A 57,671-nucleotide genomic window follows, 5' to 3' on the forward strand; every position below is an offset into this window, starting at 1 on the left:
AAGGCGCTGGGGGCAACAAAGGGACGGTCACCGGGCAACAGGATATCGAGCTGATTGACCAGCTGGGTCATGGGGACGTGGCGGAACATGGCCATGCCGATGATGGCCCAGACCAGGCGCTCCATGGGCATGCGGCGACGGCGCAGGGTCACGACATCCTCTTCGGCGAGCAGAGTTGTGATGAGCTCGGGGGAAATGAGGTCGGAGAGTGACTCAAACTGAGCGGGATTGCTGGCGTGGAGGAAGTCGAGAGCCTGGTCGATACGCATAAAAAATCCGAAACCAATCAACAGGTTTCGGATTTTTACACATCAGGAGGATCGGTCAATGGATCCTTAACTGATCGGCATTAGCCTCTGATGCGAATCTTTTCCCCCCTGCTCTTTCCGCTGATGGCGGTGCTGATCTGGGCCACCAATACCGTGGTCTCCAAGGCAGCGGCCAGCGTACTCGACCCGGCGGCCATCTCCTTCTATCGCTGGGTCATTGCCGCGCTGGCACTGACTCCCTTCTGCCTGCCCCAGTTGTGGCGCCGCCGCAGCGAGATCCGCCCCTGGTTTGGCAAGCTGCTGGTGCTGGCGGCACTGGGCATGGTGCTGTTCCAGTGTCTGGCCTATTACGCCGCCCACAGTACCTCTGCCACCAACATGGGGGTGATCGGCTCGCTGATCCCGATGCTGACCCTGCTGCTCGGCGCCATCTTCTTCGCTCAGCGTCCCGGCAAACAGGCGCTGGCGGGCATGAGCATCTCGCTGTTCGGGGTGTTCTGGCTGCTGAGCAAGGGCCAACCGCTGGCGCTGCTGCAGAACGGCATCAACCCCGGTGATGGCATGATGCTGCTGGGCTCTGTCAGCTATGCCCTCTACGGGCTGCTGATCCGCCGCTGGCAACTGCCGTTCGGCCCCTGGCTCAACCTCTATATGCAAGTCCTGCTGGCAGTCTTGCTGCTGGTGCCAGTTGCTCTGAGTGCCGATTCGCTGGCGGTGCCCGCCGAAGGGTGGGGGCTGGTGCTGTTTGCCGGGCTTGCGTCGTCCCTGCTGGCGGCCTACTGCTGGATGCGCGGCCTCGCCTGTATGGGGGCCGAGCGCACCTCGGTCTTTATGAACCTGCTGCCACTCTGTACGGCGCTGATCGCCGTCATCAGTCTGGGGGAGCCGATCCACGGCTATCACCTGCTGGGCGGGGGTCTCATCCTGGGCGGGGTGATGGCCTCCCAACTGAAGAGACGTGCGCCGGTGGTCGAACGGGAAGCTGCGTGAGAACGAACAACGTCCAGAAACAACAAGGGAGCCGCTGGCTCCCTTGTTGTTTTCACGTGCATGTTGGCATCAACCTGAGGCTTACCCCGCCCGGCGCCAGCGATAGCGCCGCTCCGGTCGCCCCCGCTGACCGTAGTTGAGATCCACATCGACCCGGTCTTCCGACTCCAGATACTCCAGATAGCGGCGCGCCGTGGTACGACTGAGCGACAAGCGCAGCGCCACCGTGTCGGTGGAGAAGACGTTCTCCGGTTCGCCCGCCAGCAGATCCAGCACCTGACGCAGGGTAATGCTGTCGATCCCCTTGGGGGTGACGCGCATCTCCTTGATCTGGGACCGCCCCCCCTTGCCCAGCAGCTTGTCGAGATCGTCCTGCTCCAGCCGTCCCCGCTCGCACAGCCTGCTGTGCAGTTGCAGGATCTCGTCCAGACTCTGCTGGATGCGAAACAACCGCAGAGGTTTGATGACATAGTCATGGACCCCCAGATTGAGGGCCTGCTGGATGGTCTCCACATCGCGCGAGGCGGTGACCATGATGACATAAGCCTCGCGATTGTGACTGCGCAGGCGGCTCACCCACTCGAGGCCCGAGCCATCGGGCAGAGAGACATCCACCAGCAGCAGTTGGGGCACCACACCGGCCATCATGGCATCGGCCTGGGCCAGGGTGCCGGCCCGCCCCAGCAGGGAGAAACCGGATGTTGCCGCCACCAGCTCTGACAAGATGGCACCGATCCGATCGTCATCTTCAATAACAAGCGTGATTATTGGGTCCATGGCTCACATTAATTGGTTTTTATTCAAGTAGATACCAAACAGTGTGGTCTGCTCGGCAGTTCGCCGCCATTCTATCACACCCTCGCGCCGCGCCACGGTCTCCTTGACCAGGAACAGGCCGACCCCGTGATCACCGCTCTGGCGACTCACCCCGTAATCGAACAGGTGATCGGCCAGCGCCTCGTCGACCCCCTCGCCGCTATCCTCCACCTCGATCACCAGTCGCCGCCCCACATCACACAGAGAGAGCAGCACCCGGGGCGGCCGCTGCTGGCGGTTGCGCCAGGCCGCCTGCAAACCGTTGTCCAGCAGGTTGCCAATCAGCGTGATGAGATCGGCAGAGACCGAGGCCGGATACTCCGCCAGCGCCGAGTCGGGATCGAGCTCCAGGGTCACCCCCAGCTCGCGGGCCCGGCTGAACTTGCCGAGGATCAGCCCCGCCACCGGCTTGTTGTCGATCAGGCGCAGCAGCTCCTGCAACATGGTCTGGCACGCTTCGTTCTCCTGCTGGATCAACTCCACCGCCTGATCCACATGACCCAGCTGCAACAGGCCGGAGAGGCTGCTCAGCTTGTTGGCAAACTCGTGGCTCTGCATCCGCAGCATCTCGGCGTACTGGCGCAGGTGGGTTACCTGCACCCCCAGACTGGCAGCCACCTCCGGACGACTGAAGATCAGCAGCCGCCCCGGCGCCTTGCCCTGCACCGCCTGCCAGCGGCCGACGAAGGACTCCCCCTGAATGGTGAAGCTCACCTCCCCCGCCTCCTGCTCCAGACAGGGGCGCAGCGGCGGCACCAGCTCCGCCAACGACTGCCCCAGCAGGGCGTGACGCCCGGTACCTGGCAGCCGCAACTGATAACTGGCGGTGCTGTTGATCATGTTGATGTTGCCGCTGCTATCGAGCGCGATCACCCCCTCGGTGATGTGCTCCAGCACCAGATCCTGCAGGGTGAAGCGGCGCACGATCGCCTCCGGCTCCAGATCGAGCAGGGTCTTGCGCAGCAGATATTGCACCCAGAGCGCCAGCAGCAGGCCGCATCCCAGCACCGCTACAATGGCGCAGACGAGCAGGGCCACCCGCTCCATGTAGATGCCCTCCACCTGCTGCATCAGGTAGCCCACCACCACGGCCCCCATGACGCGCCCGTCACCGCCCACCACCGGGGAGAAGCAGCGGATCGCCGGCCCCATGGTGCCCCGATCCTTGGAGCAGTAGCTGCGCCGCTCCTGCAGCGCGGGCCAGATATCCTCACCACGGAACTTCTGTCCCACCAGCTCGGGGTTGGGGTGGCTGAGACGACGACCATGTTCGTCGGTCACCACCATATAGGTGGCATCGGTGCGATTGCAGACCGCCTCCATGTAGTCGCGCAGGGTAGGGTCACTGCCCTGACGCAGGGCCTCTACCACCCGGGTATCGGCCGCCATGACCCGCGCCAGATCGCTCCCCTTATCCTGCAGATTGCTCTCCAGCAGATGACGGATAAAGAGGGCCAGCAGGCTGCCCAGAATGAGGATCAGCAGCAGGGATAGCCCAAGAGAGAGGGTGACCAGCTGATGGCGAAGTTTCATGCACATACCTTAAATCGTCAGGACGCAGCCCAATAGTGCGGATGCCACCAGGTCTGGTCAATCAAAGGAGCCGGATCACCGGCAAAATCGGCCAGGCCCTCCTCGCGGGCACAGAGCGCCACCGCTCTGGCCACGGCGCGGGCCACCTCTCCCACCTGTTCAATCGGGGGCAGCAGTCGGCCCGCGACCAGCGGATAGGCGCCGACCGCCCGCACCGCGGCCAGCAACATGCCGTCGCTGATGCGGCGCGCCTTGACGGCGCAGGCCCCCAGGCCAATGCCCGGAAAGACATAGACGTTGTTGCACTGGGAGACCACCCGCCGCTCACCGGCCACCGTCACCGGCGCAAACGGGCTGCCGGTCGCCAGCAGGGCGCGGCCACCCGTGGCCGCCCACACCTGCTCGGGCGTCGCTTCGGCGCTGCGGGTCGGGTTGGAGAGCGGCAGGATCACCGGCTGCTCGCACACCTCCCCCATCGCCTGCAACACCTCGCCAGTAAAGAGGCCACCCTGACCGCTCACCCCGATCAGCACCGCCGGGCGCACCTGGCGGATGGTCTCCAGCAGCGAACTGTTGCCCTCGTTCACCGCGCGGGCAAACGGCTGCTGGGCGCGAGTCAGCGTTGAGCGATCGCTGCAGACCACCCCGTCCTGATCAAACAGCCAGACCCCCTCACTGCCCCCCGCCAGCTGGGCCAGCATGGCGGCGATGCCGCAACCGGCCGAACCCGCGCCGACGATCAGCACGGGAGCATCGCACAGGGCGGTGCCCGCCTGCTGTAGACCGGCCAGCACACAAGCAGAGGCGACCGCCGCCGTGCCCTGAATATCGTCGTTGAACATGCAGAGCTCGTCCCGATAGCGGGTCAGCAGGTTGGCGGCGTGCTTGCCGGCAAAGTCTTCAAACTGCAGCACCACCTGCGGCCAGCGCTTGCGAATGGCGGCCACCACCTTGTCCATGAAGTGGTAGTAGCTCTCGCCATCGATCCGCTGGGCCTGCCAGCCGAGGTAGGAGTCATCCTCCAGCAGCTCGGGGTTGTTGGTGCCCACATCGACACAGAGCGGCAGGGTGCGCGCCGGGTTGATGCCGCCAGCGGCTGAATAGAGCGCCAGCTTGCCGATGCAGATCCCCATGCCACCGATGCCGAGATCGCCGAGCCCCAGCACCCGCTCGCCATCGGAGATGACAATCACGTCCACCTCCTGCTCCACCGACTCGAGGATGTCGTCGAGATCGTCCCGGTCGTGCCAGGAGAGATAGAGCCCGTGGCTGCGCAGATAGAGATCGCTGTGGCGCTGGCATGCCTCCCCCACCACCGGGGTGTAGATGATCGGCAGCAGCTCCGGCAGGTGGTGGCGCACCAGATCGTAGAACAGCACCGGGTTGTCCTCCTGCAACTGGCGCAGCAGCAGATGCTGGTCAAACGGGCTCTGCATCGCGCTGACCAAGCGGTAGATCCGGCGCCGCTGCTGGGAGAGTGACTCCTCCTTGTGGGGCATGCGGCCTCGTACGCCCTGACGCTTGCGTTCTGCATAGGGCAGGCTGGTGCCCATCATGATGTCGTTCATCTTATGTGTTCCTCAATCCGGTATCAGGCAAGCAGGGAGATAAGGGCGGTGGCCAGGATCAGCATCACGGCGCCGCCGAGGCGAGAGGAGATCTGGGCAAAGGGCATCAGCTTCATCCGCTGGGCCGCCGAGAGCACGGCCACGTCGCCGGTGCCACCCATGTTGGCCATGCAGAGTCCGCCGGTGATGGCCGCCTCGATGGGATAGAAACCGATCATCCGGCCCACCAGCGCCGCGCCGAGGGCACCACCGATCACGGTGACCATGACCAGCACGAAGTAGCTGATGGAGAAGGCGCTGATCAGCTCCGGAATACTGGTGTAGGCGACACCGATCCCCACCAGCAGGGAGGGGGTCAGGTTGCTCACCACAAACTGATACCAGTCAGCAGCAGCCTGCTCATAACGGCGCGGCAACACGCCGCTCACCTTGATAAAGGCGACCGCCAGAATCATCAGGGCGAAGGGGTGCATGGGGATAAAGTTGCCGAGCAGGGAGCCCAGCACAAACATGCTGGAGCTGATAAAGAGCCCCATGCCCAGACTCTGCAGGGTCGGTGCTTCAACCTGCTCCTCGGCGATGCTCTGGCTACTTTCCTTGACCATCAACTTGCCGTTGCCGGTCAGGGAGGGGTAACGGCGGCCGAGGCGTGCCAGCAGGGAGCCCACCAGAATGGCCAGGGTGTTGGCGATCACCACCGCCGGCACCATGCGCGACAGCAGGTCGGCGCTGGACATCTGCATCGGGCCGGAGAGGATCTCCACCAGTGGCACCGCCCCTGCCCCCATGCCACCGCCCATAATCGGCAGGCCAATCAGCAGCACCGCATTCTTGAAGCCGTAACCCATCAGGGAGCCGACGAAGCCGACGCTCAGCAGTGCCAGCGCCACGCCGCCGAGGATCACCGGCAGATAGCGCATGGCGGCATTTTTCAGCAACGCACTGCTCATGCCAAACACCGAACCGGTCACCAGACTGGCGATAAAGAAGTTGAGAAAGCCCCCCTCCTTCATGAAGTTGGTGATGACCTGTCCCGCCTGCACCGGCAGCAGCTGGTATTCGAACAGGGCGGCGCCGCCAAAAATAGCGAGGATGGTGCCGCCCCCCAGATATTCACGGATCGGCATGATCCGCTCCCCCAACTCGGTCAGCAGGGTGCCCAGCACGAACATCAGCGCCAGCGCACCGACCATGCCCAGTGGCAGCGAACCGTTCCAGCCGGAAAAGAGAACACAGGTCGCCAGCCCCAGAAATATAAAGAGCGGCATACCGGCAATTTGTTGGCCGCCCATCAAGGCGGCCTTTTCTTGTGTGGTTTGTAGGGTAGAGAGGTTTTTCATTGTTATGTACTCTGCGTGTGATTGTGGCCGCTACTTTATTGATCCCCCTCGCCCCTGTCGGTTAGCCAGACTGCAAAGCCATATAAAAACATTAAAAACTTAAACATCATGGTGTCGCCAAACTGCGTGACTCAATAGATCACCACGCCATCGATACCCGGCCAGACAAGGAAGCAAGAAGATAAAACGAGCGACACGTATGGCGGTTATTTGGGTGATCAGCAGTAATAGCAATCTGATGATCGCTCCCCTTTGGGGAAATAACAGAGCCAGATGACAAACCCTGCGACCATTTATCCTCACAGATCCTGTGAGTGATAATCAGCGGGCAATGTCATCCCGATGGCGCGGTCGTCACGGCAGGTGGTATCAGGGATTGCGCGCACATTCGTGCTGCCAGCGAGATGCAAAATGGCGAGAGAGGCGGCGCAAGGAAGAGCGTTGATATTGTGATGAGTCAAGCCAGCGAATACCAGGGCACTGGCTTGAACTCGCAAGGATCACACACGGTCAGGTCTATTCTGCCAACAATAATGGAATATTGGCGGGGTCAAAATCATGGCTGATATCGGCACTTCTGACAGCACCATCCCGATTCACGCCATGATGTGACTCTGCACCATATTCCCCGTCACTCAACAGAGTTTCAATTGCCAGATACACACATCCACTGTCATATCCATCCACAACCCGTTTCCCCCTTGTTTTATAACCCCATCAATATTAGCGGATAAAAAAAGCGCCGCTCGCCGGACCTGAAAATTTCATGAAAATATCCGCCTAATATCCTCCCTGCACGGCATCCTATCCGGAGCGGTAAAAGAGCCCCGAGTGGATCAGTGCAGCAAACAATATCAGCGGCCCGAATGCTACTCATCCGACCCCGACGAAAGATCCGACCAAAAACACGATCACCATCACACTATTTACTTAGCCTGCTAAATAAGTAAAATGCTTAGCAGGCTAAGTAGATTGAGGATGAGAAGATGACGGATCTGGAAAGGTTGCGCGAGCTGTCGCTCGCCGAGCAGATAGCGCGGATGCACCGGCTATGGCGTACTGCCGCCGATCTGGAGTTGGCTCCCCTTGGCCTCACCCATCCCCGCTGGACCGCGCTGTGGAAACTCTCCCGCATGGGGAACCATGTCAGCCAGAAGACCCTGGCCGAAGCCCTCGAGATAGAGCTCCCCTCCCTGATGCGCACTCTGGGCCAGCTGGAAGAGCAGGAGCTGATTGAGCGCCACTGCTGCAGTCAGGACAAGCGGGCCCGCATCGTCTGCGTGACCCCGGCCGGCCAGACCCTGCTCGATCAGATCGCCGACCGCATCATGAATATCCGCCGCGAGCTGCTGGGGGGCATCGACGAACAGACCCTGCAACTGTTTGAAGCCACGGTGCAGCGGATCTCGGCCAACGCCCTCAGCAAGATTGAACAGCACCACGACCGACAGGCAGGAGGCGATACAAGCCCTCCCGATGCCAGCACAGAGAGAGAATAAGATGACACCGGATCAACAATTTACCCGCTGGATCAAATGGTCCATGGCAGGCTTTGCCGCCCTCTTCGCCTATTTTCTGGTAGCCGATCTGCTGATGCCCCTCACGCCGCAGGCGATGGCGACCCGGGTGGTCACCAAGCTTGCCCCGCAAGTGAGCGGCAAGGTGGTCGAGGTTGCCGTTCACAACAACCAGCAAGTCAAGAAAGGGGACCTGCTGTTTACCCTGGATCCCGAGCCCTTCGCTCTGGCGGTAGAGCAGGCCCGTTTGGCCTTGGCGCAGGCCGAACAACAGAACCGTGAACTGGACGCCGAACTGACCGCTGCCGCCGCCGATATCAGCGCCAAAGAGACGCTGGCCAGCCAGAAATGGCGGGACGCGGAGCGGACCGATGCGCTGTTCCAGCGCCACATGGTCTCAGTGCAACAAAAAGATGAGGCGGACAGCGCCCTGCGCAGCGCTCAGGCCAACCTGCGCGCCAGTCAGGCCAAACTGGCCCAGATCAAGGCCAGCCGTGGCGTGACCGGTGAGGACAATCTGTTGCTGCGCCAGGCCCGCAACAAGCTGGCGCAAGCGGAGCTGGCGCTCGCCTATAGCCGGGTTCATGCGGATCAGGATGGCACCATCACCAACCTGCAGCTCAAACCGGGCAGTATCGCCAGCGCGGGCAGCCCGCTGCTGGCGCTGGTGTCGGAGCAGGTCGATGTGATCGCCGATTTTCGCGAGAAGAGCCTGCGCCATGTCGGCGAGCAAACCCGCGCACTGGTCGCCTTCGATGGCGAACCGGGCCAACTCTATCCTGCCCGGGTGAGCAGTCTGGATGCCGGTGTGAGTGCCGGTCAGTTTGATGCCAACGGTCGACTTGCAGCTCCAGTGGAGTCTGATCGCTGGGTTCGGGATGCCCAGCGGATGCGGCTGCACCTCGAGCTGGAGCAGTTACCCGACCACCTGCCAGCCGGGGCGCGGGCCACGGTGCAACTGCTGCCGGACAATGCCCTGACCGCCATGCTGGCACGGGGCCAGATCCACCTGCTCAGCCTGCTGCATTATGTCTATTAATCAGGTATCTACTCATCCCGTAGCGACCTCCGTAGCTACCAATACCGTGCCTGCTCATCACGCCGCGCACCTCTGGCATCGGCCCCTTACCGGCAACGAGCTGCGTCAGTGTTTGCGTATCGCCTTTGGCTGCACCACGGGCTTTCTGCTCTGCAAGCTGTTTGGCTGGGGTTACGGGGTCTTCTACACGGTCACCCCGGTGCTGCTGCTGGGGATGGTGCCGGTGATGAATGGCCATGCCGCCCGCCAGCTTATCGCGTCGGCAGTGGTCTGTGGTGTGGAGGTCGGGTTGCTGGGGGGGCTGTTTGGCAGCCATCCGGTGCTGATGACCCCCATCGCCTTTCTGTTGTTTCTCTACCGCTTCGCTGCCATGTCGCGCGGCAGTCTGTTTCTGTTCGGGGCCAACGGGGTGCTGAGCCTCAGCATCATGCTGCACTTTGCCAGCTATCCGCAGACCGACCTTAACGATCTGATTTTCAATAATATCTGGGCGAACATCCTGTCGGTGCTGATCGCCTATCTGATGACGGCGCTGATCCCCGACCTAGAGGCACGACCGAAACCGGCACCCGCCGCCAAGGCGCCGCACCGGATGCGCCACGAGGCGCTGCTGGGGGCCACGGTGGCCACCCTGTCGTTCCTGACCTTTCAGCTTTTTGATCTGCGTGACTCCATGTCGGCCCAGGCCACCACCCTGCTGGTGCTGTTCCCCATGCACTGGAACGGCGCCCTCAGTTATGCCCGCAAACGGGCGATGGGCACCTTGCTGGGGGTCACCTTTGGCCTGCTCGGCCAGCTGGTGCTCTATGACTGGTCAGGGCAACTGCTGCTGGTCGCCCCGCTGCTGTGGCTCGGTGCCATGCTGTTCAGCCATGCCCACGTCAAGGAGGCTGGCGGCTCGGGGGTCGGCTTCGGCGCCCTCACCACCCTCGGTATCCTGTTTGGCCAATACCTCACCCCGGGCAACGATCTGGTGTTCAGCGCCCTCTACCGGGTCAGCAGCATCCTGTTTGCCATCGTGGTCACCCTGCTGGCCTGCTACCTCATCCACCGGCTGCTCAACCGCTTCGAGGCAACCCGCTTCGGTTACTGATTTCCTGTTGTAAACACTGTTGTCAGCCCATGGATGAGCTCTCTTTCGCCCCGTCGCCTGCCGGGGCGTTTTTTTGTCTCTCTTATTTGCCTCCCTCCTGCCGCCACGGATCAGCGCAGAAGTGTGGCTATGCTTGTAAGGCTGCTGTCGATGAGGTGTGCCTATGGTTCCGTGGTTAAAAAAATGGCTGGTTTGTCTGGTGCTGCTGGCCACCAGTTCGCTCGGGGCCGCCCCGCTGATCATTGGCGCCGAGGATGACTGGGCTCCCTACTGCGAGCGCGACAAGGAGGATGGCCAGCCTCGCGGGCTGGCGCCGGAGCTGGTCAAGGCAGTGTTCGCCGCGGAAGGGATCGAGATTGTGTTTCGCACCCTCCCCTTCGCCCGCTGCATGCACGATGCGAAAAGCGGCAAACTTGCGGGGTGCTTCAACGCCACCATCACCGAAGAGAACCGTTACCAGTACCATTGGCACGATACCCCCATGTTCGAGGAAGATCTCGCCATCTTCGCCCTCGCCAGCGAACCGCAACGGGATCTCAAGCTCACCTCGCTGGAAGGCAAGCGGGTGGGCATCACGCTCGGTTACACCTATCCCACCGATTTTATGGAGAACCCCAGGATCACCCGCTTTCAGGCCAAATCCGATGCCCAGATCCTCGAGATGCTGGTGCGCGGTCGGGTTGACTACATCCTGATGAACGGCATGCCGGGCTACCTGAAGATCCAGCAGAAGCAGCTGACCGGTAAGGTGGTCAAAGTTGGCAAACTCTCCACCGATGGCTTCTGGCTCGCCTTCTCCCGCAACGCCCCGCAAGGGGAAGCGCTGGCCAAGCGGTTCGAGCAGGGGCTGCAGAAGATCAAGAACAACGGCACCTATGAGACTCTGATCCGCCAGTTTGAAACCCGACTCGGCTTGCACTGATGGCGGATACCTTGCTAACGCCGATCCCCCCCTCACACTCGCGACGGTATGCCGGACAGCCAGCGACGCACCGAATGGCCCCGCTGATTGCACAATAACGGCAACCTGTTAGGCTGACGCCCGTATGACACCAATGGAGCTGTAATCATGAATAAAGTACATATGATGGCCGCTGGTGCGCTGGCCCTCGGCCTGCTCGCCGGCTGCAATCAGGGCAATACCCTCTCCGTCACCGGTGGCGAGCCGGTCAGTTACCAGTGCGAGCAGGGCAAGAAGGTGCAGGTGCGCTACTTCTCTCTCTCCGACGAGAGCCTCAGCTTTATCAAGCTGTCGCTGCCGGACGGCAAGGATTACACCCTGCCCCAGGCCATTTCAGCCTCCGGTGCCCGCTATACGGACGAGCACGAAGCCGTCTGGTGGAACAAGGGGAACGAGGGTTTTGTCGAGCTGCGGGATCAGGCTGGCGAGTGGCAGACCGCCTACAACGACTGCAAACAGCAATAAACGTGACCCCGGCCTGGCCGGGGTCTCTGTTTCTCTGGCATCGAAGTGGTGGGGGGTCAGTTGATCTCGATCTCGAAGCGGTTGATCACCTCGACCGGAATGGCATCCGGGTTACCCTCTGCCGGGCTGTAGCGGATCCGCGAGAGGGTCGCCAGTGCGCTCTGCTCCAGCTCGCCGGGGGGCTCGGCCGCCACCACTTCCGGTTTGACCGGCGTGCCGCTGGCGTCGATTTGATAGCGTACTTCCACATACCCCTTGACCGGTTTGGCCGGCAGGGCGGGCTCGTCATTGCCAAGCCATGACCACTGCTTCTCCTGAACCCAGTAGCTGGACAACTGCTCGAGAGGGATAGCGATCGGAGCGCGCTCGTGCGCCACCTCCTGACGGGATGAGCACCCCAACAACAGTGTCACAGCCAGACCTGACCATACTGCGACTTTCCACTTCATGTAACGCTCCTTGTTCTCTGCCGGTGCTTGTTGCCGGACTGCGGGGCGCTCAACACGCGCCCCCTTGGTCAGTCACCCATCCTAACGAAAAAGTATTCGTATGAACATGAACAAAAGGGCCAACCCCGAGAGGTTGGCCCTTTTATCGTCAATGAGCTCACTAACCAGCCGCTGGCATCAGCCGCGCTTGTCGCTCACCACCAGCCAGAGCGCATGCACCATGCCCGGCAGACCGCCCAGCAGGGTCAGCACAATGTTGATTAAAAAGTGCAGGCTAAAACCCACCTGGATAAAAGCGCACACCGGGGGCAGGAAAATGGCCAGCAGGATCTTGAGCAGATTGTTCATCTCGGCTCTCCTCTTCAAGAATGTCGTCAGGATTGGAGTGGGCTAACCATAAACATCCCGGGCTTCAACTGCAAACCAGACAGGGAATTCGCTCATCCGCATTACGCCAGGCGTTAAGGTCATGGATCTGCTGATTGCTGCTGCCCCGCCAGAGCAGGCCCGGGTCTGCCAGCTCCTTTTCAAACTTGCCATCCACCAGCACATCCAGCAAGGCCACCAGCTCACGCTGGGCATCCGAGAGCTCGCCGAGCAAATAGCCGGTCCAGCACCAGATATCCTTGCCGGGGCACTCGGCGCGCACCCGTTTCACCAGTGCCAGCACGTGGGGCACGTTGGCCGGGTGGAGCGGATCGCCGCCGGAGAGCGACAGACCTCGCCGTTTGATACGCGTGTCATTGAGATCCGCAATGATGCGATCGCTCATCGCCTCATCAAACGGCTTGCCGCCATCGAGCCGCCAGGTGCTCTGGTTGTAGCAACCCGGGCACTTATGCTCGCAGCCCGAGACAAACAGGGTGACACGGGTGCCGGGGCCATTGATCACATCGACCGGGTAGTATTGGTGGTAGTGCATCGCTTGTTTCCTGCCTCGTTCACGGGAATGCGGCATGACTGCCGCCCTCCAATGAAAATGGCCCCTTGCAACAGGGGCCAGCTCTTCATCATTGCAGCGCTTACATATGTTTGACGCGGCGCTTCACTTCTTCCTGCTTGCCCGCATTGAAGGGGCGCGCATCCGGGCTGCCGAGGTAGCCGCAGACACGGCGGGTCACCGACACCTTGGCGGGGTCGTGGTTGCCGCAGCGCGGGCAGGTGAAGCCCTTGGAGGTACACTCGAACTCGCCGGTGAAGCCGCAGTCGTAGCACTCGTCGATGGGAGTGTTGGTGCCGTAATAAGGCACCTTGTCATAGCTGTAATCCCAGACGTTCTCCAGCGCTTCCAGGTTGTGCTGGATGTTGGGGTACTCGCCGTAGCAGATGAAGCCGCCGCTGGCGATGGGCGGATAGGGCGCCTCGAAGTCCAGCTTGTCGTACGGATTGACCTGCTTCTCCACATCGAGGTGGAAGCTGTTGGTGTAGTAACCCTTGTCGGTCACGCCGGATACCACGCCAAACTCCTTGGCATCGATGCGGCAGAAACGGGTGCAGAGGTTCTCGCTCGGGGTGGAGTAGAGGCTGAAGCCGTAACCAGTCTCATCCTTCCACTCGTCGATGGCCGCCTTGAGGCGGGCGATGATGGCGATGGCCTTCTGTTGCAGCTCGGCGCTGTCAAACAGGTGCACCTTGTCACCAAACAGGGCGTTGATGGTCTCGTGAACCCCGATATAGCCGAGCGAAATGGAGGCGCGACCGTTCTTGAAGATCTCGCTGACGTTGTCGTCCGCCTTCAGCCGCACGCCGCAGGCCCCTTCCATATAGAGGATCGGTGCAACCCGTGCCTTCACCCCGTCCAGACGGCTGATGCGGTACATCAGCGCCTTCTTGGCGACCCGCAGGGAGGCATCCAGACGATCCCAGAAGTCCGCTTCATCACGGGATTTCAGCGCGATACGCGGCAGGTTGAGGCTCACCACCCCCAGGTTGTTGCGACCTTCGTGGATCAGCTCGCCATTCTCCTCGTAGGCACCGAGGAAGGAGCGGCAACCCATGGGGGTCTTGAAGGAGCCGGTCACCTTCACCACCTGGTCGTAGTTGAGGATATCCGGATACATCCGCTTGGAGGCACACTCCAGCGCCAGCTGCTTGATGTCGTAGTTAGGATCACCCTGCTTGTGGTTGAGGCCATCCTTGATGGCGAACACCAGTTTCGGGAACACGGCGGTCTTCTTGTTCTTGCCAAGGCCAGCGATGCGATTGCTGAGAATGGCGCGCTGGATCATCCGCGACTCCCAGCTATCCCCCAGACCAAAGCCGAAGGTGACAAACGGCGTCTGACCGTTGGCGGTGTGCAGGGTGTTGACTTCGTACTCCAGCGACTGGAAGGCGTCGTAGCACTCTTTCTCGGTGCGTGCCATGGCGTAGGCTTCCACATCGGCAATGCCCCACTCTTCGGCCACTTCACGGTGCTTCTGCCAGCTGATGGTCACATAGGGGGCCAGCACTTCGTCGATGCGGTTGATGGTGGTGCCGCCATAGATATGGCTCGCCACCTGGGCGATGATCTGGGCGGTTACGGCGGTGGCGGTGCTGATCGATTTCGGGGTGTCGATCTCCGCATTGCCCATCTTGAAGCCGTGGGTCAGCATCCCCTTCAGATCGATCAACATGCAGTTGAACATCGGGAAGAAGGGGGAGTAGTCGAGATCGTGGAAGTGCAGATCACCACTCTCGTGAGCCTGAACCACATCACGGGGCAGCATGTGGCTGGTGGCATAGTGCTTGGCGACGATACCGGCCAGCAGGTCGCGCTGGGTCGGGATCACTTTGGAGTCTTTGTTGGCGTTCTCGTTGAGCAGGGCGGCATTGGTCTGCTCGACCAGACCACGGATCTCCTGCGCCAGACGGCCACGCGCCTCGCGAGCCTGATCCCGATCGTGGCGATATTCGATATAGGCACGGGCGATGGCCTTGTCGTCGGAAGCCATCAGGTGGTTTTCGACCCGGTTCTGGATCTCGTGGATATCAACTTCACCACGCCCTTCCAGCTCCTGGCTGACCGCGCTTGATATACGCAGTGCCAGCGCCGGATTGGCCTGATTGACCGCTTCCGCCGCTCGGCTGACCGCCTCTGCAATCAGCTGGGCATTGAATGGTGCGCGACATCCGTCACGTTTGATCACAACCGGTTTCATGGATTTTCCCCGTTAAAAGGCCAGGCATTTGCCTCTGGCTCACCCTTGTTGGGCCCCCTTCCCGGCATCTCGTCCTGGACGCAAATAAATTCAGCCGAGGCTTGACAAGCCTGGGCTGAAGATAGGAAGGGAACAGCTTATACACAGCTTAATAACACAACATATAGGGATTAAAAACGAATGCATCCCTATATGTGGTGTCTATTAGGCACCAAAGCGCAGCCTCATTTCTTGATCCAGAACAGGTTTTTCAGCGAGCGGGACAGTTCACGACCAACCATAAAAAGCTCCAATCAAATCCAATCTCAAGCGTGGTGCGGGCTGGCGTCCGATCCGCCCAGCCGAAAAAAAATCGCCCCCCACCACACCGGTTTCGAGATGACAGCGCCAACCAAAACCACCCATACTGAGTAAGTACACTCTTCCGCTCGACAAGGGATAACCCATGCGCACCTCCCTGCTGTTGCTACTGCTTGCCACCCTCGCCCTGCCGCTACGGGCCGCCCACATTCTGGTGATCAGCAGCTACCATCCCGAATACCTGTGGGACCAAAGCTACAACGAAGGGCTGATCAATGGTTTGCAGGGGGAACACAAGATCTCCCACTTCTATATGGATACCAAGCGTCACCCGCGGGAGGAGTTTGACGACATTGCCCAGCAGGCCATCGCCTTCTATCTCAAGAGCAAACCGGATCTGGTGGTGCTGGGCGATGACAATGCCATCAACTATCTGGCCAACGAGATCGCTTCGCTGGGCACCCCGGTGGTGTTTCTCGGCATGAACGAGAACCCGCGCCTCAAGGGCTTTGTCGGCCACCCCAAGATCACTGGCGTGCTGGAGCGGCCACTACTCAAACGCAACATCAGCGAGATGAGCCAGCTGATGGGGAGACTCGACAAAGCGCTGGTGCTGTTTGATTCCAGCAACGTGGCGCTCACCGCCATCGAGGATGAATTCAAGACCCAGACCGAACTGCGGGTCGGCAAGACCCGGGTCAACAGCCAGTTGCTTGGTGACTACGGCCTGTGGCAGGAGGCGGTGCTCAACGCCAGGAAGAGTGGCTATCAGGCGATCTTCCTCGGCCTCTACCACACGCTCATCGACGAGCAGGGCAAGCATGTGAGCGAACAGACAGTGCTGGAGTGGACCAGTGCCAACAGTCCGGTACCCGTTTTCTGCTTTTGGGAGTTTACCGTCGGCAAGGGCATGGCCATCGGTGGGCTGGTGCTGGACGGTCACGATCAGGGGCTGCAAGCCGCTTCCCTGATCAACACCATACTGGCGGGCACCCTGCCCCGCACCCTCTCCCCGCGCGCGGCCCTGCGCGGCGAGTATGTCTTCAGCAAGAGCGAGCTGGCCCGCTGGCAGCTCACCGTGCCCGACAAATGGCGCCACAAGATCCTCTGGCGCGAGTGAGTGACTGCCCTACAACAAAAAGAGAACCCGGCCATGCCGGGTTCTCTTTTATCGGGTGCTGCGCTTAGCAGGCCTCACGAAGGCTATTCAGCCCTGCAACGCCTGTTGCAGCTCCTCTTCGGTCCAGATGGTGATGCCGAGCTCCTGCGCCTTGGTCAGCTTGGAACCCGCCGCTTCCCCCGCAACCAGCACATCGGTCTTGGCAGATACCGATCCCGCCACCTTGGCACCCAGCGCCTGCAGCGCCGCCTTGGCATCGTTGCGCGACAAGGTAGTCAGCGTACCGGTCAGCACGAAGGTCTTGCCGGCAAAAGGCTGCTGTGCAGCCTCTTTCTTCTCGATGGCCGGCCAGTGGATACCGGCGGCCAGCAGGGCTTCCAGCACCTCCACGTTGTGCGGCTGACGCAGGAAGTAGTAGACATGCTTGGCCACCACCTCGCCCACATCGGCCACCGTCAGCAGTTGCTCCACCGAGGCGGCGCGCAGGGCATCCAGCGTGAGGAAGTGGTTGGCCAGATTGAGGGCGGTCGCCTCCCCGACTTCGCGGATCCCCAAGGCAAACAGGAAGCGCGGCAGGGTGGTGCTACGGGCCGCATCGATGGCAGCCACCAGATTGAGGGCCGATTTTTGCCCCATCCGCTCAAGACCGGCCAGCTGAATGGCGTTGAGGCTGAACAGATCGGCCGGGGTCTTCACCAGTCCCTTGTCCACCAGTTGCTCGACTATCTTGTCGCCAAGGCCATCCACATCCATGGCGCGACGGGCGGCGAAATGCTTGATCGCCTCCTTGCGCTGCGCCTCGCAGAACAGGCCACCGGAGCAGCGGGCAACCGCCTCCCCTTCCAGCCGCTCGACCGCCGAGCCGCACACCGGACACTCGGTCGGGAAGAGGATCGCACGAGCGTCGCTTGGGCGCTGCGCCTCCACCACGGCGACGATCTGCGGGATCACGTCACCGGCCCGGCGCACGATCACGGTATCGCCGATCATCACGCCAAGGCGCTCAATCTCATCGGCATTGTGCAAGGTGGCGTTGGAGACGGTGACGCCGCCGACAAACACCGGTTTAAGCTTGGCTACCGGAGTCACGGCGCCGGTGCGGCCGACCTGAAACTCGACGTTCTCAAGCTCCGTCATCTCCTCCTGAGCCGGGAACTTGTGAGCAGTCGCCCAGCGCGGCGCGCGCGCCACAAAGCCCAGTTCCTCTTGCAGAGCGATGGCATCGACCTTGTAGACCACGCCGTCGATCTCGTAGGGGAGCTCGCCACGACGGGCCAGAATGTCGTCGTGGAACGCCTGACAACCGGCGGCCCCCTCTTTGAGCTTCACTTCGGGACTGAGTGGCAGGCCCCACTCCTTGAGCTGATGAAGGCGACCAAAGTGGGAGTCGCCCAACTGCTCGCCCCCCACCCCCACGCCATAGGCGTAAAAGCTGAGGGGACGACTAGCGGTGATGCGTGAATCGAGCTGGCGCAGGCTGCCTGCGGCGGCGTTGCGCGGGTTGACGAATACCTTCTCGCCCGCGGCCAGCGCCCTGGCGTTCATCGCCTCGAAACCGGCTTTGGGCATAAAGACTTCGCCACGCACCTCCAGCCGGGCAGGCCAACCCGTACCACGCAGCGCGAGCGGAATGGCCTTGATGGTACGCACGTTCTCGGTGATCTCCTCACCGGTGGCACCATCGCCCCGGGTGGCCGCCTGCACCAGCTGGCCATCCACATAAAGCAGGCTCACCGCCAGACCATCAAGCTTGGGCTCGCAGCAGAAGGTGAAACGTACCTCACGCTTGAGGCGATCGCTCATCCGCTGTTCGAACGCCTGCAGCTCTTCGCTGCTAAAGACGTTGTCCAGACTGAGCATGGGGATCTCGTGGCGCACCTGACTGAACGCTGTCAGCGGCTGGCCGCCGACCCGCACGCTGGGGGACGCCGGGGTTTTCAGCTCGGGGTGCTCGGCTTCCAGCGCAATCAGTTCGCGCATCAGGCGATCGTATTCGGCATCCGGCACTGTGGGGTTATCCAGCACATAGTACTGATGACCATATTCGGTAAGCAGTTCACACAATTGACGGTGGCGGGAGAGGGTGTCGCTCATGAAAAAGTCTCGAAGTGTGATTGAACATCCGGCCGGGGTAGAAACAAAAATGCGGTACCAGGGTACCGCACTTTTTATTCACTCGACCCGCATGGCGTATTTAGTCGCGACTGGCCTCGTAGGCAGCCAGCTCGTGACGGTAACGGGCAATGGTCTCGTCGCTCAGCGGGCTGCGATCCATATCTGTCAGCATGGCATCGAGATCGCTGGCCAGCTGATCGGCAGCCTGCAGCATGTCCTCGAAGGCAAACGCGGCGTTGCTGCGCAGCGGCAGTTGCATGAACAGAGAGACACCCGGCGTGGTGAACTGCTCCATCCGGTACGGGTTGAAGGTGCCCGGCTTGACCATGTTGATCATGGAGAAGAGCACTTCACCCTTGCCGTTGGGATCTTCGTGACGGTGGAAAATATCCATCTCGCCAAACTTGAAGCCCAGCGCCATCAGGGACGAGAGCAGGGTTGCACCTTGCAAGTCGTGACCCGGACGGCCCATCAGGTTGATGACATAGACATCCTGCCAGATCTTCTCGACCGGTTGGGGCGCCATGCGCGGCTCTTCAACCACCGGAGCAGGTGCCACATAGACCGGCTCTTCATAAACAGGCTCGGGGGCCACATGACGGGGCTGCGGCTGATATTCCGGCTCGGGAGCACGCACCGGCTCGGCACGAACGGTGTCAGCGGTACGGGCTGTCTCGGCACGGGCACCGAAGGTCGGGGCGGTCGCGTAGGCGGGCTCGACCAGCGGCTCATCGTCCAGCGACTGCATCATCGGCTCGCGCTGGGTACGGGAACGGTAGACCGGGGTACGACGATTTACCTGTGCAGGCTTGCGCACCGGTGCGGCGGGTGCCTCGTCGATCTCCTCGGACTGCGGTTCGTCGAACGCTTCCTCTTCTTCATAGACAGGAGGCGGCGTAACCGGGCGGGCAGCAGGCTTGCGCACTACGGGCGGCGGCAGATCGTCCTCGTCATCTTCATCATCAAAGGCGGGTACGGCGGGGCGACGAGCGAGTTCCGGCTGGCGGCTCTCTTCGCTACGCAGCTTGGGCTCGGCACGACGGCCACCACTGACCACGCGCACCTGGCCGATGCCATCGCTGTCGAAGGCGTCGTTATCACGATCCCGCGACTTGGAGTCCATCCGTCCAATCGGTTTCTCTTTGATCGGTGCCTGACGATTTTTTCTGTTGCTCCACAACCCGTGAATGAGCAATGCCGCAATAACAATACCGCCCAGGGCAACCAAGATGTAACGCAATTCCTGCATTAGCTGCTTCTCTTTCTAGTTTTGCTCAGCCAAAGCGACGGCTTCACCGATATCGACCGACACAATGCGAGAAACCCCGGGCTCTTGCATCGTGACGCCAACCAGCTGCTCAGCCATCTCCATGGAGACCTTATTATGACTGATGTAAACGAACTGTACTGTGCTCGACATCTCTTTGACAAGAGAACAGAAGCGACCGACGTTCACTTCATCGAGCGGTGCATCCACCTCATCCAGCAGACAAAAAGGTGCTGGGTTGAGTCTGAAGATGGCAAAAACCAGCGCAAGCGCGGTTAACGCCTTCTCCCCCCCGGAAAGCAGGGCAATGGTAGCATTCTTCTTACCCGGAGGTCTCGCCATGATGCTCACTCCGGCCTCCAAAAGATCATCGGAGGTCAACTCAAGCCAGGCACTGCCCCCACCGAACACTTTTGGAAACAGGGATTTTAAATCTTCGTTGACCTTATCGAAAGTGTCCCGGAACCGTATTTGTGTCTCTTTATCAATTCTTTTAATGGCTTGGCTCAAGGTTTCCAGTGCTTGCTCGAGATCCTGACACTGATTTTCGAGATAGGTTGAGCGGGTTTTCGCCTCTTCATACTCCTCCAGCGCCGCCAGGTTGATGGCGCCAAGCGCCTCCACTTGCGCCTCCAGAGTCTGGATCTCCTGCCGCAGCTTGCTGCGATCTGCGGCGATCAGCACCGCCTGATCGAGATCCACCAGCCTCACCCCCAGCTCTTCGAACTGCTCGTGCAGCCCCTGTCGACGGGTGAGGTTGCGTTCGCGCTCAAGGCGCAGGGTTGCCAGCTTCTCCTGCAATACGACCAGCTGCTTGTGATCGGCACTGCGCGCCTGATCCAGCTCGCTCAATTGGCGCTCCAACTCGGTCAGTCGTTGATGGCAGGCGAGTTGCTGCGCCTCCAGATTGCGCTGCTCGGCCAGCAGGGGTGCCAGATCCGGCACCGCCTCGCTATCCGGCCCTTTTAGCCCGGCCAGCTCCAGCCCGAGCCTCGCCAGCTCCTCTTCACCCAGAGTAATGAGTTGGCGCAGATTGCCCAGCTCCAGTTGCAAACGCTGGCAGGCAGCTTGCTGCTGCTCGCGGCGCACACGCGCCTCGTCAACCGCCTGCTCGCAGCGGGTCAGCTGATCCTGAGCGACCTGCAGCGCTTGTGTCAGCGGCTCCCCCTGCTCCTGCAACTCGGCAAGGCGCGCCTCATCGAGCTCCAGTTGTTCACGGGCGCTGGCCAGCCGCTGTGCCTCTTCGGCCTGTTCCTGATCGAGCCGGATCAGCTCTTCACCGAGCTGACCGAGCCGCTGCAACCGCTCCTGCCGCTGACCCTGCTGCAGGCTCCAGGCTTCGCGCAGTTGTTGCCATTTCTGCTCCTGCTCGCGCAAGGTTCGCTGCGACAACTCCTGCGCGCTGGCAAGCTGGGCGCGCCGGGCATCGGCGGCGACAAGTTGCTCGCTCAGCTGTGCCAGCCCCGCGGCAACCTTCTCCTGTTCGGTATGCAGCCGCTCACGCTCACCGAGCAGCGCCATGGTGCCGAGCGCCGCGCCCTGCCCCAGATCTGCCCAGTTTGGCCCCAGCCAGTCGCCAGCAGGTGTCAGTACCGACTCACCGGCCGCAAGGCTCGGTTGGCGGGCCAAGGCAGCCTCCCGGCTCTCCACCAGCCAGATGGCATTGAGGAAGGCGGGAATGTGCTCGCCGCCCAGTTGCGCCGCCAGCGTACCGGCAACCGCCGGTTGCGCTGGGCCAATCCAGAGTCCCTCTTGCGCCAGATTGCACTCGTCCGCCGGGGTGGCGGTGAGCCAGCGGCCGAGCACCTTGTCGAGCGCAGCTGCCCACTCGGGGGCAACGTGCAGCCGATCGGCCAGGGTCGCCCCCTCCATCTGCTCGCCGAGGATCTGATCCAGCGTCGCCAGCCGCGCCTCCAGCTCCCGTTGCAGGCTCAACTGCTGGCCATGCTGCTGCTTGAGTTGTTCATGGGCATCGACCGCCTGCGCCAGCTGCTCGGTCAGCTCGCCAGTGGCGGCCTGCGTCAGCTCCAGCTGACCGCTCAAATCATCGAGGGCCGGTTGCAGATCGTCAGCCTCTGCGCCGAGGGGGCCCGCTCGCTCATCTTCCAGCTTGAGACGGGCCAGCCGGGTCTTGGCTTGCAGCTCCTGCAGACCACCCAAGCGGGTGCGGGTCTGGTTGAGCTGCCCCTGCAACCCGGCCAACTGTTGTTGCCACTGCTGCTGGCGCAGGCGAGCCTGCTCCAGCCCCTCGCTGGCCTGCTGGCGGGCCTCCTGCTGCTCGGTGAGCAACTGCTCACACTGCTCCAGCCGGGCGCTCTCCTGCTCGGCACGCAATACCCCTTCGGTCAGCTGATCCTGCTGGCTGGCAAGCTGCGCCTTGCGGGTAGCGATCCGCTCGCCCAGCGCCTGAGCACGGACCTGCCAGTCGCGCCCCAGTTCACTCTGGTGCAGCTGTTGCTGTTCGAGGCGGGCGATGGCCTGCCCGCCGAGAAAAATCTGTTGCTGGCGGCTCGCCTGCTCGGCTTGCACCTCTTGTCTGGCGACCGACAGGGTGACGTGGCGCCCCTCATCGGCGGTACGCTTGGCATCGAGCGCCACCAGCGCCTGCTCGGCCTGTGCCAGCTCGCTTTTGGCCTCGCCAAGGCGCGTCTCCAGCGCCCACAACTCGGAGCCAATCAGCTCGGCGCGGGCGGCGCGCGAACGACTCTTGAGCTGTTTGTAACGCTCGGCGGTCTCGGCCTGGGCTTTGAGGTGGTCGAGGCGCGAGCCCAGCTCGCCACGAATATCGCCGAGGCGCTCCAGGTTCTCCTGGGTGTGGCGAATGCGCTGCTCGGTCTCGCGGCGCCGCTCCTTGTAACGGGAGACCCCGGCCGCCTCTTCCATAAAGAGTTTGAGATCGGCCGGGCGCGACTCCACCAGTCGGCTGACGGTGCCCTGCTCGATGATGGCGTAGCTGCGCGGGCCCAGGCCGGTGCCGAGGAAGAGGTCGGTGACATCCTTGCGGCGGCACTTCTGGCCGTTGATTTGATAGTGGTTGGAGCCGTCACGCAGCACTTCGCGGCGCACCGAAATCTCGGTAAAGCGGCCGAACTCGCCGGGCACCCGGTTGTGGGGATTGTCGAACACCAACTCGACCGAGGCGCGCCCGTGCGCACTGCGGTTGATGGAGCCATTGAAGATGACATCGGTCATGTTCTCGCCGCGCAGATGGCGGGCGGAGCTCTCCCCCAGCACCCAGCGCACCGCGTCGATGACGTTGGATTTGCCACAGCCATTGGGGCCCACCACGGCGGTCATGTCTGCCGACAGTTCGATGCGGGTCGGCTCGACGAACGACTTGAAGCCGGCGAGTTTGATCAGTTTCAGACGCATGGCGACCTGTATCAGTGGCTAAATAAAGAGGAGGCGGGCAGATGACTTTACCAAATCCAGACCCAGCTTTGTTTGTAATATGCAGGCATCATCCCCATCCAATGCCCGATTTTCAGTCGCCACGGCACGAAATAAGGAATAGTCGGCGACTTTACCAAATCAAAGGCTTGTTTGTAATATGCTGGCAGTTCTCCCATGCATAGATGGAGCTCACATGAGCCAATCACCCCATATGGTCAAAGATTCAATCAGCGGTGCAGACTACTTCCTGCGCGGGTTTTCCCTTATTCGCCAACCGGGCATCCGCACCTTTGTGCTGATCCCTCTACTGGTCAACTTCGTGCTGTTCGCCGGGGCCTTCTATGCCCTGCTGCTGCAGCTCGACGGCCTGTTCGCCTGGCTCCATCAGCAGATCCCCGCCTGGCTCGACTGGCTGGATTACCTGCTGTGGCCCATCGCCCTCATCACCATCCTGGTGGTCTTCTCCTTTATCTTCAGCTCGGTCGCCAACTGGGTAGCCGCCCCCTTCAACGGCCTGCTGGCGGAGAAAGTGGAGCAGATCCTCACCGGCCAACCCGCCAATGACAGCGGCATGCTGGATATCGTCAAGGATGTGCCGCGCACCTTCGGCCGCGAATGGACCAAGCTGAAGTATTACCTGCCCAAGGCCATCGGCTGCCTGATCCTGTTCCTGATCCCGGTGGTGGGCCAGACCCTGGCGCCGGTGCTCTGGTTCCTGTTCAGCGCCTGGATGATGGCGATCCAGTACATCGACTATCCGTTCGACAACCACAAGATAAGCTTCATCACCATGCGCGATGCCTTGAAGCAGCGCCGTGGCAAGTGCCTGAGCTTCGGCGCCCTGGTCACCCTCTTCTCCGCCATTCCGGTGGTGAACCTCTTTGTGATGCCGGTCGCCATCTGTGGCGCCACCGCCATGTGGGTCGATCACTACCGGCAGCAGCAGTTAGGCCACTAATCCTTGAACATTGATTAGAAAAAGGCACCCGAAACGGTGCCTTTTTCGCATTTAGCATGAATTAAATTAATGCATGTATTCGAACGCTTGTCCCATATGACACGAGTTGGTAGGATGCGGGCCTTTCTCGTTCCCTGGGATATCTCATGTTACATGCACTCTTCTTGGTGGGCCTGGTGGCCGAAGGGATGACCGGCGCGCTGGCCGCGGGTCGGCGACGGATGGATCTGTTTGGGGTGGTGATCATCGCCTCGGCGACGGCCATCGGTGGCGGTACCATTCGCGATGTGTTGCTGGGCCACTATCCGCTGCTCTGGATTGAGCATCCGGAATATGTGCTGCTGGTTGCCGCCGCAGCGATGGCGGGAGTGGTCTCCGCCCCCCTGATGCGCTATCTCGGCAAGCTGTTCATGGCGCTCGATGCGCTGGGGCTGGTGGTCTTCTCCATCTTCGGCGCGGCCCGTGCGCTGGATATGGGCCACGGTGCCGGTATTGCCTGCATCATGGCAGTGGTGACGGGGGCCTTCGGCGGCGTCCTGCGGGATTTGCTCTGCCAGCGCATTCCGCTGGTGTTTCGCCGCGAGCTCTATGCCGCCATTTCGCTGATCACCGCCGCGCTCTACTGTCTGGCACTGGATCAGGGTCTGCCCAACGACTGGGCGGCTTTCGGCGCCATTGGCATCGGCTTTGTACTGCGACTGCTGGCGGTTCGCTTCAAGTGGGGATTGCCCACCTTCAACTACCAGTACGCCACCCACTGAGTACGCCAGCTTCTGGCGAGGCGGGTTGGATTGCGAGCAACAAAAAAGCGCCCTAGCGGCGCTTTTTTCATGGACGGTCTGCGACTCAGTTAATCCCTTCCGAGCTGAAGAAGGTCGCCTTGTCGGCGATAAAGCGGATCTTGATGTTCTTTCCTTCCCCGCCCCAGAGGCAGCTGGTAGTGCCCAAGGCATCATCACAACGCTCCGCCTTACCCAGAATGGTGCTGGCCTCGGCGTAACTCATCCCCATCTTCAACTGGTCGTAATTTTCACGGTTGAGCTTGCTGCAACCGGTCAACAACAGGGCGATCAGGCCGCCAATCACTATCTTTTTCATCGCTATCTCCTCACTGGTGGGAAGAGCTTGGCAGCTTGCCAACCCCTTTACCAGCTGCGAACCGGGCCGGTATCGAGGTGAACGAAGTTGTCACGGGGATAGTAGCCGACCCCACCCACCTTGAGATTGAGGGCCGCCTTGCGCAGATGAGCCAGCTGTACGCCGGGGATCCGCACATCCACCGCCTGCCCGAGGGTGTGGTAGCTGTGCTTGGCCACGCCGCGGCTCTTGTGACGCTTCTGGCGATTGGTGGCCGGGGCGCGATAGCCGGAGATCAGCTGGATTTCGCTGCGCCGACCCAGCTTGTGCTGCAACAGAAATAGCTGATCAAACAGCTTCTTGTCGATATTGAACACTTCATTGCGCCGGTAATCGCGGAAGATGTGGTTGAGCTCCGCCAATCCGTCGCTCAGATAGTGGCCATTCTCCCAATAGCTGGCGCGCACCCGCTCGCCGGTATTGAGATTGAAGAAACTGAGTTCACGCCCGGTGGTACTGCGGCTTGCCAGTGCAGGGAAGGAGATCAGCGAGCTGCCCAGCAGGCAACCGGCTCCCAGCAACAGGCGACGTCGACTTATCTCTTGTTCCAGCATAAGGGGTTCGTCCATCGCAGATTCAAGCGAAAAGGTGAATAAGCTCACTGAGTGAATGTCATACAGGCGCTTGAAACTACCCTCCGGCGGGGGGCCCTGTCAAACCTCAATCGCCCATAGAAAAGCCCGGCACAGGCCGGGCTTTTCACTCTGTGGCTGGGATCACAGCAGGCGGCTCTGGAAGCTGACCCGATCAAATCCGTAGATATCGTTGCGCAGTTGCTGGCGACCATTTTCGTCGATCCAGCTGCTCCAGTAGACGGTAAAGACCGGGATCGGCGTGGTGAGCGGCAACCATTTGGTCTGGCTCTCCTTGAGGATATTGGCCACCTTGTCCGGCTGATAGCGGGAATCGGCCAGCAACAGCTCGGCCAGATCGTCCGCATGTTCCACCCGGATGCAGCCCGAACTGAAGGCGCGCGCCCCCTGCTCGAACAGCGCCTTGCGCGGGGTGGAGTGCAGATAGATAGCGTCATTGTTGGGCAGGTAGAACTTGTAGCGCCCCAGGGCATTGTGATCACCCGGTTTTTGCCGCAGGCGATAGGGGAAACCGGCAGCCAGCGCCTGATGCCACCCCTCTTCGGTGAACTGCACCGGGTTGCCCTCGCTGTCGATCACCTCGAACTGCTCGCGATTGAGATAGGCAGGATCACGGCCCAGCTTGGGCAGAATGTCCTTGCTCAGGATCGAGCGCGGCACATGCCAGGAGGGGTTGAGCACGATGGAGCGAATTTCGCTGGCCAGAATGGGAGTGGCCCGCTGCTCCTTGCCGACGATGACCCGGCTGGTGAACACCTCGTTGCCGGACTCCACCACGCTCAGGCGGTAGTCGGGAATATTGACCAGCACGTAGCGGCCAGCGGCAAGCTGATCCACCAGATCACGACGCCACAGGTTGCGCAGCAGCAGGCTGGCGCGCACTTGCGGGCCGGTATTGAGCCAGGAACGGGTCTGACGGCCGATGATGCCATCAGCGGTGAGGCCGTGACGACGCTGGAACTGTTTGATGGCCTGCTCGGTATCGCCATCGTAAATCAGATCACCATGGCTCGGGGCACTGTCGCCCAGCTCGTTGAGCATGGCGCGGATCTGGCCAAGCTCGGCGGCGCTCTCTCCGGCCCGCAGGGTCGGCATATCAAGGGTCGGCCACTTGCTGGCCATCGGCATCGCCAGCAGCTTGTGCACTTTGGCCCGCACCGCCTCGTATTCCGCCACCTGGGGGCGCAGGGATTTCACCTGGGTGAGCAGGTCACCACTGCCGGGCTTGGTCACCACAGGGCGATTCAAATCGAGCTTGAGGGTCTTCATCTGCTCGCGAGAGACCAGATCCATCCCCCGCCAGGCATGCTGGAAACGGCTCAGCTTGGCAAAAATGTCATCATAGATGGCGCCACGCTTGGCGGCAGGGGCGGCCTGCAGGCGCTTCCACAAGGTGAAAAAATCGGGGTGCAGCTGAGCCAGCACAGCCTCTTGCAACTGCTGCTCCAGCTCGACACGGGCCTGTTCGGCCCGACGGCCCTGATACCAGTCATGCCCGGTTTCACTGGCCGCCACCACTACTTGTGCTTCGGTCGCATGTACCGCGCCGGCGGGCAAACATCCCAGCCACACCAGATTGGCAAGAGCCAGCCAATACTTCATCCCCATGAATACCTCAAAACGGTTTGTTCACTCTGTCAGGCCTGACCGGCAGACCCGATGCTCAGGCCGCTCATGATGCGTGAACGGCCAATACTTTGCTAGCGCCCGGGGCCATAACGTTGCCAGATAATGTCATAGGCATCCGTCTCCTTGAACGCGGCTAACCTCTGGTTGAATTGTTGCAAGAACTGCGGCGAAAAACTGCGCTTGCCAAACATGAAAAAGCTCGGCGATTCATACACCACCATGGGATGAGCAACAAACTGACTACTCAGCCCCCCCTTGTTAAGGGCGCTGGGTGTCGCCAGCATGTCGCCGAGGAAACCGTCGATGCGCCCGCGGGCCAGCTTCTCGTAATTCTGCTTGTCGCTCACCGCGCTCACCTGCTTGGCATAACGGCCGAGCAGCGACATCACCTCATCCCCATAAAAATACTCTTTGGTAACCCCGATGGAGTACCCCTTGGCCAGCCAGCTCGCCAGATCCTGCTCGGGATAGTGGCTGCCCTTGCTGACCCACAGCAAGGTGCGTCCCGGGTTATAGGAATCGGAAAACCAGGCATAACGGGCGCGCTCATCGTTGATGTTCGCCTCCATCGCCATGTCTATCTCGCCGAACTCCATCTCGTGCAGTACCCGCTTCCAGGGCAGCTCCACATAGTTGACCCTGCATTGCATGGCGGTGAGCACGGCCGTCAGCACCTCGACGGCATAACCGCGCACCTGTTGCGGTGAGTCGGGTTCATAGTAATGGTAGGGGGGCCAGTTATCGTAACCGACCTGAATGGGCTCGGGGCAAAGCGCCTTGGCAAAGGCCATTGGCGCCCATAATCCAAACAACAGAGAGAGGGAGAGCCACTTCATAGGTCATCCTTGACGAAAAGGTGAGTCATCATAAATCGCCCCCTGCAAAATGGCGATAGAGGCCAGCTGACTATCGCATCCGCTAGAAAATGACGCAGCAAAGTATCTCTATCTGCCAAACCGCCTGCCGGAGCGCCCCTTGCCACTGGCGACTTGCGCCCCGCCAGCCTTGTTTGACCAGCAAACAGCAACGTTTGGAACAGGGGGAAAAAAGGGTTAATATGTGACCAAATATTTTTTTGTGATCCACTATGCTTTTTTTGCAATTGGATTAGCATATGCGCGACATCGGCCTACCAATTCTGTCAGGCGTAGAGAGTGATATGACGTACAAAAAGTTCGGTTTTTTGACTGCCATTCTGGCGTTAAGCGGTTTTTATCTTTACACCCTCTATCTGGCTGCTCACCCCAACGTGAGCCTGGCCTACAAACTCTATTATCTGGAAGGCAAGACCCGCTTCTGGGAACACAACTCCAGCATGACCTATCAGCCGGGTAACGAGCTCAATCTGACCAAGCCGAGCCGCTTCCTCTCCAGCGAAGGCTGGGCCAAGAAGCCGAGCGATGAAGGTACCCTGCTCAGCGGTCAGGGCGGTCTCTACTTCGTGCTGCCCAAACAGGCGGCCAATCCGGATCAGCTCACCGTACACGCCCGCATCAACAGCCCGCAAGCCGGAGCCCTGTTGAAGGTGGCGCTCGGTCACGACTTCACCACCACGGTGAAACTGGCCAAAGCGGGTATCAACGAAATCCGTCTCAGTCTGCCCGGTGACTCGCTCACGGCAGATCCCAAGCGCCCCAATTTTCTGGCGCTCTCGGCCCCGACCCCCATCAATGTGCAGTCGGTACGTTTGACCGTAGCCCAATGATCCTTGCCCCGAATACCATTTTATAAAAACAACTATCCCAAATAAGGACGTTCTTATGTCGCATCCAGATTTTCGACTCTCTCTGGTCGTTCCCGTTTACAACGAGGAAGAGAGCATCGATGCCTTCATCAACGCGATAGACAACGAACTGGCCCCGCTGAAAGACCAGCTTGAAATTGTATTCGTCAACGATGGCAGCCGTGACCGCACCCGTGAAGTGGTTGAGCAGGCCATCGCCCGCGACCCGCGCGTGACCTTGGTCAACCTGGCACGCAACTTCGGTAAAGAAGCCGCCCTGACCGCCGGTCTACATCAGGCCAAAGGGGACGCCATCGTGCCGATGGACGTGGATCTGCAAGATCCCCCCGCCCTGATCCTGGAATTCGTCAAACTGTGGCAGACCGGTGACTATGACACCGTCTACGGCATCCGTGTCGATCGCAGCGCCGATACCCCGATGAAACGCGTGACGGCCGGTGGCTTCTACCGCTTCTTCAACGCCCTCTCCACCAGCACCAAGCTGCCGGAGAACGCCGGTGACTTCCGCCTGATCGACCGTCGCGTGGTCGAAGCGATCAAGCTGCTGCCGGAGCGCAACCGCTTCATGAAGGGTCTGTTTGCCTGGGCCGGTTTCCGTGCCGTTGGCGTCCCCTACGAGCGCCCGGCCCGTCACGCCGGTGAAACCAAGTTCAACTACTGGAAACTGTGGAACTTCGCCCTCGACGGTCTGCTCAGCTTCTCCAGCTGGCCGCTGCGGGTCTGGAGCTATGTGGGTGTCGGCGTCTCCTTCGTCGCCTTCCTGTATATCCTCAAGATCGTGACCCAGGTGGTCTTCTTCGGCATCGACGTGCCCGGTTACGCCTCCCTGATGTCCGTGGTGCTGTTCCTCGGCGGTATCCAGCTGTTGTCGCTCGGCATCATCGGCGAGTACATCGGCCGCATGTTCGTGGAAGTGAAACAGCGTCCGGTCTACCTCATTGAAGGGGTCTATGGCCAGTATGCCAAGCAGGATGCGGCCAAACCGCAGAACGCTGAAAGCAATCCCCAAGAGCAGCAGGAGCAAGCGCCGCAATGATCTCCCGCGAGGAATTCTGGCGGCTGGTACGTTTCGGTTTTGTCGGCGGGGGGGCCACCCTCGTCGACCTTGGCACCTCCATCGCACTGTTTCATACCTGGCCAACCATCTCGGAGCACCTGGTTACCACGCTGGCCTTTGCCATCGCGTTCTGGTTCTCCTTCTTTGGTCACCGCTACATCACCTTCCAGAAGCAGGGAGCCGCCAGCAAGTTTCTGCTGGTCGCCCTCTTCTCGCTGGCGGTGCGTAACCTGATCCTGAGCGGCCTGCTGTTTGCGGGGCTCTCCGGTCTGCTGCCGGTGGTCATCGCCACCCTGACCGTTACCGTCCTCACTTACGTTCTCTCTCGCGTCTGGGTTTTTGCCTGATGAATGATATGACCAATACTGCCCCGCTCACCGGGGCTGCACAGCCTTATCGCCCTTCACTGCGCATCAGCGGCCGTGACTGGCTGATGATCATCGCCGCCTTCATGCTGAGTCGGATAGCGCTGTATGGCATGGGCTACTTCGGTGTCCAGCTCTATGGCTCCCCCGATATCGGCCCGCTGCAGGCCTATTGTCAGTTCGACTGCGTCTGGTTCCAGCGCATCATCGAGAACGGCTACGACCTCTACCCGCGCTGGTTGAGCAAGGGCAATGCGGCCAACTGGGCCTTTATGCCGCTCTATCCGATGGTCTCCGGTGCCATCTCCAACCTGTTCAATGTCGAGAGCCTGATCGGCCTCATCATTGTGGCCAACGCCTCCTTCTTCGCCAGCCTGCCGCTGATGCTGCTGGTGCTGCGTCAGCTCAAGCTGGGTGACGATACCGCCCGCTTCGGCGTCTGGTTGCTCGCCTTCTCCCCCTTCTCCGCCTACTTCGTCTCCGGTTATACCGAGTCGACCTTTATGGCGCTGATGCTGGGGATGTTCCTGTTCGCCTATCGTGAACAGTGGCTGATGGTCGCCGTGCTGGGGGTCTGTATCTCGGGTACCCGCAATCTGGGCGTGATGATGGTGTTCCCGGTGCTGATCCTGGCGCTGCAAGCCTACGGCTGGCGGGAATTTTTCCGCTTCACCGAGCGGGCCTTCAAGGTGGTATTCACCCTCTGGATGATCCCCTTTGGCCTGTTTGCCTACATGCTCTACCTCTATCACCTGACCGGTGATGCGATGGCCTTCAAGCACATTCAGGTGGCCTGGGGTCGCTACATGGACAGCCCGCTGGACTGGTGGCTGAGCGGTTTCGAGCTGGGCGGTCGCAAGGCTTACCTCTCCATCATGGTGATCTTCGGCTGGTGCCTGAACGGCTACCTGTTCAGCCAGAAGCGCTGGGCCGAGGCGACCCTGATGTTCATCTGCTGCACCATTCCGCTGATGACCGGCCTCAACGCCATGCCGCGCTACATGTTCGGGCTCTACCCGACCCTGCTGGCCATCATTCTGCTGACCCATCGCTGGCCCGCCATCCGCCCGGCGGTGCTCTGCATCAGCGGCATGGTTGCCTCCTTCATCGCGGTGGCCTTCGTCAACTTCAAGTTCTTCACCGTCTGATGTGATGACGATGCCTGAAACGCCAAATGCCGGTCACCTGACCGGCATTTTTTATGGCCGCTATTTTTATCAACAGAGCGCCTCCCCCATCACACTTTCCTCGGCTTGAAAACGTAACCATTTGAACTGATGTCACAAATCGGCATTTTGCCGATCCAAGGCGCGCTTTGCTGCTCCTAGAATGGGCGCTTGTCCGAACTGCCCTGCTCAAGGAATGGCTTATGCGTCGCGCTCCCAACTTATCCTCTCTCTGGCTTGCCCTGCTGGCCGCCCCTCTGTTCACCCCACAGGCGATGGCCGCCCCCGAGGTTCACCTCTATGTGGATGGTCAGCCGATAGCGACCCCGATCGCGCTGGACAAGGGCACGGTGGAGCTGACCCATTCCCTTGCCAAGGGGAGCCACCAGATCCGCATCAGCGACGCGGGCAACAGCTGCGGTACCAGCTTTGGCCCGAGCGAGAGCAAGCCGCTTCCCTTCGGCACCGCCCAGCCGATGGACAAATGCAGCAAGGAGCAGAGCTTTACCCTGCGGGTGATGCTGGCAGGGGAGTATCAGTTCACCTTCAACCCGGATACCCCCAGCCTCAAGGTGCTGCGGGCAACCAAGAAGAGCGAGTTCAAGCGCCAGCCACCACAAGAGCCCTGCATCAGCTGGGATGGCGGCCCGGTCACGGTATCCCTGAAAGGGGTTTGGCCCGACGGCACCCGGCTGCGGGATGCCTACTCGAAACAGGAGGCTGTGGTCAAACAGAGCAAGCTGACCCTGACCCCGAGCAAGGAGAGCGGTGGCCTGCTGCTGCTCGAGCCGGTCAAGGCAGCCAAACCAGCGCCGTTCAGCTGGGATCAGGCGAGCGTCTATTTCCTGCTGACCGACCGCTTCCACAATGGCGACCCGACCAATGACCACAGTTTCGGCCGCCAGAAGGATGGCCAGGACGAGGTGGCCACCTGGCACGGCGGCGACTTCAAGGGGCTGACCGAGAAGCTCGACTACATCAAGAACCTCGGCATGAACGCCATCTGGATCACCCCCATGGTGGAGCAGGTGCACGGTTTTATCGGCGGTGGCGAGCAGGGCAACTTCCCCTTCTACGCCTACCACGGCTATTGGGCGCTCGACTTCACCAAGATCGATCCCAACTATGGCGATGAGGAGAGCCTGAAAACTCTGGTGGACGAGGCCCACAAGCGCGGCATGCGGATCATCCTCGATGTGGTGATGAACCATGCCGGTTACGCCACCCTCGCCGATCTGCAGGATCTGGGGCTCACCGATCTGACCCAAAACAGCGGCAAACTGCCGACCGTCTGGAACCAGTGGCGCCCGAGCGGCGGCCTCAACTGGCATGGCTACAACCAGTTCATCGACTATCAATCGCCAGCGTGGAACAAGTGGTGGAGCGGTGACTGGGTGCGTGCCGGTCTGCCCGGCTACCCGCAGCCCGGCACCGACGATGTCACCGGCTCGGTGGCGGGGCTGCCGGACTTCCTCACCGAATCGACCAAACAGGTAGGGCTGCCGCCGTTGCTGGCCGCGAAAAAAGACACCCTCGCCAAGGCGCTGCCCGACGCTACGGTAAGCGACTACCTGATCGCCTGGCACACCGACTGGGTGCGCCGCTTTGGCATCGACGGTTTTAGGGCCGACACCGTCAAACATCTGGAGCCCGAGGTATGGGCCAAGCTCAAACAGGCGGGCACTACGGCGCTCAAGGAGTGGAAGGCCGCCAACCCGGACAAGGCGCTCGACGAGCTGCCCTTCTACATGGTGGGCGAGGTATGGGATCACGGGGTCGCCAAGGATTTCTGGTATCAGAACGGCTTCGATTCGCTGATCAACTTTGACTATCAGCGCGAGTTCGCCCTGCCCCAGGCCCAGTGCATGGCGGGCGCCGAGCCCACCTATGCCAGCTACGCCAGCCGCATCAATCAGGATCCCGAGTTCAACGTGCTGAGCTATATCAGCTCCCACGACACCAAGCTGTTCTTTGGCGACTATCAGGATGTGCCGCTGCAGCGCCGGGTCGCTAACAGCTTTATGCTGCTGCCGGGCGGTATCCAGCTCTACTACGGCGACGAGTCCGGCCGCGGGCTGGCCAAGGATGGCGGGGTGTTCGATCAGGCGTTGCGCTCGGATATGAACTGGCAGGAGCTGGCCAGCGGCGAGCGGGCCGAACTGGTCAAACACTGGCAGCAATTGGGCCAGTTCCGCGCCGCCCATCCGGCAGTGGCAGCAGGCAGCCATCAGAAACTCTCGGATGCTCCCTACGCCTTTGTGCGGGAGAAGGGGGATGACAAGGTGGTGGTGGTCTTTGCCGGTCGGCAGCAGTAACTCTTGAGCCATATTTACCAGCAACAGAGAGGGGAGCCACTGGCTCCCCTCTCTCGTTTATCCATCTGTAGCGGCTCACTGTGACTGACGCGCCGCCACCGGCCACTGCAAGCGCGCCTTGACCAACATCTCTTGCCACAAGGGCCAAGCCAGCAGCGCCTGCTGATAGACTCCGGCCTGACCGGGCAACAGGATGCCGTAGCTGGCCAGCCGATAGGCCATCACGGCATAGAAGGCATCGACAATGCCCGCCTCACCAAAGTAAAAGGGACCCCGCGCCTGCGACCAGATCTCCTGCAAGCGAGCCAGCTCGCCGACCGCTTCCACCGGAGGATCTATATGAGTTGGCGCGCCAAGGAAGAAGGGGAGCAGAGAACGGATCTGCCGAAATCCCGCGTGCAACTCGGCGCAGAGACTGCGAGCCAGTGCCCGCTCGGCCAGCGAAACGGGATAGAGCTGACGGTCGGGACAGCGCTCGTGAATATATTCGGCGATGGCCAGCGAGTCGTGAACCCGCACGCCATCGTGTTCGAGCCAGGGCACCAGACCGGCCGGTGCCAGCCGCTTGAGTCGCCCCAGCGACTTGGCATCCTCAAGATCGAACACCTGCTCCTGCCACGTCAGCCCGCTCATGGCGAGCACCAGTGCCGCCCGCATCGCCCAGGTGGAGCCGGTGCCCACCGTCAATACCAAGGATCCCATCTCTTGCCTCCTGCATGAGTTGCCTGCCACCGGTCGGTCTGCCCTGATGGCAACACATCCGATGGTCGCTTCACATTTGCGCACCGGCGGGTTTGACCCTCTTGGTGAGCGATGCTAGTTTGATTTTTCAAAACAATCAGTTAGCAACAATGTGAGCCATTAACCGAAATATGGACAGCCAATTTACCATCGTCATCGCAGATGACCACCCCCTGTTTCGGGGCGCCCTTTACCAAGCGGTGCACATGGCCATCAACGACGCTCAATTGCTGGAAGCGGACTCCATCGACAGCCTGACCAGCCTGCTCGGGGAGCACCCCGAGGTTGACCTGTTGCTTCTCGATCTCAAGATGCCCGGAGCCAATGGCTTCGAGGGGCTGGCCCACCTGCGCGGCCAGTACCCCGACCTGCCCATCGTAGTGGTCTCCGCCTCGGAAGATGCGGCCATCATCCAGCAGGTGCTGCGGCTCGGCGCGCTCGGTTTCATTCCCAAATCGGTGCCGATGAAGGAGCTGGTCAACGCCCTCAATACGGTGATCGGGGGAGATAACTGGGTGCCGGAAGGCATCTCGCTCCATCCCGAATCGGAAGATGGCCCCGATTTCGCCAGCAAGCTGGCCAGCCTCACCCCCCAGCAATACAAGGTGCTGATCATGCTGCGCGACGGCAGCCTGAACAAGCAGATCGCCTGGGAGCTCAATGTCTCCGAAGCCACCATCAAGGCGCATATCACCGCCATTTTTCGCAAGCTAGGGGTCAAGAACCGCACTCAGGCGGTCATCGCCCTGCAACAGCTCGATATCAGGGAGAGCTGAGCCCCGCGCGCAGTAACGCGCGCAAGACAACATAGCCAGCCATGCTGGCTATTTGTTGCTCGACAATTAGCACGATCGTACTTTATGCTGCCAGCGCCAACGAGGAGAGAAAGATGAGCAAGGGGCGCCTGACCCGGGAAAACATTTTGCAGACCGCCTTCGAGCAAGCGAGCCAGCAAGGGCTGGAGAGCCTGACAATCGGCTCGCTGGCCAGCGCCTGCGAGATGTCGAAAAGCGGCCTGTTTGCCCACTTTCAATCCCGCGACAATCTGCAGATCGCCGTGCTGGAGTACGCCGCCGAGGTATTTCGGCTGCGAGTGATCCAGCCGGTACGCCAGCAGGAGCACCAGAGCCAGCATGACAAGCTGATCGCCCTGCTGCGCGCCTGGCAGGCGTGGAACCACTGCTTCGCCGGACGCTGCATGTTCCTCGACGCCTGGACCTCGGCGCAGGATGGCCATGAGCAAACGAGCCAGGTACAGCAAGCCGCCCGTCAGCTGGTGCGCTTCTGGCTCGACTATCTGGCCCGTCAGGTGGTGCAGGGTCAGGCTGCAGGCGAGTGGCGACAGGAGATGGATCCCTGGCGCGCCGTTTACCGTCTCTATGGCCTCTATCTGGCGGATCAGGTGTTCAACGACCTCGAACTGTGTCAGGATCCGGCCCGCCACTTCTGGCCCGAAGTGGACGCGCTGCTGAGCAGCTGGCGCTGATGTTTTGGCATCCGTTCAACACGATTTTTTAAAAACCGATAAAAAAGCACGACCGTTCGCACATAAAAACCACAGGATGACCATGAGCAGCAAGATCTACTTCAACACCCGCCGCTTCAGCCCGAGCAAATGGCTGCTGGGGATCGGCACCCGGTTGCACCACAGACTCGCCCCCAGCCATGCCAAGCGTACCGCCAGCAAGTTGCTGCTCACCCCCCAGCGCAACCAGCGGGATGGCAGCGAACCTGCCGGTCTGGTGAAACAGGCCGTCCATACCAGCGAAGGGACGCTGATGAGCTATCGGCTCGGTCAGGGGCCACTGTGGCTGCTGATGCACGGCTGGTCCGGCAGCGCCAGCCAGTTCTATCCGCTGATGAGTCATATCGCCGCGCAAGGTTTCACCGCCATTGCCTACGATCATCCGGCCCACGGCCAGAGCGCAGGCAACACTGGCCACCTGCCCCGTTTCGTGTGCGCCTTCGACGAGCTGGCAGCCAAATTGGCCAGCGAGGTAGACCCGCTGCACGGGGTCATCGCCCACAGCATGGGGGGCGCCGTCACTCTATCCAGCCGTCAGCCGGGTATCGATGCCCTGCCACTGCTGTTGATTTCGCCGGTGCTCGACTATGTGCCCCAGCTCTACGGCATGGTGGCGCGCTCCGGCTACTCCATCCGGCTGTTCGATGCGGTGGTCAAGGAGATTGAGCAGGAGTACCAGCACCCCTTGAGCACAGTCGATCCGCTGGGCCGACTCGCCAACCGCAGCGGCGCGGCGATGATAGTACACGATGAGGAGGACAGGTTTGCCCCCCACGACGACTCCCTGCGGGCCAGCCAAGATGGTCATACCCGGCTGGTGAGCACCCGGGGTCTGGGCCACGGCCGCATCCTCGCCAGCGCCCCGGTATTTGCCGCTTTCGATCAGCTGGCGCGGCCGGAAAATCCTCACCGGGCCCTTTGACAGAGGGCCATGAAAAAAACGGGCGAGCGCCCGTTTTTATATTTGATACAGCGCCTTATAGTTAACTTGTCAGTGGGAACGCCCCTCTCGGGCCAACAATAAGGCGCCAGCATATGGCCAGACCCAATACAGCGTTGTTGCTCACCGGTGGCGGTGCTCGCGCCGCCTATCAGGTCGGCGCCCTCAAGGCGATTGCGGAGCTCTACCCGCGCAATCTCGGCATCCCTTTTCCCATCCTGTGCGGCACCTCGGCGGGGGCCATCAATGTCACCGCGCTGGCCTGCTACGCCTCCTGTTTCCATCTGGGGGTGCGCAAGCTGGAGTGGGTCTGGCGCCGTTTCGAGACTCACCACATCTTCGATTTTCACCCCGGTCGGCTGCTGTGGCGGCTGATGTACGAAGGGTCGGCGGGGCTGATCAATCCCCACACCAACCACGCCTTTCACCTGTTTGACAACGCGCCGCTGCATCGCCTGCTGGATCAGCTCATCGACTATCACCGCATCGATGACAACATCCTCTACGGCAGTCTGGAGGCGCTGGCCATCACGGCGTCGGATTACGATGACGGTCTCTCCACCACCTTCTTTCAGGGGCGGGCCGAGCACCATCCGTGGGAACGGGCGAGACGGCGCGGGGTGCGCACCGTGCTTACATCGGAACATCTGCTCGCCTCCTCGGCGCTGCCCTTTGTCTTTCCGGCCACCCGGATCGGCGAGAAGTTCTACGGCGACGGCTCCATCCACCAGCTGAGCCCGCTCAGCCCCGCCATCCATCTGGGGGCGGAGCGGATCCTGCTGATCACCCTGGATCCACCCGAGCACTCGGCACCGACTCATCACCACGGCCACCTCACCAGCTCCAATATCGCCAGCCATCTGCTCGATACCGTCTTTACCGACACCCTCAACTCCGATCTGGAGCGATTGTGGCGCATCAACCAGACCCTGGACCTGATCCCGGAGCGGGAGCGCAACCGCCTGAAGCTGAAACGGGTGGAAACCTGCGTGCTGAAACCGAGTCAGGATCTCGACACCATGGCGCTGGCCTATCTGCGCAAGCTGCCACTGCAACTGCGCCGCCTGTTGCGGGTATTGGGCGTGAAGGGGGATGAGACCAGCAGTCTGGCCAGCTTTTTGATGTTCTATCCGGGTTACTGCCAGCAGCTGATCAAGCTGGGCTATCGGGATACCCTCCAGGAGCGGGAGCGGGTCGCCGCCTTTCTCGATATCGAGGGGCAACCAACAGAGCGGGAGTAAACGAGGGCGTAATCGATGAGCGCGAGGGGACTCAGTGCCCCTCCAGCAGACGCTGCTCCGCCTGCTCCATCGCCACCACGGTACCAAACAGGATCAGCCGATCGCCAGCCGCCAGCACCAGCTCGGGTCTGGGCTCCAGACTCAGATCCCCACGCTGCACCTCCTTGATCCGCACCTCATCGAGCGGCAACTCGCGCACTTCATGGCCGACCGCCCACGCCTGATCATGCAGCAACAGCGGATGGAGACGTTCGAGCAGCTGGTCTGCCTCCAGATTGCTGGCGCTCTGATCCCCCCAGTAGAAGCCGTGCAGGAAGCGATACTGACTGCTGCGCTCGTGCTCCATCCGGCGGATTACTCGCCCGAGAGGAATATCGCAGTTGAGCAGCAGATGGGAGACCAGCATCAGGGCCCCCTCCTGGGATTCGGGGATCACCTCAAACGCCCCCGCCTGCTTGTACTGCTCCAGAAAACTGTCGTCCCGGGTACGCACCAGCACCTTGAGCTCCCCCGCCAATGCGCGGATCAGCGCCAGCATCGCCTCCACCCGCTTGCGATCATCGAAGGTGATGATCACCAGCCGCGCCCGCAGCAACCCGGCGGCCAGCAGAATATCGCGGCGGCTGGCATCGCCGAAGGCCACCTGCTCTCCTGCCTGCTTGGCCTCGCTCACCCGCTCGGGGTCCAGATCGAGGGCCAGAAAGGGGATCTCCTCGATCTTGAGAAAACGGGCACAGGTCTGCCCGGCCCGACCAAAACCGGCGATGATGACGTGCTGGTTCTTGCTCAGGCCCGACTGGGCGACCTCGGAGCGGGTCAGCAGCGCCGGATCAGTGAGGCTGCGAGCCAGCGAATGGGCCTGAGTCACCAGCCAGGGGGTCATGGCGATGGAGATGATACCGATGCCGATGAGCAGGGAGACCTGCTGCTGATCCAGCAGGCCGTGATGGAGCGCCAGCGCCAGCAGCACGAAGCCAAACTCTCCGACCTGACTCAACATGATGCCAGCAGCCATGCTGTCACGCTTGCGCTCCCCCATCAGCCGCCCGGCCAGCAGCACCAGCAGGGATTTGCACAGCACCAGCAACAGCACGCAGATCAGCACCTGCCACCATGCCCGCGCCACCAGCTGCCAATCCATGGCCATGCCGATGGTGATAAAAAAAAGCCCCATCAGCACGTCGCGAAACGGTTTGATGTCCACCTCCAGCTGATGACGGTAGTGGGACTCCCCCAGCATCATCCCCGCCAGAAACGCCCCCAACGCCATTGACAGCCCGAGCGAATGGGTCATGAACGCGGCAAGCAGCGCCACCAACAGGGCGCTCAGCACGAACAGTTCATCGGAGCGGGCCCGCGCCACCTCGTGAAACAGCAGCGGTAGCAACCATTTGCCGACCGCCAGCAGGGTGAGCAAGGCAAACAACCCCTTGAGGGTGGCCCAGGCGATCTCGGCGGCCAGGGCGCTCCCCTGTACTTCCGGCTGGGCGAGGATCGGGATCATCACCAGCAGGGGCACCACCGCCAGATCCTGAAACAGCAGCACGCTCACCCCGAGCTGAGCCCGGCGGGTATGGAGCTGCTTCTGCTCGCCGAGCTGCTTGATCACCACCGCCGTGGAGGAGAGCGCCAGCGTCCCCGCCACCACCAGCGACTGCGCCAGACCCAGCCCCCACCACCAGCCGATGGCGAAGAAGAGCAGCGAGGTGAGCAGCACCTGCAACATCCCGACCCCCAGCACCAACCGGCGCATCGCCAGCAATTTCGGCAGGGAGAACTCCAACCCCAGCGAGAACATCAGAAAGACGATCCCCAGCTCGGCAATGGTCTGCATGATCGACTGGCCGGTGATCACCGCCAGCCCGTGGGGGCCGAGCAACACGCCAGCAATCAGGTAGGCGAGGATCACCGGCAAGCCGAGGCGCCGGAAAATTGCCACCAGCAGCACGGCGGCGAACAGCAGGATCAACAGGTCGGTGTACAAATTTTCCTCTCCTTTTATCGACTTAAGCTTAGTCAGCCGATCTGGCGGTCAGGAAAGATATATTGGGCATGCCAATTGCAGGGAGGAGACAGTAGTCAGGTGTTACAGGTGGAAGACCATGGAAAATACGTCGTCACTTAATGGCTTTAGCCATGGCATCGAGCAGTGGGTTCGCCAGATGGAGCGGCTCACGCCGTTGCCCAGCGTTGAACGCAACCAGTTGCTCGAGCAGTTGTTGGGGCAGAGCGATCTCGGCGGTTTGCTGACAACTTTTGCCGAGCGTGCGGCAAGAATTGTCAGGATCCACGGTCTCTACCTCGATTGTGGCCAGCCCCATGTGCTGATCCAGCACCCGCCGCTGGCCACCCTCAACCTGCACAACTATCCGTTCGAGCTGCGCGGCCAGCACGGCCAGTTGCTCGGCCAGCTCCAATACGAGCTGGAACATCCGCTGAGCGGCAGCCAGCAACGGGTACTGATGCAATACCATCAGCTGCTCTGCCTGCTGCTGCCCCTCTATCTGCGGCTGGAAAAACTGGATCAGCTGGTCCGGCTCGATCACCTGACCGGCCTTGGCAACCGCTCCTACTTTGACGAGGCCATCGGCCGCGCCATCGAGCAGCATAGCCGCGAGCCCCACGGTCTGGTGCTGGTGCTGCTGGATCTCGATCGCTTCAAGCAGATCAATGACACCTGGGGCCATCCGGTGGGGGATCTGGTGCTGAGCCGCTTCGCCCAGCTGCTCAAGGGGTGTATCCGCAGTACCGATCAAGCCTTCCGGCTCGGGGGGGATGAATTTGCCCTGCTGCTGCAACCGGCCGAACCCGAGGCGTGGCGCCCGGTCTGGCTGCGACTGCAGCATATGTTGATGACCAACAAGGAGCTCAGCACCTTCTCGGTCGGCTGCAGCCTTGGCGCCGCCAGCTGGCAATCAGGGGTCGATGTGCAGAGCCTCTATGAAGCAGCCGACAGTCACCTCTACGCCCGTAAAAAAGCCGGCAAGGCCGGCCTTCTCGAATAATCCCGAACTCTTCTTTGCTCCGGCACATGCGCGCCATGTGACCGGAGCTTCTTTTTTTGGGGCTAGCCCTCGCTCACAGAGATATCAAGTCAGGCGAGATCCTGCTCGGGCAGGATGGGGGCCGCACCGCTCCCCTGCCAGTGGCACACCAGCCCGGCCCCCTGTGCCATAAAGCCGTCGCAGACAAAGAGCCCCACCACCGCCGCCACCTGCTCGCCATAGTAGAGGATGGGGATGCGCCCCCGCTGCCACGAGGGCACGCCATACTCCTGCAGCAGCTTCTTCATCCGCCGACTGCCGCCTCGTTCTACCGGCTTGAGAGGGATCCCGGGCGCCACCTGAAAGCGCACCGAAAGTGGCTCATCTTGCCGAGGGACACGCAGCAGCCCCTCGCCGCGCTCCGCCATGCGCACCACCAGCTCGCCCAGCCCGTCCGGCAGGGTCAGCGGCTCGCCCACGGTGAGCGACAACAGCTGATGGCAGGGTTGCAGGTCAGGGCTCACCAGATAGAGCCGCTCCTGAAAACGGCGGCAGCTCTGGCGCCCCCAGTTGAGCTGGGGATTGGCATCGCCGCGCGCCAGCGCCACCTCCTGCCATAGCCGGGCAAGCTGCTCGCGGGATGGCATCTCGCCGCCCTGACGGCGGATCCAGTAGCGCAGCAGGTTGTTGCGCCGGGTCGGTGAGAGGGCGTGCAGCGGGCCGATATGGAGCGCCTCCCCCTCGCCCGCCAGCTGCCAGTCACTCTCGGCCAGCTCCTCCAGCAACGCCTCCTGCTCGGCGCACAGGGCCATACTGCGCGCCGCGGTCTGGGCCATGGCGGGCCAGCGCACCTTGAGCTGGGGGATAAGCGTCTGGCGCAGAAAGTTGCGGTCATAGCTCACATCCTGATTGCTCTCATCCTCCACCCAGCCAAAGGGGAGGCTCGCCGCCGCCTCGGCTAACTCGGCACGACCGATATCGAGCAGCGGACGCAGCAACAGGCCACCGGCAAAGGGCTGGCTTGGCAAGATGCCCGCCAGCCCGCGCAGACCGGCGCCGCGCTTGAGGGCCAGCAGCAGCGTCTCCAGCTGATCGTCCTGATGATGGGCGGTGAGCAGCCACTCCCCCTCCCGCATTCGGGCCGTCAGCCGCTGGTAACGGGCGGTGCGGGCCTGCGCCTCCAGACTCTCGCCATTGCCGCGGGCCAGGGTCACCCGCTCGACCAGCAGCTCCACCGCCAATTGCTGACACACGGATTCACAGTGAGCGACCCACTCATCGGCATGGGAGCTGAGGCCGTGGTGCACGTGCAGGGCGCGAAGTGGCAGGCCGTGCTCGCGGGCATACTGCGCCGCCAGCACCAGCAGCAGGGTGGAGTCGAGACCGCCACTGAATGCCACCAGCAAACCGGTGGAACCTTCCGGCGCTGGCATAGTCAGACAAAAGCGAGAATAAAGATGAGAAATCATAGGCTTCCCCAGAACGGACCGGCCGATCTTAGCAGAGTCGGGCTTATCAAGCTGCAACCCTGCTGCTAGAGTGAGGCTCGCCCGCCCTCTCCACCAGGCAGACCGCAAGACGGTCGCACAGCTGGTTGGAGCAAGGAAGATGGGCAGGGAAGCAAACAACCCGAATTGGAATCAAACAAGATGAACAATAAGAAAAGCTTACTGGCCGGCCTGATTGGACTGGCCCTGCTGGCTGGCTGCAGTCAGGCACCGCAAGAATCCGCCAAACACTCCGGGCTGGCGCTGGCCAATATGGATACCCGGGTCAAACCCGGCGATGACTTCTTCCGCTACGTCAATGGCAAGTGGCTCGCCACCGCCAAGATCCCAGACGATCGCCCCGCCGATGGCGCCTTCTACATGCTGCGGGACAAATCCCTCGCCGATGTGCGGGTGCTGGTCGAGGGGCTGGCCAAGCAGGAGGCCGCCACCGGCACGCCGACCCAGCAGATCCGCGATCTCTACGCCAGCTATCTGGATCAGGCAAGCCGTGACGCCAAGGGGCTCACCCCGCTGGCACCCGCGCTGGCCGACATCGATCGGATCGGTGATCAGGCCGCACTGGCCCGCGCCTTTGCCCAATCGGGCCGCATGGGCGGCGGCGCGCCGTTCGGCATCTGGATCGACGCCGATGCCAAGTCCCCCGACCGCTATGCGGTCTACCTCTACCAAGGGGGGTTGGGGCTGCCGGATCGGGACTACTACCTCAAGCAGGATCCCGACAGTCAGGCCCTGCGCCAGAAGTACCAGCAGCATATCGCCGCCATGCTGAGCCGCCTCGGGGAATCTGACCCGAGCGGCAAGGCCAAACGGATTCTGGCCCTCGAAACCCGGCTCGCCACCATCCAGTGGGACAACGTGGCCCTGCGGGATCGGGAGAAGAACTATAACAAGCGCCCCGCCAGCGAACTGGCGCGGCTCGCCCCTCATCTCGACTGGCAGGCCTATCTGAACGCGGCAGGCATTGCTGGCCAGCCGGAGCTCATCATCGGTCAGCCAACCTATCTGAGCGCGCTGGATCAGGTGATGGCCCAGACCCCCATCGCCGACTGGCAGGCCTACCTCAAGTGGCAACTGCTGACCGACTACGCCCCCTATCTCGACAGCGAGACCGACCGCGCCAACTTCGCCTTCTACGGCACCACCCTGAGCGGCACACCCAAGCAGCGCGCCAGCTGGGAGCGGGCGCTCGGGGTGCTGAACGATCATCTGGGTGAAGCGGTCGGCCAGCTCTATGTGGACCGCTACTTCCCGCCAGCAGCCAAAGAGCGGATGGAGCAGCTGGTGGAGAACCTGCGCACCGCCTACGGCCAGAGCATCAAGGAGCTCGACTGGATGTCGCCGGAGACCAAGGCGCAGGCCCTCGAGAAGCTGGCCAAGTTCCGCCCCAAGATCGGCTATCCCGACAAGTGGAAGGATTACAGCGCCATCGCCATCAAACCGGATGATCTGGTCGGCAACCTGCAACGCTCGCAAGCCTTTGAATACGCAGACAGTCTGGCTCGCCTCGGCAAGCCGGTGGACCGGGACGAGTGGCACATGTCGCCCCAGACGGTGAACGCCTACTACAACCCGAGCAACAACGAGATCGTCTTCCCGGCGGCCATTTTGCAGCCCCCCTTCTTCGACATGATGGCGGATGATGCGGTCAACTATGGCGCCATCGGCGGGGTCATTGGCCACGAGATGGGCCACGGTTTTGATGATCAGGGGGCAAAATCTGACGGCGACGGCATGATGCGCGACTGGTGGACACCGCAGGATCTCAAGGAGTTCCGCTTCCGTACCAGCCGGCTGGTGGCCCAGTACAACCGCTTCGAGCCCATCAACGGCCAGTTCGTCAACGGCCAGTTTACCCTGGGTGAGAACATCGGCGATCTGGGCGGCCTCACCATCGCCCACAAGGCCTACGAGCTGTCGCTCGATGGCAAGGAGGCGCCGGTGCTGGATGGCTTTACCGGCGAACAGCGCTTCTTCCTCGGCTGGGCGCAGGTGTGGAAGGGGATGTATCGCCCCGAGCTGATGCAGATGCTGCTGCGCTCCGACCCCCACTCACCGCCCGAGTACCGGGTCAACGGCGTGGTGCCGAACATTCCCGCCTTCTATGAGGCATTCAACATCCAGCCGGAAGACAAGCTCTATCTGCCGCCTCAGAAGCGGGTGAAGATCTGGTAACAGCATCACGGCGGGCTCCTGCGGGAGCCCGCGCTCAACGGACAGCAAGAGGTAGCAAGATGAACAGAGCATTGATGATCGCAGGGCTGCTGACCCTGCCGCTGGCCGCACAAGCCGAAGAGGGATTTAGCAAGCAACTGACCCTCCCCTCCGGTCAGGTGATCCGGGTGGCGCAGGGGGCCGGTGAGCCCGCCTCCATCGGCAGCTATGACGTGCGACTCTATTCGGGCCAGAACGCCCAATTTCCACTGGATGAGTTTCAGGATGGCAAGGTGATGGCCCGCAACGGCTTTATCCGGGAACTGAAGCTGGTCGATTTGAATGGCGACAAACAGCCCGAGCTGGTGGTCATCATCGAGAGCGCCGGCAGCGGCAGCTATCAGGATGCCGACGCCTACACCGTCAGCCCGCAAGGGGAGCTGGAGATCTTCAATCAGGTCAAGGAGCTGGAACCCAAAGAGGATGTGATCAAGGCGCTCAGGAGCCCGCAGGACTGAGCCCCAGGCATTAGCACTGACGCAATAATCGGTGACTCAGGCCCCGGTGGGGCCTGAGCTTGCCGACAGCATCACGCCATCAGACGTTTATGGGGTGACGCTGTAACCCTTGCCCTGCATGCAACTGATATAAGCCTGTGAAGAGGTGGTCGCCGCGGGCGCAGCCACTTGTTCGGCACGTCGCTCTTTTCTCTGGTGACGGCCGCCTATCACGGCCCCCACTGCGGCCGCATCCCGGGCATTCTCCTGTCGATACTCCTGCTGCACATCGTCATCGAGCCTGTCGTAAGCCTCATACTGGTTACCGCGCACCTCCGCAGCAGCAGCCCCGACGAGCCCCCCTTTCACCGCGCCAGCGAGCCGCCCGCCCTGAGGCTGCTCAGTCGCCGGAGTGGTCGCACTGGTCGTCTGATTTTGGCAGGCCATATCATCAGATTTAATTTGCTCGGCGTTTTGTCCATTAAGCGGGAGCAATGTCTGGCCGGTTGCGAAACCGGCAAAAACGCTCAGCGTCAGGATCGTTGTCACCAAGAGCTGTCGTCTATTGAAGCTGTGCATGATATCTCTCCAACCGTGGAAACATGAGTATGGCGGGTTGGCTGTCAATGCTATCTGGCCGTCACTCCCGCCTTGTCACCCTGAAGATCAACCGCTCGCTTCGGTGGCCTCTTCACGTTGACACTACTGGTCACCAGATTAGTCCCCTTCCCCGCCATAAACCCATTGCTATCTCGCAGATCAGAGACGAGTCGCCCGGATGGAGACCTGCGGCAGCGCCATCTCGTGCTGGGCCGCCACCAGTTGCAGCTCGTAGGCTCCTGCCAGCCAGGTGCGGGCCAGCACCGCATCCACGCTGGCGTTGGTAAGCTCGAACGCCGCCACCGGGGTGCAACCGGCCAGCAGATTGGCCAGCATGGTGGCACTCAGCAGATCCCCCACCCCGATGGGATGGCGGGCAAAAGGATAGAGCGGGCGGGAGAGGTGAAAGGTCCCCTCCTCGCACACCAGCAGTATCTCGAAGCGGTCCATGGCAAAGCCGGCCTTGCCCAGATGCTTGACCATCACCAGCTTGACCCCTTGCTCGCGCAACTGCTGGCACGCCTCGATGGCCTCCGGCACATTGCGGATATCGCGGCCGGTGAGCTGTTCCAGCTCCAGCAGATTGGGGGCCAGCATATCGGCGCAGGCCAGTGCCCGATGTTTCAGAAAATCGGCGACGCCGGGTGCCACTATGCACCCCTTGTCGGGGTGACCCATCACGGGGTCACAAAAATAGAGGGCGGACGGATTGAGTGCCTTGAGCCGGGCCACCGCCGCCAGGATCTCCTCCCCCTGTTCGGCCGAGCCGAGGTAGCCGCTCAAGATCGCATCACACTCGGCCAGCACGCCGATCTCCGCCAGCCCGTTCACCAGCTGACGGATATGGCCGCCGGGCATCACCATCCCCTGCCAGCCCTCGCGGTATTGGGTGTGGTTGGAGAACTGCACCGTGTTCATCGGCCATACCTCGATCCCGAGGCGACGCATGGGAAAAACGGCGGCGCTGTTGCCGGCACAGCCAAAGACTACGTGGGATTGAATGGAGAGCACTCGCTTCATGGTTGGCGACTCACGTAATAAGAACAGGAATTTTGGAGGGAAAAACGGGCCTTGCGGCCCGTTGTTGTGACTTTCGATGGTTGTCACTGTCGATGGTTGTCACTATCGATTAACGCAGCACCTTGACGGTGTAGCTGCCATCGGCCTGACGATAGAGGCCGTGGATGTCGGTCTCGAAGCCCGGGTAGTGGGCCCCGATCTCGCACAGCATCTCGAGGAACTCGAGCACCGGCAGGGAGTCGGCAGTCACCATCTCGCCCGGCAGCACCAAGGGTACTCCCGGCGGGTACGGCAGGATCATGTTGGCGCTGATGCGATCAACCATGTCACGCAACGGCACCTCTTCCAGATTGCCGGCCAGCTCCTGCTGCCATGCAGCGTGCGGGGTCATCTTCATCTCCGGCAGCACGTCGAACGCCTTGAACATCAGCTCCGGCAGACGGTACTTGCTGGTCAGGTCATGAATCCGCTGCGCCAGCTCCTGAATGCGCATCCCTTCGTAGAAGCTCGGGTCTTCACGATAGAGGCTCGGCAGTATGCTCTTGATGGTCAGGTTCAGGTCGTAGCCGCGCTTGAACTCGGTCAGGGCACGCAGCAGTTGCATCGCCTTGGACTGATCGATACCGATGGAGAAGAGGAACAGCATGTTGTAAGGGCCGGTCTTCTCGACCACGATGCCGCGCTCGTCCAGGAACTTGGAGACCAGAGAGGCAGGGATACCCTTCTCCAGCAGCTGGCCGTCACGACCCATCCCCGGGGTCAGCAGGGTGACCTTGATGGGGTCGAGGTACATGTGGTCATCGTCGATGCCGTTGAAACCGTGCCAATCATCTTTCGGATCCAGCTTCCAGCACTCGACGGTGTCGATGTTGTCCGGCTGCCATACGTCGAAGAACCAGCCTTCGCTCTGATCACGCAGACGCTTGATCTCTTTGCGGAAGGATACGGCGCGATCGATGGAGTCCTTGATCAGACGCTTGCCGGTGTTGCCCCGCATCATGGCAGCGGAGATCTCGGTAGATGCCACGATGCCGTACTGCGGCGAGGTGGAGGTGTGCATCATGAAAGCTTCGTTGAAGGTCTCTTCCTCCACGTCACCCTTGATGTGGATCATCGAGGCTTGGGAGAAGGCCGCCAGCAGCTTGTGGGTGGACTGGGTTTCGTAGAACACCTTGCCCGGCATCGCTTCACCGCTCATGCCGCACTTGCCTTCATAGATCGGACTGAAGTTGGTGTAGGGCACCCAGGCACTGTCGAAGTGGATGTAAGGGGTATCCAGACTCTCCTTGATGAAGCCGGTGTTGTAGAGCAGGCCATCATAGGTGGAGTTGGTGATCACCGCATAACGGGGCGCCTGGGCACCCGGGGTGGCGGCAACCTTGGCAGCGATGGTCTCGCGGCTGAATTCGCTCTGCGGGATACCGCCCAGAATGCCGTAGGCGTTGCGGGTCGGACGGAAGTAGAGCGGAGTCACGTCGTTCATCATCATCAGGTGTGTGAGCGACTTGTGGCAGTTGCGATCAACCAGCACGGTGCTGCCCGCCGGTGCGGAGAACATACCGACGATCTTGTTGGCAGTGGAGGTGCCGTTGGTAACGATGTAGGAGCGATCGGCGTTGAAGGTACGGGCGATGTACTCTTCGGCTTCCTTGTGCGGACCGGAGTGATCCAGCAGGGAGCCCAGCTCCGGCATGGAGATGGAGACGTCAGCCTTGAACGCGTTCGGGCCGTAGAAGTCATAGAAGATGCTGCCGGCCGGGCTCATCTGGAAGGCGGTGCCGCCCATGTGACCCGGGGTACAGAAGGTGTATTTACCCTCTTCCACGTACTTGAACAGCGCCTTGGTAAACGGCGGCAGGATGGCGTCCTGATACTCCTGAGTGGCCTGACCCATCTTGAGGGCGATGTCGTCGGCCATGCCGAGACGGTACTCGAAGAAGTGGACGTTCAGACGCAGATCGGTCAGGTGAATGTCCAGGGTGGACTGGTCGTTGGCGAAGGCGAAGATCGGCAGCTTCTCGTTGCGATCGTGGATCTCTTTGCACAGGCCCAGGGAATATTTGTCCCAGTCGAAGATGGCGCCGCAAACGCGGGGGTTCTTCTCGATCAGTTTCAGCAGATCGGCCACATCGACCGGATAAACGACCTCGAAACCCTTGCGCTCGAGGGAGGCTTGCAGCTGGCGAATGGGTTCTTCTTTAAAGAAAACGCCCAGGTGGTTGAGGATGGCAATGATATTCATCGTAATGCTCCACACGTAATGGGGCGCTCTCCATCAGGGATGGTGAGTGAAGAGCGCTCGGAAGATAAAAGGGGGAATCAGTTGCTGGGTTGTTCGTTCAGCAGGGCATCGTGCTGACGCAGACCCTGTTTTTTGGCGTAGAACATCAAGATGATGAGCGACACCACGAAGGTAGCGGTGAGGTTGGAACCCTTGGCACCCATCAGGGCCACCAGACAGAAGACACAGGCCACACCGGAGAAGATCATCGCGCCGATGCTGCGGGAGGTCATGCCCTCGAAGCGAATGAGGTTAATGCTGGAGTAGAAGTAGGGCAGCATGGTCAGCAACACCGCATCTGTGGTCAGCACGTTGAAGAGATCGGCTGCGTGAGCGGACCGGGAGGTGAAGGCGGTCAGGCCAATCATCAGCGCAGTCATCTTGAGGGAGCCGAGGATCAGACCCTTCTTGGCCACGCCGTTCTTGTCCAGTTCGCCGTAGATTTTCGGGAAGTTGCCGTCGTTGGCGGCACGCTTGCCCGCCTCGCCCACCAGCATCATCCAGGAGCCCAGCGAGGTGAAGCAGGCCAGGGCGGTGAAGGCAGAGACAAACGGCGCAGACCAGCTACCGAAGATGGCGGAAGAGGCCATGGCAAACGGGGCGCCGGAGGCAGCCACTTCACCGGCCGGGAACATGCCGCTGATCACCTGGGTAGAGAGGATGTAGATAACACCCGCGATACCGGTACCCAGCATGGTGGCGAGGGGGACGGTGCGCTTGGGGTTCTTCACCATGCCGGAAGATACGGCGGCAGATTCCACGCCAACGAAGGACCAGAGGCAGATCAGCACGGCACTGATGACCGCATGCAGGTCGCTGCCGCTGGTAGTGTTCCAGTTCTGGCTGTAGACGGTGGCATCAAAATGACCCCAACCCATCACCGCAGTACCGACAACCGGCAGCAGGATCAGCACCAGACCCAGAGTACAGAGTCGGCTTACCCAGCTACCGCCCAGCAGGTTGACGAAGGTGAAGATCCAGACGGCAGCGATGGTGGCTGCGGCGGCCGGGATCGGGCTGTTGAGAATGGGGAAGAACACCGAGAGGTAGGATACGCCGGTAATGGCGATGGCCAGGTTACCGATCCAGTTGGCGTGGTAATAAAGCACACCGGTCTGGAAACCGAACACCGGAGAGATCTCGCCAGCGTAAGCAATGGGGCCACCCTCTTGCGGGTTCTTGGTAGCAAGGCGGGCGAAGACAAAGGCGAGGCCCATGGCGCCTACCAGACAGATTGCCCAGCTAAAGACAGAGATGGAGCCGATGGTGGCCAGTGCCGAAGGCAGCAGCGCGATGCCACTCCCCATCATGTTGCCGGCCACCACACCTGTACAGGCGATAAGGCCAATCTTCTTGCTCGTATCTAGGGACATAAGATCTCCGGTTCTATAAAAGGTCGGGTCGTCACATACACATTTGGCGGAACGCCCCGCCAACGAATGGGCACAGACTAGGCCTCTCATCCCCGGAAAACATAAAGACCAGCTAACGGATAAAAATATGAGCCAACTTTTTTCACCGCCTCGGCATTTTTGCTAAAAACCATTTAAAAACAGTAAATTGACATCAGGCCACACCGTCACCTTGATAAAACCTTGATATCCGGCCGCCCCGTTTTTGCCCCTTGATAACCCCCTTATCTCGCCGCCTTGATATTTTTGGCCAGATAAACCCGGGATAAAGCGGCTCCCATTGCGACCACTCCCCTTGCGACCATCTGGAAGCCCTGCTGATCATTACCCTGAGTGGCCGCTCACCTCCTGTTCAGCCCTCCGCTCGGCTCATCACAATCCAGGCTCAGAGGTAAAGCGCAACGGCGATAACCGGTCAGCAATGAGAAATGAGTAGTGACGGACAGCTTATCCCACCGCCCACAACGGGATGACGGCACGAGGCACGCGCGCGGCGCAAAGCCGGGCAAACTCGAGTGCAGCGAATGCCACATGCAAGACAAAGACAAATGGGGATAGTGAGGAGCTGCGGGGGATAAATCATGACTCACCAGAGCGACTATCCCCAATAGCAAGCAGCAGGATTGAAACAAGCAGAAACAGCACAGGCCGCCCGAAGGCAGCCTGTGGATGAGGTCGGCAACCGCACCGACTGGGGGAAAACCAAAACTGCGGTGTTAGAAGAGCTTCACCTTGCTCTGGCCCAGCGCATTGAACAGAGCCGGGGTGAGGCTCTCCATATTGCTGTAGAAACCGAGCTGCTGGCAGAGCAGATAGGTCTGCTCGGTCGCCTCCATCAGGAAGGCCTGACTGTAGGCATCCCCCGCCGCCTCGGGGCGACCGTCCAGCTCCGCCAGCTTGCCCTGCAGTATGTAGTAGAGCACCGAGCGGCCGCGACTCGCCGCTTTCTCCAGCAGATAGTTGGCCTGCTGTTGCTGGCCGTTGAGGATCGCCTGCAGGGTCAGAGCCTCCCACACCCGGGCAGGCAAGGCGCCGCTGTTTTGCACCACGCTGGCAAGATGGGTGCCAATCCCCTGCAGCCGCTCGCTCTCGGATTTGCCCGCCAGGGTGGCCAGCGCCTCGCCTGCCAGATAGCGCTCCGCCAGCAGCAGCGGCTGATCCGGATGGGCAATCAGCGCCTGCTCCAGCAGATCGATACCGCGCTTTAGGGCCACCGGATCCCGGCTGTTGGTGTAGTAGTGGGCCTCCATCAGCGCCATCAGCGAGGCATCGTCGGTGGGCCAGCCCATCCCCGGCTCGGCATCGGGCTGGTCGAGGGCGCGCAGCAGATCCTGACTGCTCGCCTGCAACACCCCGTGCACATTGTGGCGGCTGAGCTGGTATTGGTGGCTGAACAGCACCCGGTTGGTGTTGATATTGCGGTACTCCAGATCGAGATAGGTGCCGCGGGGCTGGCGGGTGACCCGCACGCTCAGCTCCTTGCCGGGCAGGATGCCCCCCATCAGATTGGTGGCGCCATACTGCACCCGCAATGGCGTGGCCACCGCTACCTCCCCCATCAGGGCGCGGGTGATGCCATCGGCCAGACGCACGTTCTCGTTGTTGTCATCCATGCCGGAGTGGAAGCGAAACACCAGCAGATTGGGATCCAGCATGGTGTGTACCTGAGGGCTGGTGTGCTGGTAGCTGAGCATGCTGACAATGGCGATCAGCACGATGGCCACGAAGATATCGAAACTCACCATCTTCCAGCGGCTGCGGGCATCCTTGGCATGGTTGGAGATGGCGCGGGTCAGCGGCCCGGCGGGAAAAGGGGCAACATTGGGCTGTGCATCATCATCGTGATCAGTCGCGGGCGGGCTCAAATCGGAGAGGGTCGGGTTGTCGGAAAGAGTGGTATTGACCGCAGCCACGGGCTGCTCATCCGCCATCACCACGGAAACCACCTGCAGCGGCCGTACCGGCGCCACCAGCTTGTAGCCGCGCTTGGGCACGGTAACGATATAGTCGGTCGCATCGGTGCGACCATCTTTGAGGATCTTGCGCAGTTCGAAGATAGACTGGGTCACCACCTGATCGGTCACCTCGGCGCCGTCCCACACCTCGTTGATCAGGGTATCGCGGCCAAACACGGTGCCGGCATTGCTCGCCAGAAACCGCAACAGATTGACCAGTCTGGGTTCGAGGTAGACCTCGCGGTCGGGGCGACACAACATGTTGTCGTCAACGCTCAGGGTCCAGTCGTGGATCTCAAAAACCGATTCGCTCATGATTCACTCGCTGCAGATGGAGACAATGCACGATGAGAGTGACGCAAGACCCGGACTGACTGAACGGAACAGGGCGCTGCCAGCAGGGACGCGGCAGAGAAGGGAACCGGAACAGTGAATATCGCTGTGAGTCAGTCTGGCCAGGCCATCCTGTTTACGTCTGAAGGGCATCCTTGCGGGCATTCCGACCACCGGGATCGGAAAGGAGCACTTTAAGCAAAACGGGAGCTGGATCCCACTTTTTTTGGCTATAAATCGCCGCTGAGTTGATCCAACTGGGGGTTTGGGGCCAGGGATAAAAGAATAGCGGGCCCATATGGACAACCTTCCCATTACACCTCCCGCCACCATGATGAATTGTTGAACTGGGTCCGGCTCTCTTCTTATAATCGCTGCACCGTGCCATAACGAAACACAAGGAGGTAAAACATGGTTATCCAAGCGTGCCCGATCATTTCGGCCCGCCTGTTCGGCACATTTGCCTGCTCTTGCCTGCATACCATCGCGCTGCGATAGCGGGTTCGAGCAAAGCCGACTCCCCTCCATACCGAGACCTTTCTCGACTCTGCCGTTGTCGCCAGCGCTCCTGATGACAGGGATCTTCGATCCCGCGATTTAAGAGAGCAAGAGCATGACAACCCTGATGAGTACCCATTCCCTGCAGATGAGTGCGGGGCACCTTCCGTTATTTGACCATCTCGAACTCGGCATCCGCACAGGCGACAGGCTCGGCCTGATTGGCGCCAACGGCTGCGGCAAAAGCACATTGCTGACGCTGCTGGCGGGCGAGCGCACGCCTCAGGCGGGCCGGATCGTGCAGGCTGCAGCCTGCCGCTGCGAGTTCGTGGCCCAGCAACTGCCTGCCAGGCTTTCAACCCTCAGTACCCGCGCCGTGCTGCTGGATGCGCTGGGCAACGACCCGAGCGCCGAATGGCAGGTGGACAAGCTGCTGGGCGAACTGCAGCTGGAGGCTCAGGCCGCGCTGCCGGTCAGTGCGCTAAGCGGCGGCCAGCACAGCCGGCTGCAGATAGGCCGTGCTCTGCTGCGCCAACCCAACCTGCTGCTGCTCGATGAGCCCAGCAACCACCTGGATCTGCCCGCCCTGCTCTGGCTCGAGCAGTTTCTGCTGGGCTGGCGCGGCGCCTTCGTGCTGGTCTCCCACGATGGACGTCTGCTGGACCGGGTCACCGAGCAGACCCTGATCCTGCGCGATGGCCAGTTGCACCGCTTCACCCTGCCCTGCAGCCAGGCGCGAGCGGCGCTGGCCGCCGAAGATGAGCAGGCCCATCTGCGCCGGGCCGACGAACAAAAGGAGATCGACCGCCTGAGTGCCAGCAGCAAGCGCCTCGCCATCTGGGGGCGGGAACATGACAACGAGAAGCTGGTGCGTCAGGCCAAATCCATGGAAAAGCACATCGCCCGCCTGCAGGAGGAGCAGAGCCAGGTCGCGGCGCTGGCCCCCTGGCGGCTCGAGCTGCGCGGAGTGAGCCTGCCTGCCGATACCCTGCTGCGGCTGGATGCCCTCGATGTGTCACCAGCGCTGTACCTGCCGCCGCTGCTGCGCGCCGAAGGGCTCTGGCTGCGGGCGGGGGACAAGGTTGCCCTGCTCGGCGCCAACGGTACCGGCAAGTCCTCTCTGTTGCGCCAGTGCTGGCGCGAGCTGGCCACGCAGAGCCCGCAGACAGGCTGGTACTGCCACCCCGGTGCCAGCATCGCCTATTACGATCAGTCGCTGCAGCAGCTGGCTGACGACGCAACCCTGAGTGACGCCCTCTACCCGCTGGCCCCTCTGCCGGAGACCATACGGCGTCAGGCGCTGATCCGGGCGGGCTTCCCCTATGCCCGCCACGGCCAGCAGGTGCACACCTTGAGCGGGGGCGAGCGGGCACGGCTGCTGTTTCTCGCCCTGTCGCTCGGCAGCCACCACATGCTCTGGCTCGACGAGCCCACCAATCACCTGGATCTGGCGGGCAAGGAGCAGCTGGCCGAGGCCATTGCCGCCTTCCCGGGGGGCGTGCTGCTGGTCTCCCACGACCGGGAGCTGATCGAGCGCAGTTGCAACCGCTTCTGGCTGATCAGAGACTGGCAGATCCGGGAGGCCCACAGCGCCGAGCGGGCCTATGCCGAGCTGCTGGACGCCGAGGTCTCGCCTCTGCAACCGACCAGCGATACGCAAGCGGCCGCGCACCTCCGCTCTACCTGCCAAGGGGAGGATGAAGAGATGCTGCTGGCACGCTGGTATGAGCTCGACGCCCTGCTAACCGCCGATCTGGCCCGCAAACCGCGCCACCAGACTCCGCGCCTGCAACAGCAGTGGCGTAACGAACTGCGGCAGCTTACCGGTTTGCTGGGCTTGAGCCATCGCTGATCCATACCGCCATACCTCTGTACAACCGCTTACTGACACCGGGGGGCCAGCGTTGGCCACCCAAAAGGAGAAGAGAATGAACACACTGCAAGGGGACGTCATCCAGCTAGACCCTGTGATGGATGCCGATCTGCCCCATATCTATCGCGGCCTGTCGGATCCGCGGGTCGTCGCCTATTACGGCGTCAGCTACGACAGCCTGACGGCGTGCCAAGCCCAAATGGAGTGGTATGCCGAGCTGATCCGCACCGGCCGCGGCGCCTGGCACCTCGTTCGTGACCGGCACACGGGCGAGCCACTGGGCGCCATCGGCTATAACGATGCCGACCCGACTCACCGGCGAGCCGAGCTGGGCTACTGGCTCTATCCCGAACACTGGGGCAAGGGGGTGATGAGTGCGGCGCTGCGGCTGTGGCTGCCGCTTACTTACCGCACCACCGACCTGCACCGGCTGCTGGCAGTGGTGGAGGAGCCCAACCTCCCCTCCGCCCGCCTGCTCGAGCGGGCGGGCTTTCACTACGAGGGCACTGCGCGGGAGTGCGAGCGCAAGGGGGATGGCTTCATCTCCCTGCGCCACTACGCCATCTTGCGCAGCGACCTGCCCACCAGCCTGTGACCTGCAACAAAAAGCCCCGCACCTGGAGACTGCGGGGCTTTTTGTCGGTCGGCTACTTGATGGCGCAGACACGCTCATCGGACGCCGAGCGGCGGCGTCTGCGCCGCCACAACGAGAAGCCGCCATAGGCCAGACTCAGCACCACCGCATATAGCACCTGAGTGGCGAGCGCCACCAGCACCAGGGCGCAGAGCAGTACGCTCACTCCCGCCAGCCCCTTGCCCACCCCACCGAGCAGACGCCAGCCCGCCGCCATGCAGAGCAGGTAGACCAGCACGAAGTTGCCGTTGGCGTAGCGGATCAGCTCATCGAGCGGCAGTCGCAACCAGATGATCAGGGTGATGCAGAGCAGGCAGATGGCGAGCACCAGAGTGAGCGCCCGCAGCGGTGCCCCGCGAGCGGTGAGCACGGCCAGCGAAGGGGGCAGCTTGCCTTCGCGCGCCATGCTCCAGATCAGCCGCGCAAAGCCCTGAATGTAGATGTTGATGCTGGCAAAGCAGGAGAGGTAACCGAGCACCGCCACCAGCCACTTGGCGGTGGGGCCAAACAGCAGCGCCAGCAGGGAGGGGATGGCGGTGGCATTCTTCGCCTCATCGCCATAGAGGCCATATTTGAGCACCACCAGCGAGTGTACCCAGTAGATAAGCCCCGCCAGCAGCACCCCGCCGAGCAGGGCGATGGGGTAATCCCGCTCCGGCCGCTTGAACTCCTCCCCCATGTGGGCGAAGGCTTCGAGCCCGACAAAACACCAGAACATCACCGCCAGCGCGGTGGCCATGGCAGGCCACTCGCCCGCGCTCGGCAAGGGCCGGGCTGCGTCGCGCCAGCTCACTTCCCCCTTGAACCAGATAAGCAGGGTGAGCCCCAGAATGGCGAGCGCAATCAACAGTTGCAGGTTGCCGGAGGAGCGCGCCCCGCGCAGCCCCAGCAGAAAGACCCCGAGCAGAGTGAGCAACTGGATGGCCCAGAGGGCCCACTCCCCCATCTCGAACAGGGCGTGCCAGAAACCGGCGGCGATCATCAGGGCGGCGGGCAACCCCACCGGTAACACCGCCAGAAAGAGGAAGGCGGAGAAGCGCTCGGCGCCATTGCCAAAGGCGAGGCCAATCAGGTGCGGCGCGCCGCCCGCGTGGGGATAGCGGCGGCCGAGGCGAGCGAAGGTAAAGGCGATGGGC

General features: G+C 61.5%; 48 protein-coding genes (1 of these 48 running past the window's edge). 23 read left to right on the forward strand and 25 right to left on the reverse strand.

Annotation, left to right across the window (positions count from 1 at the left end; translation table 11 throughout):
• Nucleotides 1–269, reverse strand: a 269-nt coding sequence (locus PG888_RS09550; protein ID WP_270815729.1) for a transposase domain-containing protein, incomplete at its 3' end; no start/stop codon positions are given.
• Between the two features lie 90 nt (nucleotides 270–359).
• Here PG888_RS09550 and PG888_RS09555 point away from each other — a divergent pair.
• Nucleotides 360–1,259, forward strand: a complete 900-nt coding sequence (locus PG888_RS09555) for a DMT family transporter (protein WP_182939117.1) — start codon at nucleotides 360–362, stop codon at nucleotides 1,257–1,259.
• An 81-nt stretch (nucleotides 1,260–1,340) separates the two neighbouring features.
• Here PG888_RS09555 and PG888_RS09560 read toward each other — a convergent pair whose 3' ends face one another.
• The 4 genes from PG888_RS09560 to PG888_RS09575 are packed head-to-tail and all read right to left on the reverse strand — an operon-like array spanning nucleotide 1,341 to nucleotide 6,516.
• Nucleotides 1,341–2,036, reverse strand: a complete 696-nt coding sequence (locus PG888_RS09560; RefSeq protein ID WP_042058521.1) for a response regulator — start codon at nucleotides 2,034–2,036, stop codon at nucleotides 1,341–1,343.
• Between the two features lie 3 nt (nucleotides 2,037–2,039).
• Complete coding sequence (locus PG888_RS09565; protein WP_042658008.1) at nucleotides 2,040–3,608, reverse strand: ATP-binding protein; 1,569 nt, start codon at nucleotides 3,606–3,608, stop codon at nucleotides 2,040–2,042.
• A gap of 17 nt (nucleotides 3,609–3,625) precedes the next feature.
• Nucleotides 3,626–5,176 carry an NAD-dependent malic enzyme gene (locus PG888_RS09570; protein ID WP_182939116.1) on the reverse strand — a complete coding sequence of 517 codons (1,551 nt, stop codon included), beginning with the start codon at nucleotides 5,174–5,176 and terminating at the stop codon, nucleotides 3,626–3,628.
• A gap of 23 nt (nucleotides 5,177–5,199) precedes the next feature.
• Nucleotides 5,200–6,516, reverse strand: a complete 1,317-nt coding sequence (locus PG888_RS09575) for a 2-hydroxycarboxylate transporter family protein (protein WP_058052769.1) — start codon at nucleotides 6,514–6,516, stop codon at nucleotides 5,200–5,202.
• Nucleotides 6,517–7,502: 986 nt separating this feature from the next.
• On the opposite strand from PG888_RS09575, the gene PG888_RS09580 reads away from it, so the two are divergent.
• The 5 genes from PG888_RS09580 to PG888_RS09600 all read left to right on the forward strand — a co-directional run bounded on the left by PG888_RS09580 (nucleotide 7,503) and on the right by PG888_RS09600 (nucleotide 11,591).
• Nucleotides 7,503–8,015 (forward strand): MarR family transcriptional regulator, encoded by a 513-nt coding sequence (locus PG888_RS09580; RefSeq protein ID WP_182939115.1) that lies wholly within the window; start codon nucleotides 7,503–7,505, stop codon nucleotides 8,013–8,015.
• 1 nt (nucleotide 8,016) lies between these two features.
• Entirely contained in the window at nucleotides 8,017–9,072 is a 1,056-nt protein-coding gene (locus PG888_RS09585) for an HlyD family secretion protein (protein WP_042058530.1), read from the forward strand.
• Nucleotides 9,062–10,165 carry a DUF2955 domain-containing protein gene (locus PG888_RS09590; RefSeq protein ID WP_232093613.1) on the forward strand — a complete coding sequence of 368 codons (1,104 nt, stop codon included), beginning with the start codon at nucleotides 9,062–9,064 and terminating at the stop codon, nucleotides 10,163–10,165. The genes PG888_RS09585 and PG888_RS09590 overlap by 11 nt, the downstream gene beginning before the upstream one ends.
• Before the next feature lie 163 nt (nucleotides 10,166–10,328).
• Nucleotides 10,329–11,087 (forward strand): substrate-binding periplasmic protein, encoded by a 759-nt coding sequence (locus PG888_RS09595; protein WP_139409426.1) that lies wholly within the window; start codon nucleotides 10,329–10,331, stop codon nucleotides 11,085–11,087.
• Nucleotides 11,088–11,234: 147 nt separating this feature from the next.
• Nucleotides 11,235–11,591 carry an MliC family protein gene (locus PG888_RS09600; RefSeq protein WP_182939114.1) on the forward strand — a complete coding sequence of 119 codons (357 nt, stop codon included), beginning with the start codon at nucleotides 11,235–11,237 and terminating at the stop codon, nucleotides 11,589–11,591.
• Nucleotides 11,592–11,647: 56 nt separating this feature from the next.
• Here the strand turns inward: PG888_RS09600 and PG888_RS09605 are convergent, their stop codons facing one another.
• From PG888_RS09605 to nrdD, 4 genes are all read right to left on the reverse strand, one after another.
• Nucleotides 11,648–12,040 (reverse strand): energy transducer TonB, encoded by a 393-nt coding sequence (locus PG888_RS09605; RefSeq protein ID WP_111809204.1) that lies wholly within the window; start codon nucleotides 12,038–12,040, stop codon nucleotides 11,648–11,650.
• Between the two features lie 177 nt (nucleotides 12,041–12,217).
• Entirely contained in the window at nucleotides 12,218–12,388 is a 171-nt protein-coding gene (locus tag PG888_RS09610; RefSeq protein WP_005343870.1) for a YqaE/Pmp3 family membrane protein, read from the reverse strand.
• Between the two features lie 64 nt (nucleotides 12,389–12,452).
• Nucleotides 12,453–12,962, reverse strand: a complete 510-nt coding sequence (nrdG, locus tag PG888_RS09615; protein ID WP_182939113.1) for an anaerobic ribonucleoside-triphosphate reductase-activating protein — start codon at nucleotides 12,960–12,962, stop codon at nucleotides 12,453–12,455.
• 100 nt (nucleotides 12,963–13,062) lie between these two features.
• The gene (gene nrdD / locus PG888_RS09620; RefSeq protein ID WP_058052762.1) at nucleotides 13,063–15,180 is read right to left on the reverse strand and encodes an anaerobic ribonucleoside-triphosphate reductase; all 2,118 of its coding nucleotides are present in this window, start codon (nucleotides 15,178–15,180) and stop codon (nucleotides 13,063–13,065) included.
• A gap of 445 nt (nucleotides 15,181–15,625) precedes the next feature.
• Here nrdD and PG888_RS09625 point away from each other — a divergent pair, with 445 nt between their 5' ends.
• Nucleotides 15,626–16,600 (forward strand): ABC transporter substrate-binding protein, encoded by a 975-nt coding sequence (locus tag PG888_RS09625; protein WP_182939112.1) that lies wholly within the window; start codon nucleotides 15,626–15,628, stop codon nucleotides 16,598–16,600.
• 87 nt (nucleotides 16,601–16,687) lie between these two features.
• Here the strand turns inward: PG888_RS09625 and ligA are convergent, their stop codons facing one another.
• The 3 genes from ligA to PG888_RS09640 form a co-directional block, all read right to left on the reverse strand.
• Entirely contained in the window at nucleotides 16,688–18,694 is a 2,007-nt protein-coding gene (ligA, locus tag PG888_RS09630; protein WP_182939111.1) for an NAD-dependent DNA ligase LigA, read from the reverse strand.
• Nucleotides 18,695–18,794: 100 nt separating this feature from the next.
• A complete protein-coding gene (gene zipA / locus PG888_RS09635) occupies nucleotides 18,795–19,964 on the reverse strand; it encodes a cell division protein ZipA (protein WP_182939110.1) in 1,170 nt (389 codons plus the stop codon).
• 15 nt (nucleotides 19,965–19,979) lie between these two features.
• Complete coding sequence (locus tag PG888_RS09640; RefSeq protein ID WP_182939109.1) at nucleotides 19,980–23,354, reverse strand: AAA family ATPase; 3,375 nt, start codon at nucleotides 23,352–23,354, stop codon at nucleotides 19,980–19,982.
• A gap of 214 nt (nucleotides 23,355–23,568) precedes the next feature.
• Between PG888_RS09640 and cysZ the strand changes: the two genes are divergently transcribed.
• Together cysZ and PG888_RS09650 are read left to right on the forward strand one after the other, a co-directional pair.
• Nucleotides 23,569–24,333 carry a sulfate transporter CysZ gene (gene cysZ / locus PG888_RS09645; RefSeq protein ID WP_182939108.1) on the forward strand — a complete coding sequence of 255 codons (765 nt, stop codon included), beginning with the start codon at nucleotides 23,569–23,571 and terminating at the stop codon, nucleotides 24,331–24,333.
• A 146-nt stretch (nucleotides 24,334–24,479) separates the two neighbouring features.
• Entirely contained in the window at nucleotides 24,480–25,094 is a 615-nt protein-coding gene (locus PG888_RS09650; protein WP_042058557.1) for a trimeric intracellular cation channel family protein, read from the forward strand.
• An 85-nt stretch (nucleotides 25,095–25,179) separates the two neighbouring features.
• Here the strand turns inward: PG888_RS09650 and PG888_RS09655 are convergent, their stop codons facing one another.
• The 4 genes from PG888_RS09655 to PG888_RS09670 form a co-directional block, all read right to left on the reverse strand.
• Nucleotides 25,180–25,431: a lipoprotein gene (locus PG888_RS09655; protein WP_005338457.1), complete on the reverse strand. Its 252-nt coding sequence runs from the start codon at nucleotides 25,429–25,431 to the stop codon at nucleotides 25,180–25,182.
• 47 nt (nucleotides 25,432–25,478) lie between these two features.
• A complete protein-coding gene (locus PG888_RS09660) occupies nucleotides 25,479–26,024 on the reverse strand; it encodes a DUF882 domain-containing protein (protein WP_033136140.1) in 546 nt (181 codons plus the stop codon).
• A 162-nt stretch (nucleotides 26,025–26,186) separates the two neighbouring features.
• Nucleotides 26,187–27,671, reverse strand: coding sequence for a L,D-transpeptidase family protein (locus PG888_RS09665; RefSeq protein WP_182939107.1), 1,485 nt, complete (start codon nucleotides 27,669–27,671; stop codon nucleotides 26,187–26,189).
• A 92-nt stretch (nucleotides 27,672–27,763) separates the two neighbouring features.
• Nucleotides 27,764–28,528 (reverse strand): substrate-binding periplasmic protein, encoded by a 765-nt coding sequence (locus PG888_RS09670; protein WP_182939106.1) that lies wholly within the window; start codon nucleotides 28,526–28,528, stop codon nucleotides 27,764–27,766.
• A gap of 323 nt (nucleotides 28,529–28,851) precedes the next feature.
• Between PG888_RS09670 and PG888_RS09675 the strand changes: the two genes are divergently transcribed.
• The 5 genes from PG888_RS09675 to PG888_RS09695 all read left to right on the forward strand — a co-directional run bounded on the left by PG888_RS09675 (nucleotide 28,852) and on the right by PG888_RS09695 (nucleotide 34,339).
• Entirely contained in the window at nucleotides 28,852–29,397 is a 546-nt protein-coding gene (locus PG888_RS09675; protein WP_111809212.1) for a hypothetical protein, read from the forward strand.
• A gap of 55 nt (nucleotides 29,398–29,452) precedes the next feature.
• Entirely contained in the window at nucleotides 29,453–30,472 is a 1,020-nt protein-coding gene (locus tag PG888_RS09680; protein ID WP_042657992.1) for a glycosyltransferase family 2 protein, read from the forward strand.
• Nucleotides 30,469–30,840 carry a GtrA family protein gene (locus PG888_RS09685; protein ID WP_005338463.1) on the forward strand — a complete coding sequence of 124 codons (372 nt, stop codon included), beginning with the start codon at nucleotides 30,469–30,471 and terminating at the stop codon, nucleotides 30,838–30,840. Before PG888_RS09680 ends, PG888_RS09685 begins: the two co-directional genes overlap by 4 nt.
• Nucleotides 30,840–32,006, forward strand: coding sequence for a hypothetical protein (locus PG888_RS09690; RefSeq protein WP_139708682.1), 1,167 nt, complete (start codon nucleotides 30,840–30,842; stop codon nucleotides 32,004–32,006). Before PG888_RS09685 ends, PG888_RS09690 begins: the two co-directional genes overlap by 1 nt.
• Nucleotides 32,007–32,227: 221 nt before the next feature.
• Nucleotides 32,228–34,339: an alpha-amylase gene (locus tag PG888_RS09695; RefSeq protein ID WP_182939105.1), complete on the forward strand. Its 2,112-nt coding sequence runs from the start codon at nucleotides 32,228–32,230 to the stop codon at nucleotides 34,337–34,339.
• 75 nt (nucleotides 34,340–34,414) lie between these two features.
• Here PG888_RS09695 and PG888_RS09700 read toward each other — a convergent pair whose 3' ends face one another.
• Entirely contained in the window at nucleotides 34,415–35,041 is a 627-nt protein-coding gene (locus PG888_RS09700) for a glutathione S-transferase (protein WP_182939104.1), read from the reverse strand.
• A gap of 170 nt (nucleotides 35,042–35,211) precedes the next feature.
• Between PG888_RS09700 and PG888_RS09705 the strand changes: the two genes are divergently transcribed.
• The 4 genes from PG888_RS09705 to PG888_RS09720 all read left to right on the forward strand — a co-directional run bounded on the left by PG888_RS09705 (nucleotide 35,212) and on the right by PG888_RS09720 (nucleotide 38,786).
• On the forward strand, nucleotides 35,212–35,856 hold the full coding sequence (locus PG888_RS09705) for a response regulator (RefSeq protein WP_042058575.1): 645 nt from the start codon (nucleotides 35,212–35,214) through the stop codon (nucleotides 35,854–35,856).
• A 113-nt stretch (nucleotides 35,857–35,969) separates the two neighbouring features.
• Nucleotides 35,970–36,566, forward strand: a complete 597-nt coding sequence (locus PG888_RS09710; RefSeq protein WP_139409414.1) for a TetR/AcrR family transcriptional regulator — start codon at nucleotides 35,970–35,972, stop codon at nucleotides 36,564–36,566.
• 82 nt (nucleotides 36,567–36,648) lie between these two features.
• A complete protein-coding gene (locus PG888_RS09715; protein ID WP_182939103.1) occupies nucleotides 36,649–37,527 on the forward strand; it encodes an alpha/beta hydrolase in 879 nt (292 codons plus the stop codon).
• 113 nt (nucleotides 37,528–37,640) lie between these two features.
• Nucleotides 37,641–38,786, forward strand: a complete 1,146-nt coding sequence (locus tag PG888_RS09720; RefSeq protein ID WP_075114155.1) for a patatin-like phospholipase family protein — start codon at nucleotides 37,641–37,643, stop codon at nucleotides 38,784–38,786.
• 31 nt (nucleotides 38,787–38,817) lie between these two features.
• On the opposite strand, the gene PG888_RS09725 is transcribed toward PG888_RS09720, so the two are convergent.
• Nucleotides 38,818–40,770 (reverse strand): monovalent cation:proton antiporter family protein, encoded by a 1,953-nt coding sequence (locus tag PG888_RS09725; protein WP_182939101.1) that lies wholly within the window; start codon nucleotides 40,768–40,770, stop codon nucleotides 38,818–38,820.
• 118 nt (nucleotides 40,771–40,888) lie between these two features.
• Here PG888_RS09725 and PG888_RS09730 point away from each other — a divergent pair, with 118 nt between their 5' ends.
• Entirely contained in the window at nucleotides 40,889–41,791 is a 903-nt protein-coding gene (locus PG888_RS09730) for a GGDEF domain-containing protein (protein WP_182939100.1), read from the forward strand.
• Nucleotides 41,792–41,880: 89 nt separating this feature from the next.
• Here PG888_RS09730 and tilS read toward each other — a convergent pair whose 3' ends face one another.
• A complete protein-coding gene (gene tilS / locus PG888_RS09735) occupies nucleotides 41,881–43,239 on the reverse strand; it encodes a tRNA lysidine(34) synthetase TilS (protein ID WP_182939099.1) in 1,359 nt (452 codons plus the stop codon).
• A 180-nt stretch (nucleotides 43,240–43,419) separates the two neighbouring features.
• On the opposite strand from tilS, the gene PG888_RS09740 reads away from it, so the two are divergent.
• Both PG888_RS09740 and PG888_RS09745 read left to right on the forward strand, forming a co-directional pair.
• Nucleotides 43,420–45,453: a M13 family metallopeptidase gene (locus PG888_RS09740; RefSeq protein WP_182939098.1), complete on the forward strand. Its 2,034-nt coding sequence runs from the start codon at nucleotides 43,420–43,422 to the stop codon at nucleotides 45,451–45,453.
• Between the two features lie 59 nt (nucleotides 45,454–45,512).
• A complete protein-coding gene (locus tag PG888_RS09745; protein ID WP_139708674.1) occupies nucleotides 45,513–45,950 on the forward strand; it encodes a PliI family lysozyme inhibitor of I-type lysozyme in 438 nt (145 codons plus the stop codon).
• An 87-nt stretch (nucleotides 45,951–46,037) separates the two neighbouring features.
• Here PG888_RS09745 and PG888_RS09750 read toward each other — a convergent pair whose 3' ends face one another.
• From PG888_RS09750 to cadC, 5 genes are all read right to left on the reverse strand, one after another.
• Nucleotides 46,038–46,508, reverse strand: a complete 471-nt coding sequence (locus PG888_RS09750) for a hypothetical protein (protein ID WP_182939097.1) — start codon at nucleotides 46,506–46,508, stop codon at nucleotides 46,038–46,040.
• A gap of 180 nt (nucleotides 46,509–46,688) precedes the next feature.
• Complete coding sequence (gene pdxY, locus PG888_RS09755) at nucleotides 46,689–47,549, reverse strand: pyridoxal kinase PdxY (RefSeq protein ID WP_182939096.1); 861 nt, start codon at nucleotides 47,547–47,549, stop codon at nucleotides 46,689–46,691.
• Nucleotides 47,550–47,658: 109 nt separating this feature from the next.
• The gene (locus tag PG888_RS09760; protein ID WP_182939095.1) at nucleotides 47,659–49,791 is read right to left on the reverse strand and encodes a lysine decarboxylase CadA; all 2,133 of its coding nucleotides are present in this window, start codon (nucleotides 49,789–49,791) and stop codon (nucleotides 47,659–47,661) included.
• A 77-nt stretch (nucleotides 49,792–49,868) separates the two neighbouring features.
• A complete protein-coding gene (gene cadB, locus PG888_RS09765; RefSeq protein WP_182939094.1) occupies nucleotides 49,869–51,203 on the reverse strand; it encodes a cadaverine/lysine antiporter in 1,335 nt (444 codons plus the stop codon).
• Nucleotides 51,204–51,958: 755 nt separating this feature from the next.
• A complete protein-coding gene (gene cadC, locus PG888_RS09770; RefSeq protein ID WP_182939093.1) occupies nucleotides 51,959–53,512 on the reverse strand; it encodes a lysine decarboxylation/transport transcriptional activator CadC in 1,554 nt (517 codons plus the stop codon).
• Between the two features lie 631 nt (nucleotides 53,513–54,143).
• Here cadC and PG888_RS09775 point away from each other — a divergent pair.
• Both PG888_RS09775 and PG888_RS09780 read left to right on the forward strand, forming a co-directional pair.
• Nucleotides 54,144–55,880 carry an ABC-F family ATP-binding cassette domain-containing protein gene (locus PG888_RS09775; protein ID WP_182939091.1) on the forward strand — a complete coding sequence of 579 codons (1,737 nt, stop codon included), beginning with the start codon at nucleotides 54,144–54,146 and terminating at the stop codon, nucleotides 55,878–55,880.
• Nucleotides 55,881–55,956: 76 nt separating this feature from the next.
• Nucleotides 55,957–56,496 (forward strand): GNAT family N-acetyltransferase, encoded by a 540-nt coding sequence (locus PG888_RS09780; protein ID WP_182939090.1) that lies wholly within the window; start codon nucleotides 55,957–55,959, stop codon nucleotides 56,494–56,496.
• 52 nt (nucleotides 56,497–56,548) lie between these two features.
• Here the strand turns inward: PG888_RS09780 and yjeH are convergent, their stop codons facing one another.
• On the reverse strand, nucleotides 56,549–57,671 hold the 3' portion of the coding sequence (yjeH, locus tag PG888_RS09785; protein ID WP_182939089.1) for an L-methionine/branched-chain amino acid transporter. The gene runs 158 nt beyond the window's last position; only the last 1,123 of its 1,281 coding nucleotides appear in the window; its start codon lies off the right edge, out of view — the gene reads right to left on this strand; the stop codon is at nucleotides 56,549–56,551.

Origin of the sequence: Aeromonas sp. QDB23 (genome assembly GCF_027707745.1) — a bacterium.
In the GTDB taxonomy this organism is placed as follows: domain Bacteria; phylum Pseudomonadota; class Gammaproteobacteria; order Enterobacterales; family Aeromonadaceae; genus Aeromonas; species Aeromonas allosaccharophila.

Bases quoted from the DNA above. Each gene is read 5' to 3' on its own strand.
- PG888_RS09555 (WP_182939117.1), top strand. From the start codon at position 360: ATGCGAATCTTTTCCCCCCTGCTCTTTCCGCTGATGGCGGTGCTGATC.
- PG888_RS09560 (WP_042058521.1), bottom strand. From the start codon at position 2,036: ATGGACCCAATAATCACGCTTGTTATTGAAGATGACGATCGGATCGGT.
- PG888_RS09565 (WP_042658008.1), bottom strand. From the start codon at position 3,608: ATGAAACTTCGCCATCAGCTGGTCACCCTCTCTCTTGGGCTATCCCTG.
- PG888_RS09570 (WP_182939116.1), bottom strand. From the start codon at position 5,176: ATGAACGACATCATGATGGGCACCAGCCTGCCCTATGCAGAACGCAAG.
- PG888_RS09575 (WP_058052769.1), bottom strand. From the start codon at position 6,516: ATGAAAAACCTCTCTACCCTACAAACCACACAAGAAAAGGCCGCCTTG.
- PG888_RS09580 (WP_182939115.1), top strand. From the start codon at position 7,503: ATGACGGATCTGGAAAGGTTGCGCGAGCTGTCGCTCGCCGAGCAGATA.
- PG888_RS09585 (WP_042058530.1), top strand. From the start codon at position 8,017: ATGACACCGGATCAACAATTTACCCGCTGGATCAAATGGTCCATGGCA.
- PG888_RS09590 (WP_232093613.1), top strand. From the start codon at position 9,062: ATGTCTATTAATCAGGTATCTACTCATCCCGTAGCGACCTCCGTAGCT.
- PG888_RS09595 (WP_139409426.1), top strand. From the start codon at position 10,329: ATGGTTCCGTGGTTAAAAAAATGGCTGGTTTGTCTGGTGCTGCTGGCC.
- PG888_RS09600 (WP_182939114.1), top strand. From the start codon at position 11,235: ATGAATAAAGTACATATGATGGCCGCTGGTGCGCTGGCCCTCGGCCTG.
- PG888_RS09605 (WP_111809204.1), bottom strand. From the start codon at position 12,040: ATGAAGTGGAAAGTCGCAGTATGGTCAGGTCTGGCTGTGACACTGTTG.
- PG888_RS09610 (WP_005343870.1), bottom strand. From the start codon at position 12,388: ATGAACAATCTGCTCAAGATCCTGCTGGCCATTTTCCTGCCCCCGGTG.
- nrdG (WP_182939113.1), bottom strand. From the start codon at position 12,962: ATGCACTACCACCAATACTACCCGGTCGATGTGATCAATGGCCCCGGC.
- nrdD (WP_058052762.1), bottom strand. From the start codon at position 15,180: ATGAAACCGGTTGTGATCAAACGTGACGGATGTCGCGCACCATTCAAT.
- PG888_RS09625 (WP_182939112.1), top strand. From the start codon at position 15,626: ATGCGCACCTCCCTGCTGTTGCTACTGCTTGCCACCCTCGCCCTGCCG.
- ligA (WP_182939111.1), bottom strand. From the start codon at position 18,694: ATGAGCGACACCCTCTCCCGCCACCGTCAATTGTGTGAACTGCTTACC.
- zipA (WP_182939110.1), bottom strand. From the start codon at position 19,964: ATGCAGGAATTGCGTTACATCTTGGTTGCCCTGGGCGGTATTGTTATT.
- PG888_RS09640 (WP_182939109.1), bottom strand. From the start codon at position 23,354: ATGCGTCTGAAACTGATCAAACTCGCCGGCTTCAAGTCGTTCGTCGAG.
- cysZ (WP_182939108.1), top strand. From the start codon at position 23,569: ATGAGCCAATCACCCCATATGGTCAAAGATTCAATCAGCGGTGCAGAC.
- PG888_RS09650 (WP_042058557.1), top strand. From the start codon at position 24,480: ATGTTACATGCACTCTTCTTGGTGGGCCTGGTGGCCGAAGGGATGACC.
- PG888_RS09655 (WP_005338457.1), bottom strand. From the start codon at position 25,431: ATGAAAAAGATAGTGATTGGCGGCCTGATCGCCCTGTTGTTGACCGGT.
- PG888_RS09660 (WP_033136140.1), bottom strand. From the start codon at position 26,024: ATGCTGGAACAAGAGATAAGTCGACGTCGCCTGTTGCTGGGAGCCGGT.
- PG888_RS09665 (WP_182939107.1), bottom strand. From the start codon at position 27,671: ATGGGGATGAAGTATTGGCTGGCTCTTGCCAATCTGGTGTGGCTGGGA.
- PG888_RS09670 (WP_182939106.1), bottom strand. From the start codon at position 28,528: ATGAAGTGGCTCTCCCTCTCTCTGTTGTTTGGATTATGGGCGCCAATG.
- PG888_RS09675 (WP_111809212.1), top strand. From the start codon at position 28,852: ATGACGTACAAAAAGTTCGGTTTTTTGACTGCCATTCTGGCGTTAAGC.
- PG888_RS09680 (WP_042657992.1), top strand. From the start codon at position 29,453: ATGTCGCATCCAGATTTTCGACTCTCTCTGGTCGTTCCCGTTTACAAC.
- PG888_RS09685 (WP_005338463.1), top strand. From the start codon at position 30,469: ATGATCTCCCGCGAGGAATTCTGGCGGCTGGTACGTTTCGGTTTTGTC.
- PG888_RS09690 (WP_139708682.1), top strand. From the start codon at position 30,840: ATGAATGATATGACCAATACTGCCCCGCTCACCGGGGCTGCACAGCCT.
- PG888_RS09695 (WP_182939105.1), top strand. From the start codon at position 32,228: ATGCGTCGCGCTCCCAACTTATCCTCTCTCTGGCTTGCCCTGCTGGCC.
- PG888_RS09700 (WP_182939104.1), bottom strand. From the start codon at position 35,041: ATGGGATCCTTGGTATTGACGGTGGGCACCGGCTCCACCTGGGCGATG.
- PG888_RS09705 (WP_042058575.1), top strand. From the start codon at position 35,212: ATGGACAGCCAATTTACCATCGTCATCGCAGATGACCACCCCCTGTTT.
- PG888_RS09710 (WP_139409414.1), top strand. From the start codon at position 35,970: ATGAGCAAGGGGCGCCTGACCCGGGAAAACATTTTGCAGACCGCCTTC.
- PG888_RS09715 (WP_182939103.1), top strand. From the start codon at position 36,649: ATGAGCAGCAAGATCTACTTCAACACCCGCCGCTTCAGCCCGAGCAAA.
- PG888_RS09720 (WP_075114155.1), top strand. From the start codon at position 37,641: ATGGCCAGACCCAATACAGCGTTGTTGCTCACCGGTGGCGGTGCTCGC.
- PG888_RS09730 (WP_182939100.1), top strand. From the start codon at position 40,889: ATGGAAAATACGTCGTCACTTAATGGCTTTAGCCATGGCATCGAGCAG.
- tilS (WP_182939099.1), bottom strand. From the start codon at position 43,239: ATGATTTCTCATCTTTATTCTCGCTTTTGTCTGACTATGCCAGCGCCG.
- PG888_RS09740 (WP_182939098.1), top strand. From the start codon at position 43,420: ATGAACAATAAGAAAAGCTTACTGGCCGGCCTGATTGGACTGGCCCTG.
- PG888_RS09745 (WP_139708674.1), top strand. From the start codon at position 45,513: ATGAACAGAGCATTGATGATCGCAGGGCTGCTGACCCTGCCGCTGGCC.
- PG888_RS09750 (WP_182939097.1), bottom strand. From the start codon at position 46,508: ATGCACAGCTTCAATAGACGACAGCTCTTGGTGACAACGATCCTGACG.
- pdxY (WP_182939096.1), bottom strand. From the start codon at position 47,549: ATGAAGCGAGTGCTCTCCATTCAATCCCACGTAGTCTTTGGCTGTGCC.
- PG888_RS09760 (WP_182939095.1), bottom strand. From the start codon at position 49,791: ATGAATATCATTGCCATCCTCAACCACCTGGGCGTTTTCTTTAAAGAA.
- cadB (WP_182939094.1), bottom strand. From the start codon at position 51,203: ATGTCCCTAGATACGAGCAAGAAGATTGGCCTTATCGCCTGTACAGGT.
- cadC (WP_182939093.1), bottom strand. From the start codon at position 53,512: ATGAGCGAATCGGTTTTTGAGATCCACGACTGGACCCTGAGCGTTGAC.
- PG888_RS09775 (WP_182939091.1), top strand. From the start codon at position 54,144: ATGACAACCCTGATGAGTACCCATTCCCTGCAGATGAGTGCGGGGCAC.
- PG888_RS09780 (WP_182939090.1), top strand. From the start codon at position 55,957: ATGAACACACTGCAAGGGGACGTCATCCAGCTAGACCCTGTGATGGAT.